This is a genomic window from Frankia sp. R43, assembly GCF_001306465.1.
GTDB classification, from domain to species: domain Bacteria; phylum Actinomycetota; class Actinomycetes; order Frankiales; family Frankiaceae; genus Parafrankia; species Parafrankia irregularis.
Window position 1 is genome coordinate 1,252,392 of record NZ_LFCW01000002.1, and the last position, 57,671, is coordinate 1,310,062.

Annotated in this window: 38 protein-coding genes and 1 pseudogene (2 of these 39 cut by a window edge); 23 read left to right on the forward strand and 16 right to left on the reverse strand. The window is 72.2% G+C overall.

What is annotated here, in order from left to right:
- Together ACG83_RS13085 and ACG83_RS13090 are read right to left on the reverse strand one after the other, a co-directional pair.
- A protein-coding gene (locus tag ACG83_RS13085; RefSeq protein WP_076834352.1) for an amidohydrolase family protein crosses the window boundary here: on the reverse strand, positions 1 to 1,151 show its 5' portion. The gene continues 55 nt to the left of window position 1, outside the view; only the first 1,151 of its 1,206 coding nucleotides appear in the window; the start codon lies at positions 1,149 to 1,151; its stop codon lies off the left edge, out of view.
- Positions 1,152 to 1,540: 389 nt separating this feature from the next.
- On the reverse strand, positions 1,541 to 2,524 hold the full coding sequence (locus ACG83_RS13090) for a helix-turn-helix domain-containing protein (RefSeq protein WP_054566615.1): 984 nt from the start codon (positions 2,522 to 2,524) through the stop codon (positions 1,541 to 1,543).
- Positions 2,525 to 2,762: 238 nt separating this feature from the next.
- Between ACG83_RS13090 and ACG83_RS13095 the strand changes: the two genes are divergently transcribed.
- The 7 genes from ACG83_RS13095 (at position 2,763) to ACG83_RS13125 (ending at position 10,291) form a co-directional block, all read left to right on the forward strand.
- A complete protein-coding gene (locus ACG83_RS13095) occupies positions 2,763 to 3,704 on the forward strand; it encodes an alpha/beta hydrolase (protein WP_054566371.1) in 942 nt (313 codons plus the stop codon).
- Between the two features lie 426 nt (positions 3,705 to 4,130).
- A complete protein-coding gene (locus tag ACG83_RS13100; RefSeq protein ID WP_054566372.1) occupies positions 4,131 to 5,474 on the forward strand; it encodes an ABC transporter substrate-binding protein in 1,344 nt (447 codons plus the stop codon).
- A 938-nt stretch (positions 5,475 to 6,412) separates the two neighbouring features.
- The gene (locus ACG83_RS13105) at positions 6,413 to 6,919 is read left to right on the forward strand and encodes a cupin domain-containing protein (protein ID WP_054566373.1); all 507 of its coding nucleotides are present in this window, start codon (positions 6,413 to 6,415) and stop codon (positions 6,917 to 6,919) included.
- Positions 6,920 to 7,357: 438 nt separating this feature from the next.
- Positions 7,358 to 8,335: an LLM class flavin-dependent oxidoreductase gene (locus ACG83_RS13110; protein WP_054566374.1), complete on the forward strand. Its 978-nt coding sequence runs from the start codon at positions 7,358 to 7,360 to the stop codon at positions 8,333 to 8,335.
- Between the two features lie 56 nt (positions 8,336 to 8,391).
- The gene (locus ACG83_RS13115) at positions 8,392 to 9,423 is read left to right on the forward strand and encodes a dihydrodipicolinate reductase (protein ID WP_063793080.1); all 1,032 of its coding nucleotides are present in this window, start codon (positions 8,392 to 8,394) and stop codon (positions 9,421 to 9,423) included.
- Positions 9,424 to 9,508: 85 nt separating this feature from the next.
- Positions 9,509 to 9,985 (forward strand): nuclear transport factor 2 family protein, encoded by a 477-nt coding sequence (locus ACG83_RS13120; RefSeq protein WP_054566375.1) that lies wholly within the window; start codon positions 9,509 to 9,511, stop codon positions 9,983 to 9,985.
- Between the two features lie 93 nt (positions 9,986 to 10,078).
- Positions 10,079 to 10,291: a hypothetical protein gene (locus tag ACG83_RS13125; protein ID WP_054566376.1), complete on the forward strand. Its 213-nt coding sequence runs from the start codon at positions 10,079 to 10,081 to the stop codon at positions 10,289 to 10,291.
- Here the strand turns inward: ACG83_RS13125 and ACG83_RS13130 are convergent.
- Genes ACG83_RS13130 through ACG83_RS13150 form a run of 5 tightly spaced genes read right to left on the reverse strand, consistent with a single transcriptional unit; the run spans position 10,288 to position 14,845 of the window.
- On the reverse strand, positions 10,288 to 11,049 hold the full coding sequence (locus ACG83_RS13130) for a hypothetical protein (protein ID WP_054566377.1): 762 nt from the start codon (positions 11,047 to 11,049) through the stop codon (positions 10,288 to 10,290). The genes ACG83_RS13125 and ACG83_RS13130 overlap by 4 nt on opposite strands.
- On the reverse strand, positions 11,046 to 12,260 hold the full coding sequence (locus ACG83_RS13135) for a cytochrome P450 (protein ID WP_054566378.1): 1,215 nt from the start codon (positions 12,258 to 12,260) through the stop codon (positions 11,046 to 11,048). The genes ACG83_RS13130 and ACG83_RS13135 overlap by 4 nt, the downstream gene beginning before the upstream one ends.
- 1 nt (position 12,261) lies before the next feature.
- Entirely contained in the window at positions 12,262 to 13,662 is a 1,401-nt protein-coding gene (locus tag ACG83_RS13140) for a hypothetical protein (RefSeq protein WP_054566379.1), read from the reverse strand.
- Positions 13,659 to 14,201 (reverse strand): hypothetical protein, encoded by a 543-nt coding sequence (locus ACG83_RS13145; protein WP_054566380.1) that lies wholly within the window; start codon positions 14,199 to 14,201, stop codon positions 13,659 to 13,661. Before ACG83_RS13145 ends, ACG83_RS13140 begins: the two co-directional genes overlap by 4 nt.
- The gene (locus ACG83_RS13150) at positions 14,198 to 14,845 is read right to left on the reverse strand and encodes a hypothetical protein (protein WP_054566381.1); all 648 of its coding nucleotides are present in this window, start codon (positions 14,843 to 14,845) and stop codon (positions 14,198 to 14,200) included. The genes ACG83_RS13145 and ACG83_RS13150 overlap by 4 nt, the downstream gene beginning before the upstream one ends.
- Positions 14,846 to 15,005: 160 nt before the next feature.
- On the opposite strand from ACG83_RS13150, the gene ACG83_RS13155 reads away from it, so the two are divergent.
- Entirely contained in the window at positions 15,006 to 15,206 is a 201-nt protein-coding gene (locus ACG83_RS13155) for a hypothetical protein (protein ID WP_054566382.1), read from the forward strand.
- The gene (locus tag ACG83_RS13160; RefSeq protein WP_054566383.1) at positions 15,203 to 15,460 is read left to right on the forward strand and encodes a hypothetical protein; all 258 of its coding nucleotides are present in this window, start codon (positions 15,203 to 15,205) and stop codon (positions 15,458 to 15,460) included. Before ACG83_RS13155 ends, ACG83_RS13160 begins: the two co-directional genes overlap by 4 nt.
- Before the next feature lie 188 nt (positions 15,461 to 15,648).
- Here ACG83_RS13160 and ACG83_RS13165 read toward each other — a convergent pair whose 3' ends face one another.
- Both ACG83_RS13165 and ACG83_RS13170 read right to left on the reverse strand, forming a co-directional pair.
- On the reverse strand, positions 15,649 to 16,362 hold the full coding sequence (locus ACG83_RS13165; protein ID WP_235497858.1) for a response regulator transcription factor: 714 nt from the start codon (positions 16,360 to 16,362) through the stop codon (positions 15,649 to 15,651).
- A complete protein-coding gene (locus ACG83_RS13170; protein ID WP_054566384.1) occupies positions 16,359 to 17,828 on the reverse strand; it encodes a sensor histidine kinase in 1,470 nt (489 codons plus the stop codon). Before ACG83_RS13170 ends, ACG83_RS13165 begins: the two co-directional genes overlap by 4 nt.
- Positions 17,829 to 18,192: 364 nt before the next feature.
- Here ACG83_RS13170 and ACG83_RS13175 point away from each other — a divergent pair, with 364 nt between their 5' ends.
- The gene (locus tag ACG83_RS13175) at positions 18,193 to 19,161 is read left to right on the forward strand and encodes an ATP-binding cassette domain-containing protein (RefSeq protein WP_054566385.1); all 969 of its coding nucleotides are present in this window, start codon (positions 18,193 to 18,195) and stop codon (positions 19,159 to 19,161) included.
- On the forward strand, positions 19,158 to 19,943 hold the full coding sequence (locus ACG83_RS13180; protein WP_054566386.1) for an ABC transporter permease subunit: 786 nt from the start codon (positions 19,158 to 19,160) through the stop codon (positions 19,941 to 19,943). Before ACG83_RS13175 ends, ACG83_RS13180 begins: the two co-directional genes overlap by 4 nt.
- Before the next feature lie 190 nt (positions 19,944 to 20,133).
- Here ACG83_RS13180 and ACG83_RS13185 read toward each other — a convergent pair whose 3' ends face one another.
- The 3 genes from ACG83_RS13185 to ACG83_RS13195 form a co-directional block, all read right to left on the reverse strand.
- Complete coding sequence (locus tag ACG83_RS13185; protein WP_200931311.1) at positions 20,134 to 21,138, reverse strand: cyclopropane-fatty-acyl-phospholipid synthase family protein; 1,005 nt, start codon at positions 21,136 to 21,138, stop codon at positions 20,134 to 20,136.
- A gap of 120 nt (positions 21,139 to 21,258) precedes the next feature.
- Positions 21,259 to 21,786 (reverse strand): ester cyclase, encoded by a 528-nt coding sequence (locus ACG83_RS13190; RefSeq protein WP_054566387.1) that lies wholly within the window; start codon positions 21,784 to 21,786, stop codon positions 21,259 to 21,261.
- A 113-nt stretch (positions 21,787 to 21,899) separates the two neighbouring features.
- Entirely contained in the window at positions 21,900 to 22,361 is a 462-nt protein-coding gene (locus ACG83_RS13195; protein WP_054566388.1) for a hypothetical protein, read from the reverse strand.
- Positions 22,362 to 22,758: 397 nt separating this feature from the next.
- Between ACG83_RS13195 and ACG83_RS13200 the strand changes: the two genes are divergently transcribed.
- On the forward strand, positions 22,759 to 23,574 hold the full coding sequence (locus ACG83_RS13200; RefSeq protein WP_054566389.1) for a helix-turn-helix transcriptional regulator: 816 nt from the start codon (positions 22,759 to 22,761) through the stop codon (positions 23,572 to 23,574).
- A gap of 34 nt (positions 23,575 to 23,608) precedes the next feature.
- Here ACG83_RS13200 and ACG83_RS13205 read toward each other — a convergent pair whose 3' ends face one another.
- Positions 23,609 to 25,954: a serine/threonine-protein kinase gene (locus ACG83_RS13205; RefSeq protein ID WP_054566390.1), complete on the reverse strand. Its 2,346-nt coding sequence runs from the start codon at positions 25,952 to 25,954 to the stop codon at positions 23,609 to 23,611.
- A gap of 677 nt (positions 25,955 to 26,631) precedes the next feature.
- On the opposite strand from ACG83_RS13205, the gene ACG83_RS13210 reads away from it, so the two are divergent.
- Complete coding sequence (locus ACG83_RS13210) at positions 26,632 to 30,459, forward strand: TIR domain-containing protein (RefSeq protein ID WP_083473186.1); 3,828 nt, start codon at positions 26,632 to 26,634, stop codon at positions 30,457 to 30,459.
- Positions 30,460 to 30,551: 92 nt separating this feature from the next.
- On the opposite strand, the gene ACG83_RS13215 is transcribed toward ACG83_RS13210, so the two are convergent.
- Both ACG83_RS13215 and ACG83_RS13220 read right to left on the reverse strand, forming a co-directional pair.
- On the reverse strand, positions 30,552 to 32,150 hold the full coding sequence (locus ACG83_RS13215) for a sensor histidine kinase (RefSeq protein WP_054566391.1): 1,599 nt from the start codon (positions 32,148 to 32,150) through the stop codon (positions 30,552 to 30,554).
- Positions 32,151 to 32,158: 8 nt separating this feature from the next.
- Entirely contained in the window at positions 32,159 to 32,764 is a 606-nt protein-coding gene (locus tag ACG83_RS13220) for a response regulator transcription factor (protein WP_161934750.1), read from the reverse strand.
- Between the two features lie 140 nt (positions 32,765 to 32,904).
- Between ACG83_RS13220 and ACG83_RS13225 the strand changes: the two genes are divergently transcribed.
- The 8 genes from ACG83_RS13225 to ACG83_RS13260 all read left to right on the forward strand — a co-directional run bounded on the left by ACG83_RS13225 (position 32,905) and on the right by ACG83_RS13260 (position 45,802).
- Entirely contained in the window at positions 32,905 to 33,936 is a 1,032-nt protein-coding gene (locus tag ACG83_RS13225) for an iron ABC transporter substrate-binding protein (protein WP_054566393.1), read from the forward strand.
- The gene (locus tag ACG83_RS13230) at positions 33,933 to 35,504 is read left to right on the forward strand and encodes an iron ABC transporter permease (protein ID WP_083473187.1); all 1,572 of its coding nucleotides are present in this window, start codon (positions 33,933 to 33,935) and stop codon (positions 35,502 to 35,504) included. Before ACG83_RS13225 ends, ACG83_RS13230 begins: the two co-directional genes overlap by 4 nt.
- Before the next feature lie 143 nt (positions 35,505 to 35,647).
- On the forward strand, positions 35,648 to 36,706 hold the full coding sequence (locus ACG83_RS13235) for an ABC transporter ATP-binding protein (RefSeq protein WP_054566394.1): 1,059 nt from the start codon (positions 35,648 to 35,650) through the stop codon (positions 36,704 to 36,706).
- A complete protein-coding gene (locus tag ACG83_RS13240) occupies positions 36,703 to 39,612 on the forward strand; it encodes an AMP-binding protein (RefSeq protein ID WP_235497859.1) in 2,910 nt (969 codons plus the stop codon). The genes ACG83_RS13235 and ACG83_RS13240 overlap by 4 nt, the downstream gene beginning before the upstream one ends.
- A gap of 57 nt (positions 39,613 to 39,669) precedes the next feature.
- On the forward strand, positions 39,670 to 42,333 hold the full coding sequence (gene fxsT, locus ACG83_RS13245) for an FxSxx-COOH system tetratricopeptide repeat protein (RefSeq protein WP_054566395.1): 2,664 nt from the start codon (positions 39,670 to 39,672) through the stop codon (positions 42,331 to 42,333).
- 265 nt (positions 42,334 to 42,598) lie between these two features.
- On the forward strand, positions 42,599 to 43,762 hold the full coding sequence (locus ACG83_RS13250; RefSeq protein ID WP_054566396.1) for an FAD-binding oxidoreductase: 1,164 nt from the start codon (positions 42,599 to 42,601) through the stop codon (positions 43,760 to 43,762).
- A 99-nt stretch (positions 43,763 to 43,861) separates the two neighbouring features.
- A complete protein-coding gene (locus ACG83_RS13255; RefSeq protein ID WP_054566397.1) occupies positions 43,862 to 44,872 on the forward strand; it encodes a LacI family DNA-binding transcriptional regulator in 1,011 nt (336 codons plus the stop codon).
- Between the two features lie 108 nt (positions 44,873 to 44,980).
- Positions 44,981 to 45,802, forward strand: coding sequence for an SDR family NAD(P)-dependent oxidoreductase (locus ACG83_RS13260; RefSeq protein ID WP_054566398.1), 822 nt, complete (start codon positions 44,981 to 44,983; stop codon positions 45,800 to 45,802).
- 24 nt (positions 45,803 to 45,826) lie between these two features.
- Here ACG83_RS13260 and ACG83_RS13265 read toward each other — a convergent pair whose 3' ends face one another.
- Positions 45,827 to 46,594 carry an alpha/beta fold hydrolase gene (locus ACG83_RS13265; RefSeq protein WP_054566399.1) on the reverse strand — a complete coding sequence of 256 codons (768 nt, stop codon included), beginning with the start codon at positions 46,592 to 46,594 and terminating at the stop codon, positions 45,827 to 45,829.
- Positions 46,595 to 47,123: 529 nt separating this feature from the next.
- Between ACG83_RS13265 and ACG83_RS13270 the strand changes: the two genes are divergently transcribed.
- Positions 47,124 to 56,462 (forward strand): type I polyketide synthase, encoded by a 9,339-nt coding sequence (locus ACG83_RS13270; RefSeq protein WP_083473189.1) that lies wholly within the window; start codon positions 47,124 to 47,126, stop codon positions 56,460 to 56,462.
- Between the two features lie 13 nt (positions 56,463 to 56,475).
- Positions 56,476 to 57,671 (forward strand): annotated as a pseudogene (locus tag ACG83_RS47920) (SDR family oxidoreductase); it runs 6,001 nt beyond the window's last position.

Sequence of the window (57,671 nt, forward strand, 5' to 3'; positions counted from 1 at the left end):
GCGGCTGCCGAGGTCAGCAGCTCGGCGTCGAAACGGTAGAAGTCGATCGCGTTGAGGCCGAGGATGCGCCGCGCCTCCGCCGGCGGCACTCCGGCGACGGCGGCTGCGATGGAACCTCGGCTGTCGGGCCAGGTGCCCTCGGTGTGTGGGTAGTCGCTGCCCCACATCATGCGTTCGACGCCGGCCTCGTGCCGGCGGCCGGCATCAGCGGCCCGCATGAAGCTCACTCCGAACCAGATGTTCTCCCGCAGGAACTCGCTCGGCGCCTGCCCCAGGCCTTCGATGAACTTCGGACCCACCAGCTCGCGCATGGCGTCGCCGGTGTCGTACTCCACCTTGCCGGCGAGGACGGAGTGCAGGCCGTCGTGCGTCAGTGCGTCGTTGAGTACGCCGTCGAAGCTCTGCTCGGTGACCACGTAGCGCAGAGTCGGATGCCGCTCGAAAAGGCCGGACCAGATCAGCAGCCACAGGTTGCGGTGCGAGTAGAAGGTGAACTCCTGGAGGTACACGAGCCGGGCCATGCCCGGCTTGCCGCCGTAGTCCGGCGACCCGCTGCCGCCGTGGTGGTTGATCGGGATGTCGAGGTCGGCGCACGCCGCCCAGATCGGTTCGTAGCTCTCGTCCCAGATCGGCGGGATCGGCGCGCCCGGCGGGATCGGCGGCAGCAGGATGCCTCCGGTCAGCCCGTTGTCGCGGGCCCAGGTGAGCTCTCTGACCGCCTCGTCCGGCTCGTTGAACAGCACCTGCGCGATCCCGGCCCGCCGGCCGGGCACTTCGCGGCAGAAGTCGGCGAGCCAGCGGTTGTGTGCTTTCAACCCGGCCCAGCGGCGCGGGTAGTCAGCCGCAGTCGGGGGACCGGCGACGAGCGCGGTCTGCGGGCAGAACGGCGGATTCGTGTTCGGGAAGATCACCTCGGCGACGATGCCGTCCTCGTCGAGGTGACCCAGGCGTTTCGTGCTGTTCCAGTTGCGGTCCGCACGCACCTCGTCGAGATCGCTCCAGGGATTCACAAAATCGCGCGACCAGCTGTCGAAATCGTCGTGCCATGTCCGCGGAAGATAGTCGCGATAGCCGAGTAAAGGCGCACCGGCGTGGCAGTCTGCCGACACTATGACCACCGGCTCTTCGGCCGTCGCGGATTCGGCCTCCATGTACCCTCCAGAGCAATAATGGCTGCTGCCGACCAGGGCACTGTAACACCTGTAACATTGGGCGTAAAGTCGAAAGGTCGGTCGTAGCCGGATCGACGCAGTGGGCGCCGGTCGAGGCGTGGGAGCGGCAGCGGAAGATCACGGGGTGCGTCAGGTTGGCGAACGGCCTGGAGGACGCCGTTGCCTTCGCGGAAGCGCCGGCTGCTCTGGCGCGGTAAGCAGGCGGCCCGGGGCCCGGGACGCCGCCCGTCGAGGCGCCGACAGACTGGCGGAGGTTGGCCGTGAGTCCGACGTCGACCTCTACTGCGGCCGGTCGACGACCCGCGAGGTGACCCGCGCGGAACGTAATCTTGAGATGGCCGTCCGGATGGAATGGCCACCCCGCCTCATCAGGCCGTCGCTGAGCGCAGGATCCGCCGTGACGCGAGGGCGAGCTGCAGCCTTAACCGGCCCGCCGGTTCCTTCAGCGGCCATCCAAGGACAACCTCGGCGTGCGCGAGCCGGCCCTGAAGCGTGGAGTGGTGCACGTTCAGCGTTCTCGCCGCGTCACGAAGGCTGCCAGTACTCGCGACCGCGTCGAGCGTGGCGAGCATCCAGGGAGCTGTCGCCGCGGTCCGGTGGAGCGCCTGGATGTCAGGCACCGCCCGCGGGCACGAGTCGACCGCCGGGATCAGAAGAGCGAGGACGCCGAGCTCATCGGCGTGCACGACCCGAGGGCCCGGGTCGGCCTCGGTGCCGTCAGCGGTGAGCCGCAGTGCCAGTCGGGCCGCGTCCCACGAGGCCGGAAGGTCGGCGGGCTCGACCGCCGGGCCGATCCCGGCGCGCTGCTTCTGGATCCGCCTGGCGTCATGGGCCAGCACGAGCGCGGTTCCGTCCTCCAACGCGATGGCCCGGACGCGTGCGGGCAGCCGCAGCCGACGTACCGCCGCGAGCCGGTCGCTCTTGGAGACCCGGGCATCGAGGACCAGTTCGAGCGAGGCGGACTCGTCGAGGTGAGCCTGGCCGGCGGTCCTCTCCAAGGCCGCCCGGACCGCGGCCGCCGCACGTTCGAGCACGACGGCCTGGAGGGTTGGAACCGGCCGGCGCGCTTCCAACCACAGCGCCGCGCCGACCGCGTTGACCGCGGCCGTAGGCCAGGTCGGATCAGGGGCGGATGACGGCGACTGCGGGGTGCCGTCGGGCAGCACGCGCACGGCGTGCCGCCCGATCGGGTCAGCCAGCCGCACCGGGCAGGCGGCAAGCTCCGCGGCACTTGCCACGATCGCCGGCAGATTGGCCCGGCTCGCCACCAGCAGATCGAAATGGGCGATCACACGAATCGCGACGGCCGCCTCCTCGTCCAGGTCCGCCAGCCGCACCGCGAGCTCCCTCATCGGCTCATAATCGCCCCCTGCCGCGCACGCCGGCCAGTGGCCGTAGATCTCGGACGTGCGACCTGCCGCGGGACTCACGCACCTGGCCGAGCCGGTGACGGTGATCCACACGCCATTCGGCGGGCCGCGCCCGTCGGTTGGCGGCTATCGGCGGCCCCGGCGAGCGGCCAGAATCGCGGGGACTCGTCATGCCGAGGCACTCCGCCACCTCGGCTGCCTGAGGAAGAGACGGAGCAGCATGAGCGACCAGACCGGCGTGCACGTTCCGACGAGTGTCAGTGAGGTCGCACGCCAGTTCCTGGCAGCTCCCGCGCCTGACCGGGCCACCTATCCGGCTCTGGCCGACGCCCCGGCGTGGTCGCGACTCATCGACATCGCCGATTCAGCCCTCCGGGAGCGATTTTCCGGCTTCGATTTCCCGGTGGACGTGCAGGACACGAAGATCGGGGGGGTGCGCACCTTTGTCCTGAATTTGCAAGGTATGTCAACCGAGGAGACTCCGATCTACCTCGACGTCCACGGAGGGGCACTGATCACGGGCGGTGGAGAGGTGTGCCGTCTGATCAGTTCGGCCACCGCGATGATCAACGGAATGATCACGTGGGGTGTGGACTACCGGATGCCGCCGTCCCATCCCTATCCGGCCGCGCTCGATGACTGTGTCGCCGTCTACCGGGCACTTCTTGAGAAACGCGAACCTTCGGACATCTTCGTCGGCGGAGGCTCCGCGGGTGGGAACCTCGCGGCGGCACTGCTCGTGCGGGCGAAGGAGGAAGGTCTGCCGATGCCCGCCGCTCTGGTGCTGCTCAGCCCCGAGGCCGATCTCACCGAGTCAGGCGACACCTTCTTCACCAACAGGCTGTTCGACAACGTCCTCGGAAGCCTCCACGACGTGAACCTGCTCTACGCCGACGGCCATGACCTGTCCGATCCGCACCTGTCCCCGCTGTTCGCCGACCTCGTCGGATTCCCGCCGACCTTCCTGCAGTCCGGCACCCGGGATCTGTTCCTGTCCAACACGGTCCGCATGCATCGCCGACTACGGTCCGCCGGCGTCGAGGCGGAACTACACGTCTTCGAGGCGATGCCCCATGGCGGATTCGGCGGCACCAGCCCGGAGGATCTCGAGATGTACGCCGAGATGCGTAGGTTTCTCGACCGCCACCGCCGGATGGGCTGACACCGGTCCGGCTCACCAGAATCCGGTCGACAGGGCCCCGTAGACTGTGTGACCCCGGTTCCGCGTCCGTCGCGGCGGTTGCGGAGCCGGTCGATTTCTGGCGGAGTTTCACCGCCTCGATCGGCCCTCGCAAATAGGACATGACCATGCGGTGCCTTCCCGGCACCCGTGTCGTCACATGCGACGCGCCCCCGCCGACGTCGGTGATCTCGGCCATTGTGGTCACCTCGTCGGTCGGCCATGAATAATATTGCTCGTTTTATATGCAGGGGTGTGCGTTGTTGATGCAGGCCCGTAGGAGAGGCCGCAACCCGCGGCGGCGAGAATCTCCACGACGTTCACCCGGCGGATCCCTTTCCAGTTATTCGCCTTCTGGTAGGTCGGATCCGTCTGCCCTCGCGATCTTTCAGAGAAGGAGCACTCGCAATGCGACATTATGGTCGGGTCGCCCTGGTCTTATCCGTGGCCTGCGCCGTCGGCGTCGCCGGCTGCTCGGCCGGCTCGAAGGGGAGTAGTGCCGGGACGGTCACCGTGAACCCGGCGCTCAGCAAGCTCGGCCCGGACCACGGGTGGAGCCAGACGAACGTCACCGTTGGTGCGAACAGCCTGGCGTGCAGCGCGCCAGCGTCGAACCCGAACCGTGGTGTCACCGCGACCTCGGTCAGGATCGGGTTGCTCGCGACGGCGACCAGCCCGGGAGGCGTCGCCTTCGGCGACTTCCCCACCGGTGCGAAGGTCCGCATCGACGCGGCGAACACCGCGGGCGGTGTCAACGGCCGGACGATCGACCTGCTCGGTACCCGCGATGACACAGGCGACGCCGGCCGGAACGGCGGCCAGGCCGAGGCCCTCGTCGAGAAGGACCAGCCCTTCGCCGCATTCGTCCAGACAATCGACGCCAACTACATCGACGCGTTCTGCTCTGCGGAGATGCCGTTCTTCGGCTGGGGCGGCAACTCGGGGTTCTGCGGCAACGCCATCGGCTTCGGGATCACCGGATGCGCGACCCCGAAGACCGGCGACCCACGCGCCTACGACACGGGCGGCGCGCTGACCATGGCCAACGCGCTGCCCGCGGGCACCGCCAGGACGGCGGCGCTGATCGGTCTCGACAACGACTCGGCCCGACAGGGCATCATCACCGTCGGCCAGGGCATGCAGGCGGGCGGCTTCAAGATCGTCTACGAGGAGTCGCCCATCCCGATCTCCGGGCTGAAGGACGCCACCTCGATCGTCAACGACATCATGCGGGCCGACTCGGGCAAGCCCCCGGCCGTCGTCTTCTTCGTCGCCCAGTTCGGTGACGCGGTGAAGCTCTCCGGTTCTCTGAAAGCAGCCGGCTACAAGGGCATGATCGTCTCACCGCTCTACGACCCCCGGGTCTCGACCGTGCCCGAACTCGAAGGCACATATGCCCTGCTGGGGTGGCAGGGCGGCTTCGCCACCGACGTTCCGGCCGTCGCGCAGATGGTCGCGGACTTCAGGAAGTACTCTCCCGGCACCGCCCTGAGCCTCACGGCGACAGCCGGCTACTGGGCTGCGGACATGCTGGTCAAGGCCCTCCAGAAGACCGGCGAGAACCTCACTGTCGACAGCTTCCTGAAGACCCTCAACACCAACTACACCAACTACGTCCCTGGCACGGTCCCGGAGACCCGCTGGCCCCTCAACCACGTCGCACCCTCGCCCTGCGGGACACTGGCACATCTCACCAATGGAACCTGGAGCGCGCCCGGACTGCAGTGCGGCGCCATCGCCAAGGCATCCTGACCGGGGGTCCGGCCTCAGAGCGTCGTCCTGCCCGTGGCGATCGTGTCGGTGAGCAGGCGGCCTGTATTCGGTCTCCCAGTGTGAGCAGCTCGGCTCCGGTACGGGCCGGCACTCCGCTGTGGCCGGGTGTCGGGAGTAGGCAGAGCACGAGAACAACCTTGCCCTCGGCGTCGAACACCGGGGCGTTGACCGCGCAGGCACGGTAACGGGCGGCCGGGGCGGCAGCCGCGGACGCAGCTGCCGAGGGAGCCGGTCAAGGCCGGGTCAAAGCGGCATGACTGACCGCCGGAACATGTCGGCGTGAGGGAGTAGCCAGGCCTGTCGCGTCCGGCCGTGCGCGATCATGGCCGTGGCGGCTTGCACGCAAGGATCATTGAGTGCATAATGTATCCATTATCTGATCACGGTGGCGAGGTGGCCAGCGCTGGGGCTGCCGCCTCCCGCCAGACAACCCGTCGGTCTCGACACCCTGACCCGAACCGGACGTGCGCGAGCGGCGGAGGACCTTCGACCTTGTCAGGCTCCTGGTCGCCCGCCCGGGAGCCTGGCTGCGCCGAGCGCCCCTGGCGGCGGGTGGGCGCACGATGTCCCGGACTTCAGCCGACCCAGTCCCCATCGTCTGCATAATGCGACCGTTGATTTGGCGATTGCATCCCTGTAAGACTAGGCGTGCCAGCTTCGGCCCATGACCGCAGGAAGCTTGCTGAGCTGCCGGTGCCGCCCGAGGAGAAGCCTGTGTCGACCGCAAAGCCGATCTCGCGCACATTTGCCGGCGCCGATGTGCCTACCAGCCCCAGAGTCCCGCGGCCTACGAATTCCGCGCGCTGGCGCCGCTGATTCACCGAGCGACGCTTACGCTTGCCGGCGGTGCAAGGACCCCTTCACGATATCTGGCCGGCATGCGTGGGATTTGCGCCCCGACACAAAGGAGACATCCGATGACTCAGGACGCCAGGTCCGCCAAGATGGTGTTCTTTCGATCCGAGGACGCCACGCCGATCGACGACGACGGCATTATGTCGCCTCCCACGATCGACGAGGCCGTGTATGAGCAGCTCGATCTCACCCCCATCGTGCACGGCCAGCGCGTCAGGGTTCTCTTCAAGGGAGAGGGGCCAGATGGCTTCAGTCTCGTCTACTCGTGGTTCGGTGCCGGCTTCCGGCTACCCCGGCACAGCCACTCCGCGGACTGCCTCTACTACGTCCTCTCCGGCGAGATCCTGATGGGCAGCAGGGTGCTGAAGGCCGGAGACGGGTTCTTCATCAAGGCTGACGCCCCGTACGCGTACACCGCAGGTCACGAGGGTGTTGAGGTACTGGAATTCCGTACGTCAACGAGCTTCGACAACAGAATCCTTGACCAGACCGCTGAACGCTGGAAGCCTATCATCGCGGCCGCGGTCGCCAATCAGGACCGTTGGCTCGCTGCCACCGCCGGCGCCTGAGCGTCGAGCCGCGTCGAGTCGACACGGCAAACTCCTTTCCGCAGGCTCGGCAGCGGACAGCTTGAGATCGTGGTCCCCAAGTACCTGAACGGATTTCTGAGGCAGTCTGCATCGCCCATGGCCTGCTTCTGAAGGCCGTAGTGGCGCGGTCCCGGTTAACCGTTGGAAGGTACGCCACCGGCTTACTCCGCGCCATGCGGCGGCGAAACCCGACGCGCTGGGGGAGAAGCCATGGATGGCGGCGTTCGTGGCCAGCGCAGTGTTCGTCCGCCGCCTCACCGGGGCCGTCTGGCACATTCCGGCGCGGACGGCTCGGCCCCCCTGGCGACCTGCATGCCCTGGAACTCGTGCGCCGGGGTCAGGCGCCCTCCGGATCGCTGTGCATCCCAGTGCCTGAGTTCGACACCTCGGTATCAACTGCTTCTGGAGGTTTCTGGCGTGTTCACCCTGCGCTTCGACATGCGGGCCCCGGAGACCGGCGCCCCTGCCACCGAGTTATACGCCGCTGCCCTGGAGATGGCTTCCTGGGCGGAGTCCCGTGGCTGCCTGTCAGCGCTCCTCTGTGAGCACCACATGGCCAGTGACGGCTATCTGCCCGCTCCCCTGACACTGGCCAGCGCGATGGCCGCCCGCACCAGCACACTGACGATCATGATCGCGATCGTCATCCTCCCGTTGCACGACCCGGTTCAGCTCGCCGAGGAGCTGGCGGTCCTCGACATCATCAGCAAGGGCCGTGTCATGCACGTCATGGCCATCGGGTACCGCCCTGCCGAATACGAGATGTACGGCGTCGACTACCACCGCCGCGGCAAGATCGCCGATGAGAAGATCGAAGTGCTTCTGCGGGCCAAGACCGGCGAGGCCTTCGAATACCAGGGCCGCCGGATCCAGGTCACTCCCGCGCCGGTGACGCCAGGCGGGCCGATGGTTTCCTGGGGCGGCGGCAGCATCGCCGCGGCCCGGCGGGCCGGCCGCAACGGCATCGGGTTCTTCGCGCAGAAGGGCGACCCCGAGCTTCGGGTCGCCTACGAGGAGGCCGCCCGCGCCGCCGGTCACGAGCCCGGCATGTGCGTGCTGACGCCGGACGACGCCACGACGACGATGTTCGTCGCCGAGGACGTCGACGCCGCCTGGGAGGAGCTCGGCCCATACCTCATGCACGACGTGCGCAGCTACGCCGCGTGGAACGAGGGCAACACCGACACCGCCAGCCTGTCGTTCGTCGAAACGGCCGAGGAGCTCCGTAGGGAGAACCGCAGCCACCGGATCCTGTCGGTGCCCGAGGCCATCGAGCATGTCCGGACCGGCGCGCCGCTCGGGCTGCACCCGCTCATCGGCGGACTTCCGCCGGAGATCGCGTGGCGGTACCTGAAGGTCGTCGACGAGCAGGTCATGCCCGCTCTCGCCCGGTGAGGCGGCTCAACCAGCAGGGCAGAACCTCTGAGAACAACCCTCCGATGAAAGGTGCGATGTTGCCGATACGAGTCGTTCAGTGGACCACGGGCATCGTCGGTCGCAGCGCGGTGCGCACGGTCCTGGCCCACCCGGACCTCGATCTCGTCGGGTGCTTCTCCTGGAGCGCCGACAAGGCAGGAACGGACATCGGTGAGCTCTGCGGTATCGACCCCGTCGGGGCGGTGGCCACCGACAGCGTCGAGGAGATCCTCGGCCTGCGGCCGGACGTCGTCCTCTACATGCCGCTGCACTGGCAGGTGGACGAGATGGTCCGGCTGCTGGAGGCCGGTATCAACGTCGTCTCGACCGCGAACTTCATCACCGGCCGTTCCTACGGCGACGAGGCCATGCGCCGCCTCGACGACGCCGCGAAACGCGGCGGGGTGTCGCTGTACGGCACCGGCATCAACCCCGGCTACGCCAACGCCCTCGGCCTGATGGCCACCGCGGTGTGCCGCCGGGTGGACCGGGTGTCCGTCCTGGAGTCCGTCGACTGCACTGCTTATGCCTCGCCGCAGACCTGGCTGGAGACCGGCTTCGCCGTCCCGCCCGACACGCCCGGCCTCGCCGAGCTCGCGAAGAACCGGCAGCTTGTCTTCGTCGACGCCGTCGAGATGATGGCCGAAGCGCTGCGCGTCGAGCTGGACGAGATCGTCTACACACCCGAGTTCGGTGTCGCCACCGAGGACCTCGACCTCGGCTATATGAAGATTGCCAAGGGCCACGTCTGCGGGCTGAAGGGCCTGTGGTCCGGGCGGGCCGGCGGACGGTCGGTCATCGAGCTCGGCCTCGTCTGGCGGCTCGGCCATGCCATGAAGCCGGACTGGCCCACCGAGGAGGGCTACGTGATCGAGGTCGACGGCGAGCCGTCGGTCCGCTCCAGGTTCACGGTCCGCTACGACACCCTCGGCGTCGACTTCGGCATGCCCACCGCCAACCCCGCCGTCAATGCCATCCCCCACGTCGTCGCCGCGGCACCTGGCCTGGTGACCGTCGACGAACTATCGATGATCACCGCCGCCGGCCTCGTAGCGACGGGGACCTGAGCCGCATCGCGTCGCGTCGCGTGCCCGAGCCACCGTCTGGCCCGATCACAACGCGTTCGTTCACACAAGGAGAGGTGGAGGTCCCGTGAGCTCGACACAGGAAGACCACACGCTGATGAGTCTGGCGGAACTGCAGGCCCGAGAGGGCATCAGAAGGCTCGTTTCACTCTATGGCCAACTGTTAGACGATCTTCGTCTCGAGGAGTGGGGGCAGCTCTTCGCCGAGGATGCGATCTGGCGGATTCCGTCGGTCACCTTCGAGGGCAGGGCGGCCATTGTCCAGGGCGTCGGGGCGATGGAGCCGGCCGAGCCCGGGCGGGCCAAGCACCTCACTCTCGATCCCGTGATCGATTTCGAGTCGGCGACGCGGGCGCGAGTGTGGACCGACCAGATCGCACTGCAATGTCCGGAGGAGAGCTGGGCCGTCGTGGCCGCCGGGCGTTACTACGACGTCGTCGAGTTCGACGGGACCGCCTGGCGGTTCGTCAGCCGGGAGGCCGACGTGCGATGGCCACCAGGAAGTGCGGGACTGACCGGCCTCGTTCCGGTTCCCGCTCGCTGAGTCCCCTCTGCGGGTGCGGTGTGCACGCCGTCAGACCCGCGCAGGCCGTCAGACCCCCGCGGTGCGCGGGTCTGACGGTCAGTACGGCTTCGGGTGCCAACCTTGCCGGCGCTACGGCACTGGCATCGACGTGTCAGGAGCACTGGATCCCGCGACACCCGCGCCGTCTGCCGGCGCCGGACGGACCTGAACGAGCGGGAGGTCGTCGTCGCGGCGTCCAGGGGCATCGCCCGGGTGGGCGTCGCGGGGCTCACGATGCGGGCCGTGGCCGCCGAGCTGGGGCTTTCGTCGATGGCCAGCTACTAGCCCGGTCGGGGGTCGCGGTGCGTGTGGAAGACGCGCAGCGCATGCGCGCCGGCGGGGGTCCGCCGTGACTCGTCGATCATCGCGCGCAGTGGCGGCGGGGTGTCCCGCAGCGGCGGTATCGCGCCGCCGAACTCGTCCGGCCAGACCACTGGCGCGGCTGCCACCGCGAAGGCCAGGTCCGACAGCGTGAAGCGGTCGCCGGACAGGTACGGCCGGCCGTCGGCGAGCCGCTCGCCGACCGCCCCGAGCACCGTCCCGATGGTCGCGGCGGCCGCCCGCTCCCTCGTCGCCGTCAGCCGGAGCAGCCCGCGCAGCAGGCCGGCGAAGAACGGGTAGCCCACCCGGACGGCGGTGCGTTCGACCGCCGACGTGCCGTCGCCGAGGGCGTGCACCATCACCGGCCGCAGGGGCAGCAGGTGGTAGTAGGCGAAGACCGTGGTCGCGCTGGCGAGGGTGCGGTGGAAGAGCCTCCAGTCGGCCGCCAGGTCGGCCGGGTCGGCGTCGTCCGGCCGCAGCCGCCGTTCCGGCGCGGTTCGCGCCTCCAGGTGGTCGACCATCTCGGCGACCGTGGCGAGCTCGGCGCCGCCGTCCGACAGCAGCGGGAAACGCACCGTATGGCCGCGCCGCATTGTGACGAGCGAGGAGAAGACGAGCGTGTGCCGCTCTTCCCGGTGTGGGAGGCCGTAGTAGGCGAGCAGGAACCGGCTGAACTCGCTGTCCAGGCTTGGCGGGAACGTGACCAGCGTCGCCTCGGTCACGACCGGCCCGCCCGCCGGATCCGCAGGCCGGCCGGGTACGGTCCATCCCAGCGCAGGTCGCCGGCGCGGACGAGGTCGCCGCCCTCCAGCAGCGCCATGGCGAGCGCCGGTAGCTGCACCCGGTTGATCTGCAGGCCGAAGCAGGTGTGCAGCCCGTGCCCGAAGTGCAGGTAGTCGCCCCACGCCCGGCCCGGTCGGAAGCGCCCGGCGTCCGGCACCACCGAGCCGTCGAACATCGCCGATCGGGTGGCGACGAGCACCCGGGTGCCCGCCCGGACAACCGTCTCCCGGCCGGTCCCGGCCGCGAGCACCCGGTCGGCCGCGCAGACCCGCAGCAGCGCCCACGTCTGCGGGCGGAAGCGCAGCGCCTCGAAGACGTACGAGGCGACCAGCTGCTGGTCGCCCGTGCGGGCCGCCCGCTGTGCGGCGGCGAGTTCTTCGGGCCGCCGCAGCAGCTCCTCCACCACCATCGCGAACGCCTTCGACACCGTCGGGATCCAGCCGGTGATGAGGCCGATGAGGTTGTGCCGGATGGCGAGGTCGTGCAGGCCGCCGTCCTGCTCCTTCGCCTGCAGCAGCCGGGTGAGCACGTCGTCCGGTACCGGGGCGTCGGTCGCGAGCCGCGCCTTCCTCGCCGCGATCAGCCCGTCGATGTGCGGCCGCATCTCGGCGGCGTCGGCCAGCGCCCGCGCGCGGATGGCGGCGTCGTTCGACGCATTCTGGAAGATGTGCTCGAAGAGGTCGCGAGCCCACCGCAGCTGGGTGGCGGTGTCCGGGCCGGGCGCGCCCAGGTAGCTCGCGACGATCCCGTCGAGCACCGGGTCGGCGAGGTCGCGGACGACGTCGAGCTCACCGGCGCCGGCGGCGGCGACCCGGGTGCGGGCGGCCGCGAGCACCTCGTGGCCGATGGCGGGCACGTCGTCCCGGCGCATCACGGCCCGCAGTGCCGCGTGGTCGTACCGGTAGAGCGCGGTGTCGTCCAGCCCGAGGATGAACGGGCCGGTGATCTCGGCCATCTTCGGCGTGTAGTGCGCGACCGTGAAGTGCTCGTGGTCGCCGAGTACCTCACGCACGTCGTCGGACCTGGTGACGACCGTGAACGGTCCGGCGGACAGGATCGGGCGGAACCGCCGCAGCAGGGCGAACACCCAGCCGGAACGGTCCCCGAGCAGGTCGCCGAGCCCGCGGCGGCGAGGGGAGACGGTGCCCATGTCAGCCCGCCGTCCCGGCCGCCACGGCGCCGAGCCCCGTGATGCCGGGCACGAAGAGGTACTGGCCGCCGCGGGTCGTCACGAACGTCGGCTGCGGGCCGAGGAAGAACGGCGGCTGGCCCGGCACGGTCATCTTCCCGCTGCCGTCCGCCGGCCCGCGGATCAGGAAGTCCTTGTCATGGCCGAGTCCGAAGACGTTCCCGTCCTCCAGCCACTGCACCTGCACACTCTCGAACTGCCGGGAGATGCTCGCGACGTAGCAGACGAAGATCAGGCCGCGTTCCTGGCCGTCCGGCCCGGTCGCCTCCGGGGGGAGGGGCGGCCCGTACGGCACCCCGCGCCGCAGCATCCGGTGCCGGAAGGTCAGCAGCTCACCGAACCCGATCGAGTCCCGCGGGTTGCAGCGGCGGATGTGGGCGCCGAGCGGGCAAAGTCGGCCGTCCGCGTCCACGTCGTGGTAGAGGAAGTCGTTGGCACCCGGATCGTTCCCGCGGAAGTCGGCCGCCGGGCCGTCGGGGGAGAGCACGATCGGCGTGCCGTTGCGCCAACGCCCGACGATCTTGGCGGCGAGCTTCTCCTCGTCGCCGCCGGGAAAGGCCGCCGCGGACGTGCGCAGCGTCTCCCGGAAGAGCGCGACGTCCTGCTCCAGCTTGCGCCACACGCCGTAGGTGCTGTTGCGCCCGAGCGGGCCGGCGGGGGCGCTCGGGAGATCCTGACCGTCGCCGTCCCGGCCGGACTCGTCCGGATATCCGAGAACGAACTCGCCGAGGGCGAGGCCGCGCCAGCCGTCCTTGTCCAGCACGCCGCCGCCGGGTGCCTTCTCGTCGGTGACGCCCTCCACCGCGGGCTGGGCGAAGCCGTCCGCGAAACCGAAGTGCTCGCGCACTCCGGGCAGCAGGCTCGCGTGTTCCTCGTGCACCAGGGAAAGGCCCTCGTACCGGCTGAGATCGGCCCGCAGGTCGGCGAGCCGGCCGGTCAGGTCGTCCTCGCTCAGCGCGTTGACGATGAGAATCACATGCGCCCTGTCGTGGGTGTCCCAGTGTTCGGGCGCGGACGTGCCGACGTCGCCGAGCTGGGCCGCGCGCGCCGCCATCCCGGCGCGGAACTCGTCCGAGAACGTCGCGAGCAGCTCGGCGGAAAGGCCGAGGGCGCGCAGCCCGGCATAGGTGAGGGCGACATTCAGTGTGGTCGCGGGCTTGCCCGCGGTCCACGGCCGGGCGCTGGTGACGTCGTCCACGAGACGGCCGAGCCACCGCTGCCCGGCCCGCGTCTCATCCACGTTCACGAAGAGGTAGGTCGTGCGCGAGTAGTCGTTCCCGTAGGCACGCAGGATCCCGCCCTGGATGTCGGCGAGATCGGGCACCGGCGGCGTCCGCCGGATCCGGGGGGTGGCGATCGTCATGGCCGGAACTCCTTCAGGAAGGCCGCGCGGATCGCTGCCGGGCCGGCGAGCTGGGTGTCGACGAGCAGGCGGACGAGGCGGTCGTGCACGTCCAGCGCCGCCGTCACCGCCTGCACCGTCGCGCGCGGGTAGGCGGCGAAGAACAGACCGGTGCCGATGGCGTTGTGCCGCAGGTAGCGCGCGAGCCCCGCGCCGGCGGCCGGCCGCGGGCAGCCGACACACCGGCCCCAGATCTCGGGCGCCTCGGCGGTCAGCGTGTCCGCGACGGCGGCGAGGTAGTCGTCCGCGGACCCGTCGACGTTGCTGGTGAACAGCAGGTGAGGAGAGCCGAGCGGGTCGGGAGCGGGCTGCTTCGGGTCCGTCACGAAGTCGGGGACGATCACCCAGCGGGCGAAGTGTGTGCCCGGTACCCGCGCCAGCGGGCTCCCGCCGGGCGCGGAACTCAGCCCCGTCAGGTAGCTCTCCAGCGCGTCCCGCTCGCCCGGCACGATCGGTGTGAGGACGGTGACCGGGCTCGCCTGCGCCGGCCGCGCCCTCACAGCAGGTCCTGGGCGTCGGTGAGGAACGCCGACCAGGCGCCCTCGAACTCCGCCGGCGACAGCCGCCCGGCCCGCTCGGCGAAGTCGGCGACCGCGGGCGCCAACGCCAGGGCTTTCTGCACCATTGTCGCCGTCGCCTCCGGATAGGCCGAGTAGTAGTGGGCGGCTTCGAGCTCGTTGCGGTGGATGTAGTCCTTGAACGGACCGGTCGGGAGCGCACCGGGGAAGCCGTACGAACTGGCCCAGAAGAGGCTCATGCCGCGCGTCAGCACGTAGGAGAAGGCGTCGATGTACTCCTCCCACCCGTCATTGAAGTTGCTCTCGAAGAACAGATGCGGGTAGCGGAGCCGGGTCCGCGGCGCGGTGTCGCCGTTCGCGGGCAGCTCGCGGATCAGCGTCCACCTGGCAAAGTGGATGAACGACAGCTTCCGCAGATCTCGGGTCAGCGGCGGGATCAGCCGCAAGGTGGTGAAAAGAATAGGAAGCCAAAGCTTTCCCCACCATTTCACCGTGCTGAAGACGGTGATGGCGATGGCCTGCCCGTCGATGTTGCCGGCGCCGGTGCCGGTGGCGGTCCCGACGGCCTGCCCGTCGATGTTGCCGGCGCCGGTCCCGACGGCTGTTCCAGGCTCGGAGACGGTCACCTCGGGTACCCTTTTCTGTCGGCGGAATCGCAAGACGAGAAGGTACGCGGTACGGTCCTTGAATGCCACTCGGATGTCGGGTGCTGGACAGTTCGACGGGCTGGATGCCGGATTTCGCCAGACCTTTCGAAGAAAACGATTCCGAGTTGGTTGGGAACGAATGAACCGTATACGGGTCGAACGGCTAGCACTCGGCGGATCGGCATTTTTCGCCGTCGCGTCGAGCGTCATCGGATTCCGCTGGGTGGCGTCGCCGTACTTCCGCGGCTACGCCTCCGCCGCCGCGGTCTGCTATCTGCTGAGCCGGCTCGCCGCCGCGTCGGGGGAGCGGCAGGGGGAGCCGTCGGGGAAGCGGCGGTGAGCGCGGCCGCTGGCGTCTGGGCGCACGCGCAGCTCCGCCTCGTCCAGCCCGGCTGGCCGGGCGGGAAGGGGGCGCGCTGGGTGGCCACGACCGCGGCTGGCGAGCAGTTCCGCTGCGTGGACCTCATCCACGGCCTGGACCGGCTCGGCGCGGACGGCTGGGAGCTGGTCGCATTCGCGCCGGAGCAGGGCGACCGGGCCACCAGCTTCTTCTTCAGGAGGCGTTGCGACGCCGCGACCGCACGCCCGACCTGACCGGCCGACGCACGACCCACGGGGAGCTCCAGGGTTCGGTCACCGGTGTTGAGCTGGTCCTCTTCGAGATCCATACTGTGCGGGTCCCGCTCGGGTCAGCTCAGCCGCCCGGTCGCGCGCAGCGTCTGCACGGTTCTCAGGGGCACCAGGCCGCGCCGGGCCCGGACTCCCGACCGGGCAGCGAACCTTCAGATCGCGCCGGCGTTGTGCACCAGAATCGCGATCTGGACTCGGTTCGCCGCGCCGAGCCTGGTCAGCAGCCGCGACACGTGCGCCTTCACGGTCGCTTCGCTCATGTACAGCTTGGCGGCGATCTCCGCGTTCGACAGCCCGTGGCCGACCTCGGTGGCCACCTCGCGCTCCCGCTCGCTCAGGCCGTCGAGCCGGCGCATCGCATCGGTTCGGCGGGTGTCGACCGGGTTGTCCGCGAACCGCTCGATCAACGTGCGGGTCACGGCTGGCGACAGCATCGCCGCGCCATCCGCGACGGTGCGCACCGCCTGCAGGATCTCGGTCGGCGGGCTGTCCTTGAGGAGAAATCCGCTGGCACCGGCACGCAGCGCTGCGAACACGTAGTCGTCGAGGTGGAAGGTGGTGAGGACGATGACCTGCGGCGGCCGGGGCAGAGCGCGCACCCGCTCGGTCGCGGCGATACCGTCCACGCCCGGCATCCGCACGTCCATCAGGACGACGTCCGGACGGTGGGCGTTCGCGGCCGCGACGACGTCGCCACCGTCCGCGGCCTCGCCCACCACGACAACGTCGGCGGCGGTGGCGAGGATCATTCGCAGCGCGGCGCGAACCAGCGGGTCATCATCCACCAGCAGGACCCGGACGGGCCCGCGAGCTTCGGGAGGCGCCGAGCCGGCGACGAGGTCGGGCTCGGGCGGCGCGCCGTTCACCGAGGCCACCGCAGCCTCGCGTCGACGACGAAGGTTCCCTCGGCGGTGGGGCCGCAGGTAAGTGTCCCGCCGGACAGCGACACGCGTTCCGCCAGACCGGTCAAGCCCGCTCCGGCGCCGGGCAGAGCTGGGGCGGCCGTGGGGCCGACGGCCTTCGTTGCCGACACCGACGGCGCCAGACTCGCACCCGGCCCGGGGGACGGGCCGCACGGGGACGGGCCGGACGCGGACGGGCCGGACGCGGACAGCGCCGAGGGTGTCAGCGCAGCGGGTGACAGTGCCGAGGGTGACAGTGCCGCGAAAGCCGGCGGAGTCCGGAGTGCCGGCGCGGGCAGCTCGTTGCTGACCAGCACCCGTAGGCCCTCGCCCGGCCGCCCGACGAGGCTGACGGTCGCCACCGCGCGGGGAGCGTGCTTGCCGATGTTGGTCAGCGCCTCCTGCACGATGCGGTAGGCGTCTCGTCCGAGCGAACCAGGCGCCTTGCCGGGCGACCCCACGTCGATCGACGTCTCGACTCGCAGACCGGCGTGTCGCGCCTCGGCGACCAGGTGCGACACGTCCGCGAGGGTCGGCTGCGGAACACGCGGCGCGGTCTCCGGCCCGCCGCGGCTGTCGGACCGCAGCACCCCGATGACCTCTCTGAGCTCCTCCAGTGCCTGACGGGCGGCGCCGCGAATCACCCCGGCCGTCGCCCCGACCTGCTCGGACGGCAGGTCGCTGCTGATCTCGAGGGCACCGGCATGCAGCGCGACCATGGTTATCCGGTGGGCGAGGACGTCGTGCATCTCCCGGGCGATACGAGCGCGCTCGGCGCTTCGGGCCTGCTCGGCGCGCAGGCGCTGGGCGGCCTCGGCGCGTTGGGCGCGTTCGCGCAGCGACAGCACGAGCTGCCGGCGGGCGCGGACCAGCATCCCCCAGGCCGCGACCGCCGAAATGATCAGGGCGGTGAAGAAGAGGTCGACCCACAGGGAGGAATCGGCGGACGGCCGGTAGAGGCCATAGCCGACACCGGCCAACAGGTGCAGCGCGATGACGCCCGCCAGCACATTGGCCCGGCGGTGGACCGCGACGGTGAACACCGCGACCACCGACGCCACGGCGGCGGCCGCGGAAAGCGTGACGACCAACCCGATGGCGACGGCGATCCGCACCGGCCAGCGTCGGCGCAGCCAGAGCGCGCAGCAGGACAGGCCGCCCAAGGCCACGTCGACGACCAGCTGAGGCGCTGTCACCGGCTCGGCTTCGGACTGCAGCGCCGAGTACAGGAAAAGCCCGCCGAGGCCGGCGGAGAGCACGAACACCGCGACGTCGACCAGCCAGTCGCGACCCGAACGGTGCACCGTCCGCCAGCGCGACCAGTGGCCGGACCGCACGGCGCCCCGGTCGGGCAGCAGCGACGCGGGAACCAGCGCCGGAAAGTCGACATCGTCGACATCGTCGACATCGTCGACCGAGCCCGCGACCACGCCTTCCGATTCTTCCGTGCCTGCTGCTGACCGCTCCGCCATCGGCCAAGCGTAGGAGGTTCCGACACCACGCCGACAGCCAACCAAGGGCGAAGGGTGGCTACGACTATCGTCGGTGGCACCGTGCCGATCGTCTATTCGACGGTCCCAACCCTCGTTCTGGCAGGTCACGGCGCCATTCCCGGCGCGCCGGGCCTGGGCTGGCAGGCGGTTCCACCTCGGCCCGCGGGCTTTCGGTGACCTCGTTCCGGTCAGACTGACCGTAAGAACCAGCGAAAACGCTGCCGCGGGATGTCCTTTCGTCGCCGAACCGTAGCGGTTCGGCCGATGTGGCGAGCGCCGCCTCACCACCAACATCCGGGTCATGATTTCAGTCCAGTCACTGTCCAAGCGTTACGGCAGCCAGACCGCCGTCGCGGACGTGTCATTCAGCTGCGAGCCGGGCACCATCACCGGCTTCCTCGGCCCGAACGGTGCGGGGAAGTCGACGACAGTACGCATGATCACGGGCCTGACGCGCCCCGACTCCGGTTACGCCACTGTCGCCGGCTTTCCGTTCACCCAGCTGCGGAACCCGGCCCGCAAGGTCGGCACGCTGCTCGACGCGGCAGCCGTCCACCCCGGCCGCACCGGGCGCGCCACGCTGCGCCTGACCGCCGACCTCATCGGCATGCCTCCCTCCCGCGCCGACGACCTGCTCGAGGAAGTCGGCCTGCCGCGCGGCGCCGCCGACCGCCGGGTCGGGACCTACTCACTCGGCATGCGCCAGCGCCTCGGGATCGCCCAGGCCATGATCGGCGAACCCGAGGTGCTGATCCTGGACGAGCCGGCGAACGGGCTCGACCCGGAGGGCATCGCCTGGATGCGGACCCTGCTGCGGTCGTTCGCGGCCGACGGCGGAACGGTGCTGCTCTCCAGCCATCTGCTCGGCGAGGTCCAGGCGACGGTCGACCGCCTGGTCGTCGTCGGGGGCGGGCGGGTCGTGGCCGCCGGCTCGCTCGACGAGCTGCTCTCCTCGGCCGGGCTCGTGCTGCGAGCCACCGACCCGCGGGCGCTCGCGCGGGTCCTGTTCGAAGCCGGCCTGCCGCACGTCGTCCACGAGGACGGCAGCACCGTCGTCGACACGAGTGCCCCGGCGGCGAGCGGCGTTGATGCCGAGTCGATCGCCCGGCTCGCCGCGTCCCACGGGCTCGTCCTGCTTGAGCTGCGCCAGGCTGACCGGACCGGCATCGAGGACCTGTTCTTCTCCCTGACCCGTGCCGGCGGCGCGCCCGGCGGCACGGGCCGCCCGGCCGGCGACATGCCGGCGTCGCCGGCGGAGGTGACCCGATGACCAGCGCGACTGTCAGCGGCGGCCGGTCGAGGCACGCCACGCCGGCCAGCCCGGTGGACGGCATTGCGTTCGCTCGCCTGCTGCGCGTCGAGTGGGCCAAGACCGTCAACACCCGCTCCGCGCGCTGGCTGATCGCCGCCTCCGCGCTGCTCGCGGTCGCGGCGACGGCCATTCCGCTCGGCTTCCCCGACGACATCGACCAGACCCAGGCGAGCTACCTGTCCTTCCCGGCGCTCGCGTCGGCCCTGCTGCTGCCGGTGACGTCCGTTCTCGCGCTGACCACCGAGTGGACGCAGCGGACGGTGCTGGTCACCTACACCCTCGAACCGAGGCGCGGCCGAGTGCTGCGGGCGAAGATCGCTGCGGGGCTCCTGCTCGGCCTGCTCGCCGGGCTGTTCGCGCTGCTGGTCGGCTTCGCGTCGATCGCACTGGCCGAGGGCATCGGCCGCGACGTCGCGAACCCGGACGGGACCGGGCCGCTGCTCGGCCTCATTCCGTTCGTGCTGCTGAACATGCTTTCGGGGATGGCCTTCGGCGCGGTGCTGCACAACACGGCGGCGGCGGTCGTCCTGCTCTACGTTCTGCCGACGGTCTGGAACATCATCGCGGTGGGTGCGCTGGCCGAGATCGGCGAGTGGCTCGACCCGACGCAGAGCATGGCCTGGCTGCTCGACGGAACGCTCGGCGACAACGCGGCCAGGTTCGTGACGTCGATGCTGATCTGGATCGCGCTGCCGCTCGGTCTCGGCCTGCTGCGCACCGCCCGGCGCGAGGTGTCCTGAACCAGGCCGTTGAACGTCCCCCGCAGATCTCCAGCGCGTGTCCACCGCCACGCCTGTCTGGCTCTCCGGACGGGCGTGGCGGGCCTGGCGGGCGTACTGGCGGGTCTCGGCGAAAGCGGATCTCGGTGAAAGCAGGTACTGGACGCGGTCCGCGCCCAGGTACCTGGGATCCACGGTGGCGCGGGCTGGCCTACCGCCTGCTGACGGCGTCGGCGGGCGGCGGGTCGTCGCGGAGGAGAGGGTGGGCGGTGTAGGCCAGCGGGATGTCGGCGATCGGCTCGTCGGGGGTCGCGTCGGGGCGGCGGTGCGCGACGGCGCGGACGTAGCCGAGGTGGCGGCCCTGATCGGCGGTGAGTGCGTCGATCTCCACGGTGTTGTCGGGGTTGATGGTGTGGTGCCAGTCGAGCCAGCGCAGCCAGCCGTCCGGCATGGTGTCGGCGACGGTGACGTGTGCGACGCCGCTGCGTTCCCAGTGGCGTCGCCACCAGGCCGCGGAGTGCAGGCAGGCCATGCTCGGCTCCCACCAGGCGCGCAGATGGTCCGGTACCGGACCATCGAACTCGTCGACGAGCCCGGCACCGGCGATACCGATCACGCCGCCCGTCCGGACGAACCGGGAAAGGTAGTTCAGGTACAGGTCGTCCGTGCCGTAGTAGACGAACGAGTCGATGCTGACCACGGCGTCGAAGAAGCCGGTGGCGAACGGCAGTGAACGGGCGTCGGCGCGCAGTGGGAACACGGCGTCCTCGACACCGGCGTCACGGATGCGGGCCAGGCGTTCGTCCGGGCCGAACCACAGGTCGGTGGCCCAGACCTGCACCCCGAATTCCCGGGCCAGGAAGACGGACGACGCCCCACGGCCGCAGCCGAGGTCGAGAACCCGCAGAGCGGGCCGCAGGTCGAGGGCCTCGGTGAGCCATTCGGTCAGCCACAGCGAGTTCGCGCCGCCGCTGACCGCGCCGGCAATCCAGTCCGGGTGATAGCGGGAGCTGCGGGGAAACCGCGCCGAGCGCAGCCGTTCGCCGGCTGTTCCCTCACTCCGGTTTCCTGTTCCACCGGGGTTGCCTGCCCCACCGGGGTCGCCTGTCCCACCGGCGTTTCCTGCCTCGTCCTCGTCGGCCATCTCGGCTGTGTTCGTCCTTTCCTGGCTGGGGGTTGCCTGGGGGATTCTGCCTGCGCGGTTCTGGTCTGTCATCCTCGTTTTCCGGCGGCTGGATCGGTCGTGCCGACGGCCCGCGGCGGTCGCGGCGGGCGGCCGTGGCGGGCCGTCGCGGCGCCCGGTGGCCTGCTGGTGCCCACCGGTGGGCCGTGCGGGTCAGGCGCCGGACGTCGACCTGCGGGCCCGGTGGGTGGCCAGGGCACACCGGAGCAGGTAGAGCGGCGTCGGCGGGATCCAGCCCAGCTGGGCGGCGGTGCCCAGGTCGTCGCGGTTCGCCCAGTGCTCGATGACCTTGCCGTCGCGCAGGCGCAGCCAGTGGGTCTGGGTGGTGGCGAAGGTCCGTCCGGTCGGCGGGAAGACCCGCTCGATCCGCGCGTTGGCGTCGTAGGCGACGAACGGTCCGGCGTGGCGGCCGCTCATGGTGCAGTGCACCACGACGAGGTCGCCCCGCTCCACCGTGTCGTGGATCTGCCAGTGCAGGTCGGCGTAGGCCGCACGCAGCCACAGGGCGGTCGCGTGGAAGGCCCGCGGGCCCTGGCCGCGGGCGTCCGGCGGCTCGTCCACACCCTCCCGGTTGGTGGCGAGGGGGTGCACGACCTCGGTGAAGTCGTCGAAGTCGCCGCCAGCCATGATCTCGATCGAGCGGAGCGCGAGTGCCGTCCCGGAGGAGACTGCGGTGTCCATGGGTCACCTCGTATCTGAGTACCTGAGAAGGAACGCGGTGGCTGGGGTGGTGCTGCGACCGGGGCGGGGGCGTCCCGTCGGGTCGGTCCGAGGGGACGCCCCGCTGGCGGTTGTCAGCAGGTGACGGTGAGGTGGAACGGCAGGACGGCCTTGGACTGGTCGGGGTTGCGCATCGCCACGAACACGCCGTTGGCCTTCCCGGCCCGCTGCGACACGGTGATGAACCCGGGTGGGGGCACGTCGTTCGCCCGTCCGCCGATGGACGCCGTGTAGGCGCAGCTGCGGATGTCGCGGTCGAAGAGCACCTCGACGTTCTGCGCGGCGGTGAGCCCGGAGGTGACACCGGCGCTGCTCCGGACAACAGCGCCGCCCGAGTCGATCACCGCGAAGCGGTGCGCATCGATCGGCAGCGCGTCCGCGGTCGGCGCGCTCACGGCGGCCCGCGACGGGTCCGCGACGTTGTCCGGCGCGCCGTCGGCGGCGGCGGCGAGCGCGGTTCCGCCGAGCGCGCCGGTGACGGCCAGGGCGGACGCGGCGATGACGAGACGGGAACGGGTAACCAGGGAACGAGACATCTTGGTCGACCTCTTTCTCAAAAGCGCCACACCGTGTACTACCGGAATCTTCTGGAGGTTCCGGATGTGGCGGCTGATTGCGTCGACGTCAGATAACCAGTTCGGCAGGCGGCTCGAAAATACGCACTTGTGCGTAGCGGGAGGCCGGAGGACGGCCGGGCGGAAGTAAGCAGGAAAATCTCTCTGGCGCTGTCGGCGGCACGACTGATCCTTTTCCGTCGTCGGTCCTGACCTGCGGCGATCGCGTTCGACGGCCGTGAGATGGAAAAGGATCATCGGAAAGCATTATGTCGGCTGCCGGACAATCATGGCACACGAAAAAGGAGCGCGCGCGATGCTGGCCGCGGGGAACCCGCCTCGGCCTTCGGTTCGGGGCCGGCCGAGGCGAGGAGCGGGCATGCCGGCGGAAGCCACCAGGAAAGACCTGTTGGAGTTGCTCGACATGGTTCGTCTGCTGCACGGAAGCGAGGCCGGAGCGGAGTTGCCGAGCCCGGTGCTGTCCCGGATGGCCGACATGATCGGCTGCGACTCGGCGTCCTACTGTCGGGTCGATCACCGCACCCGGCAGCTGGTGGCGACGGTCGTCGAGCCGGCGAACTCCGACCTCAGCGAGTCACCCGACTTCGCCGCGGTGCTCGGGCAGCATCCGGCGTTCGTCGCCCACCGGCAGCGGCGGCTGCGAACGGCCAGCTCGGTGGCCCTCACCGACCTCGCCGACCTGCGGTCCCTGCGCAACCTGCCGATCTACACCGATTTCTACCGCCCTCGCGAGACCCACGACCAGCTGCTGAACATCGTCGCGGTCGGACGTCACCAGGGCACCCTGCTGGTGTTCAACCGGTCCCGGCGGGGCTTCTCCGGGCGGGCCCGGGAGCTGCTCGACCTGGCCTCGCCGCTGGTCTGCCAGGCCGTCGCGCAACGCGAGCGGCTCTCCCGGCTGACCGTCGCACTGCGCGACGCCCGGCGCCACGCGGCGGTGGCCGACCGGGCCGCCGGCCGACTCGCGGCGCTGACGCCCCGGGAGCGCGAGGTGGTGGACCAGCTCGCCGAGGGGATCGGTGACCGCGAGATCGCCCGTGTGCTGGGCATCAGTCCGCGCACCGTCCACAAGCACCTGGAGCAGATCTACCGCAAGCTCGGCCTGCAGAGCCGGGCCGCCGTTGTCGCGGTGGTGCGTGGGACGGTCGAGCCGGTGCCCGCCAGACCCGCGTGATTCAAGCTGGTGCCCGCCTGACCCGCGGGAAGGGCTACGGCGCGGTCGCCCAGCGCACGGGGCCGCTGGCGAGCCTGCCGTCGAGCTGGCGGTCGCCGGTCCCGTCCGGGTTCATCATCCGCATGGTGCCGTTCGCGCCGAAGAACCTGGCGGCACCGCCGTCCTGGACGTAGACGAGGGCGCCCTGCGGTGACCAGCTCGGATGCCAGGAGCCGGGCCCGGCCGCCTGCCGCAGCCCGGAACCATCCGCGTTCACCAGGTAGATGCCGCCGCCGGTGGACACTCCGAACGCGACCGTGCCGCCGTCCGGCGACCACGCCGGCTCCACGGCACCTGCGCCCGGCACCGGTGAGCCGGCCAGCTTCCGCAGGTCGCCGTCGCCCACCGACAGGACGTAGATCGACTGGTCGTCGCCGCGGCGCAGCACGATCTGGTTCGACGTCGACCAGGCCAGCTCGTAGGCGTCGGACACGGTGGCCAGCCGGCGGCGGTCGCCACTGCCGTCCGCGTTCACCGCGTACACGCCGCCGATGTTGCGTGCGTAGGCGATGGTGCCGCCGTCCGGGGAGAAGGCCGGGCTGTCGGACGAACCATCCGGCTCGTCGCTGACCTGCCGGGAGTCGGTGCCGTCGGTACGTACGCTGGTGATCTCGCCGTCGGCGTTGGTGTAGGCGACCCGGCTCGCGTCCGGCGACAGGACGGGGTTGTCCCCGAGACCCAGCAGCCGCTCGTTGCCGGTCGGGTCCACGACGACGATCGGACTGACGTTGGTGGAGCTGTCGGCCGCGTACCGCTTGAACACCCGCCAGCCCGCCGCCTCGGGCAGCGACCCGTCGCCCACCGCCAGCGTGACGGTGCCGCCGGGTGACACCTTCTGGCCGGCGGCGGGCTCGGTGCCCAGCACCAGTCCCCGCCCGGTCGTACCGCTCACCTGCGTCGTCGTCCGCACCTCCAGCCCGCGGCGGCGCAGCTCGTCGGTGATCTCGACGGCGACCCGGCCCCGGTAGTCGGCGAGCGTGACCGGACCACCGGCCGGCGTGGCGGTGGACGCCCCCGCCGGGGTGGCGGTCAGCGTGCCGCCATCCCCGCCGCCGGCGCCGGGATCGTCCTCGCCGCTGCCCGGACGAAGCGGGCCGAGCAGCAGCGACGTCGTCACGACGGCGGCGAGCAGCACCAGCGAGCCGAGCGCGGTCAGCAGCACCGCCACCGGCCGGTGCGTCCCCCGCGCCGGCCCTGCGGTCGGTGCGGTCGGTGCGGGCGACGGCCCCGACGGATTCCAGGTTCCGGGCGGAGGACCGGGCGCCCCCGCGGGGCCGGACCAGGCCCCGGGCGGGAGATCGGACGTCCTCGCGGGGTCCCGGTCCTCGGGTGGGGGACTGGACGTCCCCGCCGGCTCCGATGGTCCGGCGGGAGTCTGCGGGGTGCGGCCGGGCGGGGGCTGGGACAGCGGGGGGACGCTCGGCGGAGCCGGTGTTCTCGGGGCGGGTGCGGCCGGGACCAGGGTCGCCGCACCCAGCGGCGGCATCCCCCGACCGGACCCCGGATCGGACGGGGAAACCCCCTCGGCGAGACGCAGCAGCAGCGCCCCGGCGGTGGGCCGGGCAGCGGGATCCTTGCTCATCGCCTGCCGGACCAGCGCCAGCATCGCGGAGTCCATCCCGCTGAAGTCGGGCTCGTCGTGCACCACCCGGTACAGGACCACCGGGGTGGCGGCCTCGCCGTACGGCATTCGGCCTGTCGCCGCGTAGAGGATCACGCCACCCCAGGCGTAGATGTCGGCGGCGGGGGTCAGCGGATGCCCCAGGGCCTGTTCGGGGGACATGAACGCCGGGGTACCCACGATGCCGCCCTCGCGGGTGTGCATCGTGGTGTTCTCCAACGCCCGGGCGATCCCGAAGTCGATGACCCGGGCGCCGGAGGGGGACAGCAGGATGTTGCCGGGCTTGAGGTCCCGGTGGATCAGGTTCGCGCTGTGGATCGCGGTCAGCGCGCTCGCGACCGCGACCGCGAGCCGTTCCAGCTCCGGCGGCGGCAACGGTCCGTGCTCACGCACGTGCGCTGACAGGCTCGGGCCGTCGATGAACTCGGTGACCAGGTACGGCTCGGAGCCCTCGGTGTTGACGTCGAGCACCTCGGCGGTGCAGAACCGTGCCACCCGCCGCGCCGCCTGCGCCTCGCGCAGGAACCGGGCTCGGAACGCCGGCTCCTGGGCGAACTCGCGCCGGATCGCCTTCACCGCCACCGGCCGACCGTCCTCGGTGTGGCCCAGATAGACGGTGCCCATTCCACCGGTGCCCAGCCGCCCGGCGAGCGGGTAACGGCCGATCCGCTCCGGGTCGGTGGCTTCCAGCGGCGTCACGTGGGACGGGACGTCCGCCATCAGCGCTTCGCACCTCCATCAGCCGCTGCTCCGCCACCCGGCTCTGACTCGAATGTGACGGTCGGGACGCTGTTCCCAGTATGCCTCCCGGCCTTTCCCTGCCCGGCGAGAAACACTGGGCCGGTCGACAGGCCCAGTCCGCCGTGCTGGTACCGCCGGGCTGGCTCGGCGGACTGGTCCGTGCTGGTCCGCCGGGCGTGTCCTGATCCGACAGTCGGCTAGACGCGGCGCGCCCGGGCGGTCGCGCGCCAGTTCGCAGGCAGGGGCGGCGCGCCGACGCTGACACCGGCCCTCCGGCGGCTGTGGGGCCGGCGGAAGCGTCCCGCAGCCGCCGAAATCTCCGGTCGTCGTCTCGCTGAGGTATGGCGACGCGGGCGAACTGGTGCGTACATCGGAGGCCTTCCGCGCACGAAAATGTACGTCCGCGGATGTTGAAATGCCGATGGATTCGGCCTGGGAAACGGAAGGTCGGTGGTTCTGCCTCGCCCCTGCCTGCCAACGCTGACCTGTGGTTTCATCACACAGATCCATGGCCCGGCGCGGCGCCATAACCGGGCGGCTCGGCTGCCTTCTACCGCCACGCCTCACCAGAGACCACACTCCGTCACCACCGAAAGTGAGTCAGAGTTGATCTAGAAGCAGTTCCTCTGTGCACCGTAATGTGGCAGTCTGTGCGAATGGCGGTCCCGGAGGGAGAGTCGTCGGCCGTCATGCGGGCCGATGATGCTGTCGATTTCTTCGTGTCGTATGCGGCGTCGGACCAGGCATGGGCGGAATGGGTCGGCTGGCAGCTGGAAGCTGCCGGTTACCGCGTGATACTACGGGCCTGGGACTTCGGCGCCGGGTCGAATCTCGTGCAGGAGACCCAGCGGGCGATCTCGATATCCGCGCGGACGTTGGCGCTGCTTTCGTTGGCGTATCTGATGTCAGCGGCGGATACCGCGACGCTGCAGGCAGTGTGGGCGGCCGATCCAACCGGCGCGGAGCGGCGGCTGGTGGTGGTGCGGCTGGAGGACTGCCCGCGGCCCGAGCTGCTGCGCCCGCTGATCGGATTGGACCTGTTCGGCCTGGATGACGAGACGGCCCGCAAGCGTCTGCTAGGCGCGGCGGCTGCCGGACGGCGGAAGCCGGGCACCGCGCCGGCCTTCCCGGCCAGCGCCGCTCCCCGCTTCCCCGGCCCACATGGCACATTCGGTGGGGAGCCGCGGCTGTCACCATTTCCGGGCCTGGCAGCGTTTGGGGCTAGCCGGGCAGGAGTTTTCCGGGGCAGGGAGGCGGAGAGCCGCCGTTTGGCGGACCGGCTGGTCGCGCAGGCCGAGTCGGGCGGGCTGATGGTGGTGGTAGGGCCGTCAGGATGCGGGAAGTCGTCGCTGGTTGCCGCCGGGCTGGTCCCGAGGCTCGCCGAGGAGGCGGACTGGCTGGTGACACTGCCAATGGCGCCCGGCGACCGGCCGGTCACAGCACTGGCGGTGGTACTGGCTGAAGCCGGTCGGCGGCACGGCCTGGAATGGGACGCCAGGACACTCGCCCGTAGGTTGGAGGACCGCGGCGAGATCAGCCAGCTCGCCTCCGAGCTGCTCGCCGCGACGGGCCGGGCGAGGTGGCTGCTGCTGGTCGTCGACCAGGCCGAGGAGTTGCTCGTGCGGGCCAGCCCCGGCGAACGGGACCGGTTCCTGGCCCTACTGGCGGCCGCGGACCTGGGCCGGGTGCGGGTGGTGGCGACGCTGCGCTCGGAGTACCTCGACTCTCTTCTCGAGGCCACCGCGTCCACGGGACTGCTGGTGCCGGCCGAGACGGTCATGCCGCTGTCGAGGGACCTGCTTCCGCTGGTGATCGCCGAGCCGGCGCGAATGTCCGGGTTGTACATCGACGATGAGCTGGTGGCACGGATGGTCGCCGACACCGGCGACGGCCACGCCCTGCCGTTGCTCGCTTATACCCTCCAGCGTCTTCATCTCGCCGCGCAGGCCGCGGGTACGCATGTGCTCTCGGGAGGTCTGTACGAGCAGATCGGCGGGGTCCAGGGAGCGCTCGTCGAGCACGCCGATGCCGCTCTCGCCGCTGCGGCGCAGGCCACCCACCGCACCCGGCAGGAGATCCTGGCCGGGCTCCTGCGACTGGTCACCGTCGACTCTGATGGGCGACCCGTCCGCCGGCGCATCCGGTTGGACCAGCTTCCCGACATCACTCGCGCCTCGCTGGTTCCTTTCGTCACGCGCCGGCTTCTCGTCCTCGACACCACCCCTGGCGGGCCGGTAACCATGGAGATCGCCCACGAGCGGCTGTTAACCGCCTGGCCACCGCTGGCCCAGACGATCGCCGACGACACGAACCGGCTACGCCAGCGCGCTCAGGCCGAGACCGCAGCGGCTGATTGGCAGCAGGCCGGCCGCCCGGCGGGCCAGTTGTGGGGCTACAGCCGAGCTGACTCCGCCCTCGGCCTTCTTGCCCGTGACGACCTCACACCCATGGCCCGGTTGTTCCTGATCAGCAGCCGCCGCCATGCCCGCCGCCGCCTCACCGCCGCCTTCGCCACCCTGGCCATCCTGCTCGTGGTCGCCACGGGTCTCGGAATCACCAGCTACCTGCAAAGCCAGACCGCTGACGACCGTCGGCGCACCGCGGTCGCCGACCGCCTGCTCACCCTCGCCGACAATGCCCGCGATACTGACCCGACCGCCGCGATGCGCCTCGCCGTCGCGGCCCACGACATCGCGCCCGAGGGCCAGCGGGCTCGTATCCGCGGCAACCTCCTGCAGACCCTCGCCGCCACCCCGTACCTTCGTACAACAGTCGCCGTGAACGTCGGCCCGGTCTACGGGGTGGCGTCCGGTCCGGGCAGCCTGCTGGCCACCGGTGGGTACGGCGGCACGGTGCGGCTCTGGGACACTCGTGACCCCACCAAACCCCGCCCGCTCGGCGACCTCCTCACCGGCCACACCTTCCTGTCCGCGACCACGTTCGGTCCAGACGGGCTGCTGGCCACCGGCGGCGCGGAGGGTACGGTGCGGCTGTGGGACACCAGCGATCCCGCCAAACCCCGCCAGCTCGGCGCCCCACTCGCCCACACCAGGCCGGTCTCGACTGTGGCGTTCGGTCCGGATGGGCAGCTGGCCGCCGGCGGCGGCGACGACGGCATGGTGCAGGTGTGGGACATCCGCGACCCGACCGAACCCCGCCCGCTCGGTGACCCCCTCACCGACCACGAAGGCCATTTGAACGCGGTGGCGTTCGGTCCGGACGGGCTGCTCGCCACCGCCTCCGGGGGCGGTGTCGAGGGCCTGTTACAGCTGTGGGACACCCGCGGCCCGGCCGCGCCTCGCCTCCTCTGCGACCTTCGCCATGCCGGCACGGTAACCGCTGTGGCGTTCGGTCCGGACGGGCTGCTCGCCGCGGGCGGCGACGACGGCACGGTGCGGCTCTGGGACACCGCCGACCCCACCGAACCCCACCCGCACGACTACCTTCTCACCGGCCACACCGGCCCTGTCAGAACGATGACGTTCGGTCCGGACGGGCTGCTGGCCACCGGCGGCGACGACGGCACGGTGCGGCTCTGGGACACCGCCGACCCCACCGAACCCCACCCGCTCGGTGACCTGGGCGGCGAAACCCACGAGGTCAGGACGGTGGCGTTCGGCTCGGACGGGCTGCTCGCCGCGGGCGGCGACGACGGCACGGTGCGACTCTGGGACACCGCCGACCCCACCGAACCCCACCCGCTCGGTGACCTGGGCGGCGGAACCTACAAGGTCAGAACGGTGGCGTTCGGCTCGGACGGGCTGCTCGCCACCGGTAGCGATGGCCCGGCGCGGCTGTGGGACATCCGCGACCCCACCAAACCCCACCCGCTCGGCGGCCCCCTTGAACACACCGGTCCGTACTCCAGGGTGGCGTTCGGCCCGGATGGACTGCTCGCTACCGATCACTCCGACAGCATCATGCGGCTGTGGGACACCAGCGACCCGGCCAGTCCCCGCCCCCTCAGCGATCTCCCCGGCCACACCGGCCTGGCCGCGGTGGCGTTCGGTCCGGACGGGCTGCTCGCCACCGGCAGTTCCGAAGGCCAGCTACAGCTGTGGGACATCCATGACCCGGCCGGTCCCCGCCCCCTCGGCGACCCCCTTGGCGCGGGCATTGTCCACACGGTGGCATTCGGCCCGGACGGGCTGCTGGCGGCCGGTGACGAAGGCCCGATACGGTTGTGGGATACGAGCGACCCGGCCAATCCTCGCCGGCTCGGCAGCCCCCTTCACCCCATCGACTCGATCCTTACGGGGAAGTACCCGGACTACGCGGTGGAATTCGGCCCGGACGGGCTGCTCGCCATCGGTGGCTACGGGAATGCGTCGCGGCTGTGGGACGTAGGCGTGCTTCAAGACCTGCGAAGCGACGCGATCAAGATAGCCTGCCAACGTGCCGGTCGCGGCCTGGACGAACAGGAGTGGCTCCGCTACCTGCCTGGCGAACCGTTTCGGAACACCTGCCCGACCAGCGCTCTATAGCCATGGACAGCCGGGACCGGAATCCGCCGACCAGATCGGCGATGCGGGTTGCCCCTTGTGCGGCTGGTGCGGACCGCGCCTGCCTGCCCGACCTACCTCGGGCGGCCGCGGCGCGGCCAGGATGCTCGCGGGCGGCGGTCCCCGCCGGACCGCGGTGGCCCGGCGGACATCGTGACGATCGCCGTCGTCCCGGCTCCCGGCGCGCTTGTCACTGTCAGCCGCCCGTCGTGGTCGGTGAGGAGGCGATGGACGAGACGCAGGCCGATGTGGCCGGGCGGGGCGGCGACGGCGGGATCGAAACCGGCGCCGTCGTCGGTGACGAGGAGCTCGACCGTCCTGGCCTGGCCGCCGGGTGGCGTGCTGACGCGGACCTGGACCGTGCGCGCCGACGCGTGCCGCGCGATGTTGCGCAGCAGCTCGGTGGCCACCTGGCAGAGGATCGAAGCGGTCTGGCTGTCGACCTCGCAGGGGTCCTCAACGATGACCGTCGCGACGGGTTCCGGCTCCAGCCCGATGGTGAGGATCTCGGCGGCGAGCAGGTCGAGGGCGGCCCGGATGTCCGTGTCGGGCGGAGCGGACGTCAGCAGCTCGGTGAGCATCGCGCGCAGCTCCTGCGCTTCCTGGGCGAGCAGGCCCTGGACATGTGCGAGAACCAGATCGTTCCCGGCCCCGCCAGCCCCGGCTGTTCCGCCGGCCCCGGTGGCGCTGGCGGCGGGCGGGGCGGGGCCCGCGGCGGAGGGAGGGAGCGAAGGCGCGATCCGGGCGCGGTCGATCCGGGCGCGGTCGAGAAGGAGGCCGGCCGCTGCCAGGCTGGGAATGACATGGTCGTGCAGACGTCGCGCCAGCCGTTCCCGGGTGAGCTGGGCGGCGGCGAGCCCGTAGCGTCGCGCGGCGCGGGTCTCCGCCCGGTCGCGCTCGACCCGCCGGGCCATGGCGATCGACAGCGGCATCATCGCCGCGGTGAGGAGGACGGCGCCCGCCAGGAGGACCGGTAGCAGCACCCCGGTGGCCTGCCGGGCGATCCAGGCCGGCCGGACCGGTATGTAGAGCTCCAGGTGGGTCGGGCTGCCCGCGGCGTCGAGGAAGCCGAAGAAGACCTCCAGCCGGCTACCCGGCAGTGACGTCTCGTACTGGTGAGCGGCGTCCTGCGGCACCTGTTTGACCACGACACCGCCGGCCTGGAGCTGGTCGGTCATGCTCGGCGCGCGATACCCGGTCCGGCCCTCCAGCTGGGGGTCGTCGGAGAACACGATGGTGGCGCGGTCGCCCCGGACGGTGAACAGTTTGACGCGGTCGACCATGCCGGCCGACAGGAACGGGGTCATCCGGTCGCGCAGGTCGGCCCGGTCGAAGCTGTCGGGCCGGGAGTAGTCGTGCCGGGCCATGGGGCCGAGCACCGTCGCGGCCACCTGTGCGGCCACCTGCTCGGCGTTCTCCCGGGACTGGTCCTGCGCGAACCGCCAGAGCCCGGCGACGACCAGCGCCGACAGGAACACGGACATCACGGCCGCGACGACGACGTGCCGCAGGACTACGCGGCGGACAACCGGACGCTCGCGCGGTCGGCCCCGGGAGGGCGGCGGTGTCATCGACGCGGCCGCGTCGGCACCGGCCGCGTCGATGACACCGCCTGTGTCGGCCGTGTCGTCGCCGGCGGTCAGCGGTGTCGACGGGTGCTCGGTAGCGGTCAACGGATGGCTCAGTACCGTGAACCGACGGTGACGAGGCCGAGACTGGTCGCGGACACCACCGCCTCCAGCTGGCTGCGCGCCCCGAGCTTCGCCATGAGCGCCTTGATGTGGTCGCGCGCGGTGTACAGCGAGATGCCCAGGGTCGCCGCGGTCTGCTGGGCGTCCCGTCCCTGCGCGAGTTGGCGCAGCACATCCAGCTCGCGGGGGGTCAGCCCGACGCGGCCGACCGACGCGGGCCGAGCGGCTCCGAGGTCGACGACCGGATCGTCGCCGGCCTGGCCGCGCAGCGCCGCGGTGATGCGCGCCAGCGGGGCCTCCTTGGGCAGGAACGCGGCGGCGCCGGCGGCCACCGCGCGCTGGGCGAGGTCGGGCCGGGCATGGGCGGTGAGGACGACGATCCGCGCCGCGGGCCGCAGCACGCCCAGCCCGGTGACGACCTCGATGCCGTCGAGGTCGGGCAGGTCGAGGTCGACGACGGCGGCGGTGATGTCGAGGGCCGCGGCCATCGCGAGACCGTCCCGGCCGGTGTGCGCCGTTGCCACGCCGCGCACATCGGGTTCGAGGCCAAGGGCCAGGCAGAGTGCCTCGGCGAATATCCGATGATCGTCAATCACCAGGAGTGACAACGATGATGCCATCGGTTCACGGCCCTCCGGGTGTGCACCTTCGACCCCCGAATTTTAGGGGGATTCGGTCGATATTAACTGAGCCTAACCTCCTTTCGTCAGGTGTCATCTGTCAAAGGAGTCCCCCCGTGCCGACCGCCCGACGTCTGCTTCTTACGGCCGTGGCTGCCTGGACCGGCCTGGCCCTCGCTGCCTGCGGGTCCGGCAGCTCGCCCGCGTCCTCGGACCCGGACGGCGCCCTGGTGCTCTACAACGCGCAGCACGACGAGGTCGGCAAGGCGTGGGCGGACGGATTCACCGCGAAGACCGGCATCAAAGTGGATATCCGCAACGGCAGCGATTTCGAACTGGCGAACCAGATCGTCGCCGAGGGTGAATCCTCGCCCGCGGATGTCTTCATCACCGAGAACTCGCCGGCGATGTCCCTCGTCTCGGCCAAGGGCCTGTTCGCCCCGGTCGACGCCGCCACCAGGGCCCAGGTGCCGGCACGGTACTCGTCGGGCAAGGGTGACTGGGTCGGTGTCGCCGCGAGGTCGACGGTGTTCATCTACAACCCCGGTGAGATCCCGGCCGCCGACCTGCCTGAGTCGATCATTGATCTGGCGAGGCCGGAGTGGAAAGGCCGGTTCGCCGTGTCCCCGAGCGGCGCCGATTTCCAGGCGGTCGTCAGCGCCGTCTACGCGCTGCGTGGCCAGGACGAGGGCCGGGCCTGGCTGCAGGGCATCAAGGACAACGCCAGGATCCTGCGCGGCAACAACACCATCCTGCGCGCCGTCAACGCCGGCGAGATCTCCGGCGGCGTGAGCTACCACTACTACTGGTACCGCGACCAGGCCGACGGCGGCGCGAACAGCAGCAAGGTCAAGCTGGAGTTCTTCGGTGAGCAGGACCCGGGCGCGTTCGTCAGCGTCTCCGGCGGCGGGGTGCTCCGGTCGAGCAGCCACCCGACCGAGGCCCAGCGGTTCCTCGCCTACATGACCGGCCCTGAGGGCCAGCAGCTGCTCGCCGACGGCGACGCACTGGAGTACACCGTCGGCTCCGGCATCCCGGCGAACGCCGTGCTCACCCCGTTGGACCAGCTCGACGCGCCGACCGTCGACCCCAACACCCTCAACGGCCCGACGATCGTCACGGAGATGCAGGAGGTGGGGCTCCTGTGACCGCGAGCCTCGCGGCGGGTCCGCGGGGCTGGCTGCGCTACCCGCCACTTCGCCGCTACCCGCCACTTCGCCTCGCCTGCGCGCTCGCCGTCGCCGCGCTGACCCTCGTCCCGCTCGGCTATGTGGCGGTGGAGATCGCCGCCACCGGCGGCGATCTCGGCGACCTGCTGTGGCGGCCACGGGTCGGCGAGCTGCTGCGGCACACCGTCCTGCTCGTCGCGCTCGGGACGACGGCGTGCATGGTGCTGGGGACGGCGGCGGCGCTGCTCGTCGAACGCACCGACCTGCCTGGACGTCCGCTGTGGACGGGGCTGATGGCGGCGCCGCTCGCCGTCCCGGCCTATGTGAACAGCTTCGGCTGGTATTCGCTGTCCCCGTCGTTCGGCGGCCTCGGCCCGGCGGTGCTCGTCACGACACTCTCCTACTACCCGCTGGTGTACCTGCCGGTCGCCGCGGCGCTGCGCGGCGCCGACCCCAGCCTCGCGGAGGTGTCCCGGTCGCTCGGCCGGGGCCGGTGGGTGACGTTCGCCCGGGTCGAGCTGCCGCTGCTGCGGCCGGCCGTCCTGGGTGGCGGGCTGCTCGTCGGCCTGCACCTGCTGGCCGAGTTCGGCGCGTTGCAGAACCTGCGGTACGACACGTTCACCACCGCCATCTACGACCAGTACCAGTCCACCTTCGACGGGTCGGGCGCCACGGCGCTCGCCGGCGTCCTCGTCCTGCTCTGCCTCGTCCTGCTCGGCGGCGATCTGTGGCTGACAGGCCGCACCCGGTACGCGCGGACGGGCGCCGGTGCCTCCCGCCGGGCGCCGCGCCACCGCCTCGGGCGCGCCGCCCCGCTCGCGGCCGTCGCGCTGGCAGCCCTGGCCGGCGCGGCCGTCGGCCTGCCGCTGGGGTGCATCTCCTACTGGCTGGCGACCAGCCGCTCGACCGCGTTCCCCGCCGGTGACCTGCTGGATTCGGCGACCGGCACCGCCACCCTCGCTCTGCTCGGTGCCGCGGTCACCACGGTGCTCGCGCTGCCGGTCGCCTGGCTCGCCGAGCGCCGGCGCGGCGCGCTCACCCGGCTGGTCGAGCGCAGCACCTACATCGGCAACTCGCTGCCCGGCATCGTCGTCGCGCTTGCGCTGGTCACCGTCGCGATCAGGTACACGCCCGGGCTCTACCAGACCACGGTGATGCTTCTCGCCGCATACGCGGTGCTGTTCATGCCGCGGGCGACGGTCAGCCTGCGCTCGGCGTTGAGCCAGACACCACCGGCACTCGACGACGTCGCGCGATCCCTGGGCGTCGGGCCCGCCGGCGTGCTCGCCCGGGTCACCGTGCCGCTGATGGCGCGCGGGATCGGCGCGGGCGCGGCGCTGGTCTTCCTCGCGGTGACCACCGAGCTCACGGCGACCCTGCTGCTGGCGCCGATCGGCACCCGCACGCTGGCCACCGAGTTCTGGAGCGAGTCGACGGCGGTCCAGTACGGCGCCGCGGCGCCCTACGCCCTACTGATGATCGCGATCTCCGCGCCGGCCGCTTTCCTGCTGACCCGCCGCAGCCGACACTCCGAGGGGGGCCAGTGACACCGGGGCCAGTGACGCCACCGCTTCAGACGCCACCGCTTCAGACGCCAGGGCTTGAGACGCCAGGGCTTGAAACGCCGGGCCTGGAGACTGCCGGCCCGGAAACGGGGCCGGCCGTACCCGGCACGGCACCGGCCGGCCACGTGCTGCGCGCCGCCGCCATACGCAAGGCGTACGGTGCCCAGACGGTGCTCGACGGCGTCGATCTGACCGTCCCCGCCGGCTGCCTCACCGCCCTGGTCGGGCGCTCGGGTTCGGGCAAGACCACGCTGCTGCGGCTGCTCGCCGGCTTCGACCGCCCCGACGCCGGCACGATCACGATCGGCGACCGTCTCGTCGCCGGCCCCGGCCGCCAGGTCCCACCGGAACGGCGTCGCATCGGCTACGTCACCCAGGAAGGGAGCCTCTTCCCGCATCTCACCGTGGCCGGCAACATAGCCTTCGGCTGGCCCTGGCGGGCGCGCCGGTCGCGCCGGAACCGTCGCGATGTCGGCGAGCTCCTGGACCTCGTCGGCCTCCCCGAGCGTTACCTCCGGCGGTTCCCGCACGAGCTTTCCGGCGGCGAGCAGCAGCGGGTGGCGCTCGCCCGCGCCCTCGCCCCCCGGCCGGACGTCATCCTGCTCGACGAGCCGTTCTCCGCGCTGGACCCGGAGCTGCGCGCCACCACCCGGCAGGCCGTGACCGCCGCGCTCGCCGCGACCGGCACCACCACGGTCCTCGTCACGCACGACCGCGTCGAGGCGCTGTCCATCGCCTCCCGGGTCGCCCTGCTCCGCGACGGCGCGATCCTGCAGGAGGACACCCCGACCGGCCTCTACCACCGGCCCGTGGACCACCAGGTCGCGGCCTTCGTCGGCGACCTGACGGTGGTTCCCGCGGCGCTGCGCGGCACCGTCGCCGACACCCCGCTGGGTGCCGTCCCACTGTGGCACGACCAGCACGGGACCGGCCGGGTCTTCCTCCGCCCCGAGCAGGTCGAGATCACCGAGCCTGGCGCGGGGCACACCGACGCGACGGTCCTGACCGCCGACTTCCGCGGCGCCGACGGTCTGCTCGCCCTGCGGGTCGGTACCCCGTCCGGCGACGTCGACGTCACCGCCCGCTGCGCCGCGCACCACCTCCCGGCCGCAGGCCAGCGGGTCGGGGTGCGTGTCAGCGGCCCGGCGACGGCGACCGCTCCCGCGGATGCGGACGCGACTTGACGGGCGTCAGCGTTGCTGCCGGGGCCGGCGTCGGGATCGGCCGCGGCGCCGGCGTCGGCGTCGCGGCTGGCGTTGACGCTGACGCCGGTGCCCTGTGCGGGGTGCCGTTCGCCCGTGACCTGCGCCGCCACGGCTCCGCGCTCGCCGTGGTCGGCGCCGACGGGCAGGCGCTCACCTATGACGAGCTGGCGGACCGCGTCGACGAGGTCGGCGCGCGGCTGGGGCCGGGACGCCGACTCGTCATGATCGCTGCCTCGGATGGGCTGGAGCCGCTGGTCACCTACCTGGCGGCGCTGGCCGGCGGGCACCCCGTGCTGTTCAGCGGCCCCGACAGCCGGTCCGTCGAGCCGCTGGTGTCGGTCTACGACCCGGACGTCCTGCTGCGCCAGGGCCCTCCCGGGTGGCGGCTGGCGCACCGGCGGCCGGGCTCGGCCCATGATCCGCACCCGGCGCTCGCGCTGCTGCTGTCCACCTCCGGGTCGACCGGGTCGCCGAAGCTGGTGCGGCTGTCGGCGACGGGTGTGCAGGCCAACGCCGAGTCGATCGCCACGGTTCTCGACATCCGGGCGTCGGACCGGGCACCCGTCAGTCTGCCGTTCCACTACTGCTACGGCCTGTCCGTCATCAACAGCAACCTGCTGCGCGGCGCCGCCCTGCTGCTGCCCGGGACGTCGGTCGTCGACGAGGCGTTCTGGGCGACGTTCCGGGATCACGGCGCGACGAGCCTGCACGGCGTGCCGTACACCTTTGACCTGCTCGCACGAGCCGGCTTCGCGGCGATGGACCTGCCCAGCCTGCGCTACGTCACGCAGGCCGGCGGCGCGTTGCCGCCGCGCCGAGTGCGGGAGCTGGCCGAGCTCGGGCAGCGCCGCGGCTGGCGGTTCTTCGTCATGTACGGCCAGACCGAAGCGACGGCCCGGATGGCATACCTGCCGCCGGAGCTGGCCGCCAGCAACCCGGGTGCGATCGGCCGGCCCATCCCCGGTGGCTCGTTCGAGATCGTGCGTCCCCGCCCGAGTGCTCCAGGCACCACCGTCCCGGACGGCGATGACCCCGCGGATGGGCCGGGCGAGCTGGTGTACCGCGGGCCGAACGTGATGATGGGCTACGCCGAACACGCCCGTGACCTCGCGGCGGGCCAGGTCGTCGACGCCCTCGCGACCGGCGACCTGGCCCGGCGAGGCCCGGGAGGGCTCTACGAGCTGGTCGGTCGCGGCTCACGCTTCGTGAAACCGTTCGGCCTGCGGATCGACCTCGACCGCGTGGAACGGCTCCTCTCCGAGCTGGGATACCCCGCGGCCTGCGTCGGCGTGGACGAGGTCCTCGTCGCCGTCGTCGACCCCACCGAACCCACCGCCCCCACCGAACCCGCCGGGCCGGCGGCCACCGCGACCCACGCCGAGCCGGTCGGCACCGAGCCGGTCGGCACCGAGCCGGTCGGCACCGAGCCGGTCGGCACCGAGCCGGTCGGCACCGGGCAGGCCCGCACGGAGAAGATCCGGGTCGAGGTGGCTGCGGCGATCCAGGCCCAGACCGGGCTCCCGGCCGGCCAGGCCCGGGTGGTGGTCGTCCCAGGGCTGCCCAGGCGTCCGAACGGGAAGGTCGACTATCCCGCGGTCGCCGCGGTCGCGGCGGTCACCGCGCCGGGGGACCCGGTGACCACGGACATGCCCCCGACGCGACTGCGCCTCCGGTTCGGCGAGGTCCTGAACCGGCCGGAGGTTCCCGACACGGCGACGTTCGTCGACCTCGGCGGCGACTCACTCACCTATGTCCAGCTGTCGCTGGAGATCGAGCGCGCCCTCGGCTGGCTCCCGTCGGGCTGGCCGACCATTCCCGTCGGCGAGCTGGAACGGATGGCGGTCGAGCCCGCCACCGACGTCGGCCCGGCCGGGGCTCGCGCGCCGCGCGGCCTGCGCGCCGTCGAGGTGGACGTCGTGCTGCGCGCGGCGGCGATCGTCCTCGTCGTCTCGAACCACATCGGGCTGTTCAGCCTGCTCGGTGGCGCGCACCTGCTGCTTGTCGCCGCCGGGTGGAACCTCGCCCGGTTCGGTCTCGTCCCCGGGCGACGCGGCGTCAGCCGGCGGCTCCTGCGCAGCGCGGCGCGGATAGCCGTCCCGTCCATGCTCTGGCTCGCCGGGCGAATCGCCACCAGCGGCGAGGGCTCGGTGACCAACGTGCTGCTCGTCGACAACTACGTGCGCGACGGGGTGCCCGGTTACTGGTTCGTCGAGGTCCTTGTCCAGACGTTGCTGGTACTCGCCGCGCTCTTCGCGATCCCGGCCGTGCGCCGCCTGGAACAGCGGCACGACTTCGCCATGGCCATGGCCGTGCTCGGTGCGGCGCTGGTCGCAAGCCTGGCCGCGGACCCGGATGTGAGCGGCGCGTTTCCGACCCGGCTCTACGTCACCCATGGGGCGCTCTGGTTCTTCGTGCTCGGATGGGCCGCGCAGCGGGCGACGACCGCGCGGCGCAAAGTGATCGTCATCGCGGTGGCGGCGGGGATGCTGCCGGGCTACTTCGACGACGCGATCCGCGAGACGATCGTCGGCGCCGGTCTGCTGGCGATGATGTTCCTGCCACGTCTGCTGCTGCCGAGGGCGGCCGTCGCCGTCGCCGCGGCGGTGTCGAACGCGTCGCTGTACATCTACCTGACGCATTTCGCTGTGTATGAACGGGCGCTGCCCCATGCGGCTCCGCTCGTGGTCCTGTTCGGTTGCCTCGGGGCCGGTATCGGAACCTGGATGATCACAGTACGGCTGTGCCGCATGGGCTGGCCGCCGCGTGCACTGTCCGCGGCAAGGCCCAGCACGTCGGACGTGACAGTCGGAGGAGCGCAGGAGGGTAGGGGCGGCCGGCGGAGCTCTCGGCAGGCCGCGCCGGTCAACCTCCACGTGGGATGCTGATCGCCGTCGGTGATGGCTGCGCCGTGGTGCGTACGTGTCGGCTTCGTGGGGTGGTGAGTGGCGGACGACTTGTCGCCTGAGCAGATCCGGGCACTCGGTGAGGCGTTCGCCGATCCGGTGTCTGCTGGCCAGTTGCTGGAATGGGCGGGTCTGGGGCGGGGGCGTCATCCGGCCTGGCCGGTCCAGGGCGCTGAGCAGTTCTGGGGGGAGGTCTCCAGGCTGCTGCGCGCGGGTGCGCTTGTCGGTGGCAGGGCGAGTCTGCTTGCGCTCGCCGGGGCGCTCTATCCGGCGAACAGGGTGTTCGGAACGGAAACCTTGGACGCGTCCGGTCAGGTGGAGTCGCTGTTCGAGGTGCCGTGGCCGCCGAATCCGAACTTCGTCGGGCGGGAACAGGAGCTGGCTGGCCTGCGGACGCGGCTTGCTGGGACGCGTTCGGGGGCCGCCTGTGCGCAGGTGCTGTACGGGCTTGGCGGGGTCGGCAAGACGCAGCTCGCGGTCGAGTACGCCTACCGTTTCCGGGGCGAGTACGACCTGGTGTGGTGGGTGGCAGCGGAGCGGCCCGCGGAACTGGTCGGCGGCCTGGCGGCGCTCGCGGTCAGGCTGGGAGTCGCCGTCGAAGGCAGGGCGGCGGAGTCGGCGAGCCGGGCGGTCGATCTGCTCGGCGCACGAGGGGCCGGACGGTGGCTTGTCGTGGTCGACAACGCGGGTGCGCCGCCCGAAGGCACGAAACACGACGGCGGTGAGGCGCTGCTCCTCGCGGTGTTGCGGGCGGCTGGGCGCGGCGGGCATGTGCTTGTCACGTCCCGGGATCCGACCTGGCTGGGGGTGGCGGACGCGGCCCTGGTGGACGTGCTGCCGCGGACCGACGCGGTGAGACTGCTGCGCCGGCGGCTGCCCGGGTTGCCGGAGGAACCGGCCGGTCGGGTGGCGGAGCTTCTGGGTGATCTGCCGCTGGCGGTGGAGCAGGCGGCTGCGTGGCTCAGCCGGTCCGGTATGGCCGTCGACACGTACTGCGGGCTCGTCGGGCAGCGCACGCGAGAGGTCCTCAGCGAGGGAAAGCCGGTCAGCTACCCGGTGCCCGTCGCGGCGACCTGGACGCTGGCCGTCGAGCGACTCGACAATCCCGCCGCGGTGTGGCTCCTGCGGCTGTGGGCACTGTGCGGGCCGGAGCCGATTCCCGCGTCCCTCATCGGTCCGGGCGCGGTCGGGCTGCTGCCGCCCCCGCTGGCTCCCGCGGCGACGGACCCGCTTCTGCTGGGCCGGCTGATCCAGATCCTGACCGCGGTGGGTCTCGTCCGCGTGAGCCCGGAGGGTGTGGTGCTGCACCGGCTGGTCCAGGCCGTGCTGCGGGAGCACACGCCACCCGACCTGCGTGACACGGCCCGACGCACGCTGCATCGGCTGCTTGTCGTGGCCGCCTCTGGGGACCCCGGTTCGCCCGACAGCTGGCCCACCTACGCTCAGCTGCTGCCGCACGCGCTCGCGGCGGACCTGGCTGACAGCGACGAGGAGGGTGGCCGTCGTCTGATCCTGCGACTGGGGCGATATCTGCGCGTGTCCGGCGACTACCACGCCAGCCTGGCGTTGGGCCGTGACACCTACCGGCGCTGGAGGGCCAGCCTCGGGGAGGGCCACGAGGACACCCTGCAGGCCGCCAGCGATGTCGCCGGGACGCTGCGGGACCTGGGCGACTGGGCAGCGGCCCGCACGCTGGAGGAGAAGGTGCTCGCCCTCCGGCAGGAGATCTTCGGCGACGAGCACCCGGACACACTGACCGCCGCTGGCAGTCTCGCCAACACGCTGGGTATGCAGGGCGACTATCCGGCAGCCCGAGCGCTGGAGGAGCGGGTGCTGGCAGGCCGTCGGGCGGTCCTTGGCGACGACCATGTTCGGACCCTGACCGCCGCGGCACACCTCGCGAAGAGGCTGCGGATCATGGGTGAGTACGCGGAGTCTCGTGCGTTGGGGGAAATGGTGGTGGCCCGCCGCCGGGAGGTACTCGGTGAGAACCATCCGGACACCCTGGCCGCCATGGCGGACCTCGCGAACACACTCGACGCGAACGGCGATCACGACGGGGGGCGCGTGCTGGGTGAAACGGTACTGGCCCGCCGTCGGACGGTTCTCGGTGAGGACCATCCGCATACGTTGAGGTCGGCGTGGGATCTCGCCGAGACGCTGCGGTCCGCTGGCGACCACGGTAGCGCGCGCACCCTTCTGGAAGAGACGATCACCCGAAGTGAGCGCATTCTTGGTGCTGATCATCCCGACACGTTGAGTATGGCTGTCACCCTTGCCGGCGTGATGCGGGCGGTGGGCGCCCACCAGGAAGCCCGGGTTCTGCTCGAAGACGTGCTCGCCCGCGGCCGGGATGTCGTCGGCGACGATCACCCGCGTATGACCATCGCGTCCGCCGAGCTAGCTGACGTTCTTTTTGATCTCGGCGACTATCCCGCGGCCCGAGTGCTGACCGAGTCGGTACTGGCGCGAGAGCAGAGAATGCGCGGAGAGAATCACCCGGCCACGCTCCTGTCCGCGGCGGATCTGGCACGTGTGCTGCACGCACTGGGTGAAAGTCCGGCGGCCCAGGCACTCGAGGAGAGGGTGCTCTCCGGCCTCCGGCAGGTGCTTGGCGACGATCATTCATACACCCAGAAGGCCGCAGCCTCGCTGGCGGCGACGCGACGACAGGCAGCCGACCAGGCCCTGCCCCCTTCGTAGGCGGGGCCGAGCGACACCGGCCGCGCTGGCATCGGGATCAGAACGTCCGCCACTGATCGTGGCGAGCTTTGTGATCAGTCCTGTCTCGTTCGTACCTGCCGAGCCGTGATGCTCGGCCGCCGGGGGGAGGCGCTCGCTGGGTGGGACATCCGCCCGAGAAGACCGCTTGACTCCGTGAAACTAGTTTCTGAAACTAGTTACATCCGATGCGCTTCGCCTGTGCGGGACCACGCGTCGGCATGACGTCGAGGAAGGACGGACGGGTATGGCAGCGAACGTGATCGTGATCGGTGCTGGTGTGTACGGGGCTGCGGTGGCCGCCTCGCTGGCACGGCGGGGGGCACGCGTGGTCGTGGTGGAGGCGGGTCTGCCCGCGCACGGCACCTCGGGGGCGACGTTCTCGTGGACGAACGCCTCGGCCAAGCCTGCCGGGCCCTACCGGGACCTCAACGTCGCCGGCCTGGCGGCACACCGGCGCCTGGCGGCCGAGGCGACCGGTGCGACCAGGGCCGACTGGTACCACGAGAGCGGCAACCTGCAGTGGGCCGCGGCCGGTGACGACGAGGCGCGCCAGAAGCTGCGGGCGAAGGTGACCGGGCTCCTCGACGACGGCTACCAGGCCCGATGGCTGAGCAGGTCCGAGGCGGCGGACATCGAACCGGGGATCGACTCCGCCGGGCTGCCGGCGGACGAGATCGCCTTCTTTCCCCACGAGGGGTGGGTCGCGCCGGAAAGGTTGATCAGTTACCTGCTTTCCGTGGCCGCCGCCCATGGCGCCGAACTGCTGACCGGCGACGGCGTGGTCGCCCTGGAGACATCCGCCGGCCAGGTGAGCGCCGTCCGGATGGCATCGGGCCGAACCCTGGCAGTCGCGGCGGTGGTGAACTGCGCCGGGCCCCGTGCCGGCGTGATCGCCGAACTCGTCGGCCTCGACCTGCCGATGCGCAACACCTGCGGCCTGCTCGTCCGCGTGTCAGCCGCGGCGCTGCCGGTGTCCCGGGTCGTACACGCCCCGCGCGTCCACCTGCGGCCGGACGGCGCCGCGGGGCTGCTGATGCACTCACCCGCGCTGGACGAGGCAGTGCGAACCTCCGACACCGGGCCGGTCGTCGCCGACGACACAGCCGTCCGGCGTCTGCTCGAGGCCGGGCGGGCACTGTGCCCGGCGGCTCATGACGCTGCCGTGGACGGCGTCCGCATCGGCGAGCGGCCCATTCCCGGAGACGGCCTGCCGGTGTTGGGACGAGCGGCGGACCTGCCGAACTTCCACTTCGCCGTCTCGCACAGCGGGGTGACGCTGTGCCTGCAGGCGGGTGGTCTGGTGGCGGACGAGGTGCTCGGCCTCGACCGGGACGAGGCCCTGGCACCCTTCCGGTTCGAGCGGTTCCGGGCGGCGCCTGGCCCCGCGGCCGGCGCGATACCGTCGTAGCGGCGTCGGGACCGTCGCCGAGCGGCGTGCGGTCGCGGCGCGCGCTGCTATCCGTGGGAGGCGCTCCGCCGCCCGTGGGAGGGAGGACGCGCGGCGACCATGGCGAAGCGAGTGACCATCGGCGAGGTGGCCGCCGATGCCGGGGTCTCGGCGGCCACCGTCTCCCGGGTCCTCAACGGCGGTGCGGTCACCGAGGAGACGGCCAGCAGGGTCTGGGCGGCGGTGAGCCGGCTCGACTACACCCCCAACGCGCTCACCAGGAGCGTGTTCGCCGGCCGGTCCAGCACGATCGGCGTGGTCATGCGGGACCTGAGCAGCCCCTTCTTCCTCGATCTGATCCGCGGGATCGACGACGTCGCGGCCGCCAACGGGAGCCTCGTCATGTTCGCCAACACGTTCCGCCAGCGCGACCACGAGACCGCTCTGATCCAGATGATGGACGAGCACCGGGTGCGCGGCCTGATCGTCACGACCGGGGACCAGACAGACACCCGCATCCGCCGGATGGCCGAGGGCGGCACGCCCTGTGTGGTCGTCGCACGCAGGTTCGTGGATCCACCGGCCGGCCTGCACACGATCCGGCTGGATGACGCGGCCGCCGGAGCCCTGATGGCCGGGCATCTCGCCGGGCGCGGGCGGACATCCATCGGCGTGGTCACTTCCGGGGACCGCCCGGCGCAGCGGGAACGGGTGGCGGGCCTGCGCCGGTGCCTCGCCGAGCACGGCCTGGCGCTGCCCGGGGAGGCGGTGGCCTCCGCCGAGACCGAGCGGGAGGCCGAACGGTCAGTGGCTGCTCTGCTTGACGGAGCCCGGGGCCGGGGCACGCCACTGGACGCGATCGTCTGCACCACCGGCCGCCTGACCGTCGCCGTGCACACGGCGCTGACCGGCCGCGGCCTCACCATCCCCGACGACATCGCCTTCCTGACGACGGACGACTTCCCCTGGGCCACCGCGCTCGGGCTATCGGTGATCACGCAGCCTTCGTACGAGATGGGCCGCCGCGCCGCCGAGCTCGTCGTCGACAACCCCGGCGGGTCGGCCGATGTGGTCTTCGAACCAGATCTGGTGCCGCGCGGCTCCACCGACCTGGGGCGGGCGTCCCGGTAGCAGGTGAGCAGCCCGGCCTCCCGATCGGCGGTGACGGAGGCAGCTCCCGCGTCCGTGAATCGCCGTTCAATAATAGATATTATATCCAGATTCGAGGAGACTGGATATATGACCGACACGACCGATCTTCTCACCGGCGCCCCGCTGCGTCCGCCGCTGCCCTTCGACGTGACCGGAAAGGTGGCGCTCGTGACGGGCGGCGCCCGCGGGATCGGCTACGCCACCGCCCGCCGGTTCCTGGAGGCCGGCGCGGCGGTGGCCGTGAACGACATCGACGAGGCCGCGCTGGCGGCGGCCGTCGCCGAGCTGCGGACAGTCGGCCCGCCGGTGCTCGCGCTTCCCGCGGACGTCGGCGACGTCGAGCAGCATCGCCCGATGATCGAGCGGACCATCGCGGAGCTCGGCCGGCTCGACGTTCTCGTGAACAACGCCGGAACCTTCCAGCCGACGCCGCTGGACGCGCTCGACCCCGCGCTGGTCGATCAGTTGTTCGCGGTCAACGTCAAGGGACTGCTGTTCCTCTCCGCCGCGGCGGCCGAGGTGATGAGGCCCGGCGGCTCGATCGTCAACGTCTCGTCGCTCGGCGGGGTCCGGCCGCCCTTCGGTGGGCTCGCGGCCTACCACGCGACGAAGGGCGCGGTCGACAGCCTGACCCGCGACATGGCGATCACCTGGGGTCCCAAGGGGATCCGGGTCAACGGCGCGGGTCCCGGGGGCATCCTCACCGAGGGCCGGGACCAGGTCAGCGCGCATCCGTTGTTCCCACCCGAGATGATGGCCGAGATCATGGGACGGGCAACCGGCCGGCCGCTGGGCCGGATGGGCTACGCCGACGACCTGGCCATGGTGATCCTCTTCCTGGCCACCCCGGCCGCCGGCTTCATCACCGGCCAACAGATCCTCGTCGACGGCGGTTACTACTACGCCTGACGGCTCGGAACTCCCGGGCGGGCCTTACGCCTGGCGGGAGACCCACTGGGTGATCGCGGCCGCGCCGGCCGACGGGTCCTCGACCATCCAGAAGTGGTTGAGGCCTTCCAGGCGCAGGGTGTCCGCGCCGAGCGCCTGCGCCACCTGGGCGGAGAGGTCGGCGTCGTCGGTGGGATCCGCGGTCGGCTGCAGGATCAGCCCGGGCCGGGCTGACCGGCCGGCCGACGCCGCCTCCCAGCCGGTGTGCACATTCGGCATCGCGGAGCGATAAAGGTCGAGAATGGCCGTGGCCATCGTGGCGTCGAAACGGGTGGCCATCCGGCGGCACTCCGCGGGCGGTACGCCGACATACGCGAGCAGGGCGAAAAAGTTGGCCGGGTCGTCGATGGGGACCGCGAGCAACCTCTCCATCCACTCCTCACCGTCGCCCGGGGTCTGCCACACCTGCGCATAGTCCTGCCACACGTAGTCACGGTGGGAGACGGCGGCGACGTCGATGGCCCAGCTGCGCACCCGCTCCGGGTACGCCGTGGCGATCCGCAGCGTCAGCAGTGATCCCCAGTCGTGCCCGATGATGTCGATCGGACCTGGGACCGCGTCGAGCTGCTGAAGGATCCAGGCCACCTGCGCGTCTCTGCCGCCGGCGAAACCCGGCGGCGTCGCCGTCCCGAAGCCGGCCAGCTCCACGGCCACCGACGGGAGGTCGAGGCACTCCCGGACGCCGTCCCAGATCTCCGCTGTCTCCGGAACGCCATGAACGAGAACAATGGTCACGTCGTCATATTCCGGCATAACGTCCCCTGGCGCCCGGATCCCACCACGCCCAAGCCAGAGCCGCCAAGCAGAGCCGCCAGGCCGAGGCTGCCGTGCCCGTGGCATCGCACAGCCGCGGTGGTGCTGGCCCGACGGCCTGGATCGCGCTGCGGCCGCTGCCAGCGGCGGCTGAAGGAGCGGGCACCGGTGGGGCGGCCCGCGACGGACGGTCGCGGTGTGACGTCCGAGCGGCGGGCACGGTGCGGAGGGTCGATCCACCGGCCGGCGGGGAGATCGGATTAGTGCCGCCGATCGTGCGATCGAGATACCGGTTCCAGGTGCCGGGAACAGGTGTTTCGGGAAGCGCTGGCGACCGGTGATTTGTAGGGTGATTCTCGTCCGGCACGCCCTGGATTCGGCCGCGATCCACCCGGCTGTTTCCGCGATCCATCCCGCGGTGTTCAGGAAATCGAGTGTCAGATGGATCGTGGGGAAATCATCGTGCGCGCCTCCGCCTTTGCCTGCCCGGGCCAGGCGGCGCCCGCCCCGGGATGGAGAGGCTGACACGATGACGGTCCGCGGGGAGACGGCGCGGTCGGAGGTGACCGGGGCAGACCCTGGGCCGGCTGTGTCCGCGATCGCGGTGGTCGGCCTCTCCTGCCGACTGCCCGGCGCCGCCGATCCGGATGCGTACTGGCAGTTGCTGATCAATGGCGTCGACGCGGTCGCGGAGCCCGGTCCGGCCCGTGGCACCGCGGCCGGCCAGGCCGACCGCGGAGAACGGCCCGGACCCGCCGGCCAGATCGGTCCACTCGGGCGCTCCGGAGACGCGGTAGACGCCGGAGATGCCGGGGTCGCCGGAGCTGCCGGAGCTGCCGGAGCTGCCGGAGATGACTGGCCCAACCTGGTCGGCGTCGGCGGGTTCCTGGAGCACGTCGATCACTTCGACGCGGACTTCTTCGGTGTCTCGCCGAGAGAGGCCGACGCCATGGACCCGCGGCAGCGGCTCGTCCTGGAACTGGCGTGGGAGGCGCTGGAGGAGTCGCGCCGGGCGCCGGACGGGCTGCGCGGCTCCCGGACGGGTGTCTTCGTCGGGGCGACCGGGGAGGACTATGCGCTGCTCGCCGCGCGACAGGCCCCGGGGCCGTCCGACAGGTACCTCGCGACCGGACTGTCGGCGGCGCTCATCTCGAACCGGGTGTGCCATGCGCTGGGCCTGAGCGGGCCGAGCATGACCGTCGACACCGCGCAGTCCTCGTCGCTGGTGGCCGTGCACCTGGCCTGTGAGAGCCTGCGGCGCGGCGAGTCGGACCTCGCGCTCGCCGGTGGGGTCCAGCTCAACCTCGCCCCCGAGAGCACGCTGCGGATGCGCGGCCTCGGCGCGCTCTCCCCCGACGGTCGGTGCTTCGCCTTCGACGAGCGGGCGAACGGCTTCGTGCGCGGCGAGGGCGGCGGGATGGTCGTCCTGCGCCGGCTCGACGACGCCGTGGCCGCCGGCGACCGGATCCACTGTGTGATCCTCGGCGGCGCGGTCGGCAACGACGGCGGTGACGGTCCGCTGGCGGTGCCGAGCGTGCGGGCGCAGCGGGACGTCCTGCGGCGGGCCTGTGCGGTCGCGGGCGTGCCGCCGGCCGAGGTGCAGTATGTCGAGCTGCACGGAACCGGGACGGCGGTCGGGGATCCGGTCGAGGCCGAGGCGTTGGGAGCGGTGCTCGGCGCCGGCGCCCGGCGCGCGCCTGGCGCGCGGCTCCCGGTGGGCTCGGTGAAGACCAACATCGGGCATCTGGAGGCCGCGGCCGGCATCGCCGGGCTGATCAAGACGGCGCTCTCGATCGGCAACCGCGCGCTGCCCGCGAGCCTGCACTTCACCCGGCCGGGGGCTCGGCTCCCGCTGGACCTGCTCGGCCTGCGGGTGAACGTGTCGTCCGCGCCCTGGCCGGCCCCGGAGCGGCCGCTCGTCGCGGGGGTCAGCTCCTTCGGCGTCGGCGGCACCAACTGCCACCTGGTCGTCGCCGAGCCGCCCACGCCTGCGCCGCCCGTACCCGCGCCTGCGCCGCCCGTACCCGCGACTGCGGTGCGGCGCTCGCCGGTGGTGTCCTCGCCGCCCGCGCCTGCGCCGCATTCGGCGGTACGCGCCGGCCGCTCGGCGGCACGCGCCGACGATCGGCCGGATCGGCGAGAGACCGGGCACGAGGATGTCGAGCCGGGAGCCGTGCTGCCATGGGTCGTGTCCGCGCGGTCCGCGGACGCGCTGCGGGCCCAGGCCGCCCGCCTGCTCGACCTGCTCGACCGCCGGCCCGACCACGACGCGGTCACGGTGGGACGGTCGCTGCTCACGACCCGCTCCGCGTTCCGTACCCGGGCGGTCGTGCTCGGCGCGGCCCGCGACGACCTGTGTGCCGGCCTCGCAGCCCTGGCCGCCGGGCGGCCGGACGATGACGTCCTGGTGGGGGCCGCCCACCGGGCGGGGCGGCAGCCGGTCCTGGTCTTTCCCGGTCAGGGCTCGCAGTGGGGCGGCATGGCCGCCGAACTGCTGGCGACGTCCCGGGTGTTCGGGGAACGGCTGGCCGAGTGCGACCAGGCGCTCGAGCCCTTCACCGACTTCTCGATCATTGACCTCCTGCGTGCCGGCGACCAGCGGGGGCCCGGGGGGGGCGGGGGAGAGCCGCGGGCTGACGTCGCCCGGGTGGCGCTGTGGGCGGTGACGGTCTCGCTGGCCGCGGTGTGGCGGTCGGTGGGGGTGCGGCCCGCGGCAGTGCTCGGGCAAGCCGACGGGGAGATCGCGGCGGCGACCGTCGCCGGCGGCCTGTCGCTCTCGGACGCGGCTCGGGTGGTGGCGCGGGGCGGCCGTGCGGCCGTCCCCATCCGTCCGGGCGGGTGCGCTGTTCCGTTCGTGTCGTCCGGCACGGGCGGTCCGCTCGGCCCGGCCGAGCTGGACGCGGACTACTGGGAGACCGGTCCGCGCGGCGCCGCCCGCTTCGACGAGGCGGCCCGACATCTGGTGGACGCGGGGCATCGGCTGTTCCTGGAGGTGAGCCCGCACCCGGTGCTGACCGGGAAGGTTCGCGACGCGCTGTCCGCCGTGGCGGTCGACGGGGCCGCGCTCGGGACGCTCCGGCGTGGCGAGGGCGGGCCGCACCGGGTGCTGCGCGCGGCCGCCGCGGCCTACGCCCACGGCGCGCCCGTCGACTGGTCCCCGTGGTACCCGCCGGGTTCCGTCGTCGATCTGCCCACCTACGCGTTCACGCGGTCACGGCATTGGCTCGGCACACCGCGACCGGACCCGGCGCCGACGGCAGCCCACCAGCCGCCCGCGCCCGCACCGATACCCGTCTCCACACCCACGCCCACGCCCACACCCGCGGTCGCGGTCGCGCCCGAGGTCGGGCCGGCATCCGCATCCGCGATCACAACCGAACCCGTGCCGGTGTCCGGGCCTGCGGTTCCGGGGGTGGCCGAGCCCACCGTGGAGCCGGGACGACCGGCACCGGCCGGGCCGCCGGGACACGGCGAGCGGCGGGCCGCCGACGCGCAGCGCGTCCGGGAGATCGTGCGCCGGGCTGTCGCCGGGGTTCTCGGCCACGACAGCCCGGACGCGGTCGCGCCGGCCCGCACCTTCGTCGAGCTCGGCATCGACTCGCTCGGGGCGGTCGAGCTGCGGGAACGGCTCGGCCTCGCGACCGGGCTGCGGCTGGCCGCCGCGCTCGTCTTCGAGTTCCCGACCCCGGAGCTGCTCGCCGCCCACCTGTGCACGGCCCTGGATGACGCCGCGCCAGGCACCCGGGCGCGGGAGGGCACACGGGCCGCGGCGCCCGACGCCGTTCACACCCTCCCTGGCAGCAACGGCCGCTCCGAGGCCAGGGCCGGGGTGGGCGCGGCTGAGAAGGCCGTCGCTTTGGGCGGCCTGGGCACCGGCACCGGTGTTGACGACGATGATCCGATCGCGATCGTCGGGATGAGCTGCCGTTTCCCGGGCGGCATCGACAGCCCGGACGCGCTGTGGGCAGCGGTCGTCGACGGCGTCGACACGGTGTCCGGCTTTCCGGTCGGGCGGGGCTGGGATCTGGACGGGCTCTACGACCCGGACTCCACCCGACCGGGCACGAGCTACACCCGGAACGGCCACTTCCTGCACGACGCGGACCTGTTCGACGCCGCCTTCTTCCGCATCGCCCCGCGCGAGGCCGCGGCGATGGATCCGCAGCAGCGGCTGCTGCTCGAACTGAGCTGGGAGGCGCTGGAACGGGCCCGCGTCGACCCCGCGTCGCTGCGCGGCCGGCAGGTCGGCGTCTACGTGGGAGTCATGACCCAGGAGTACGGCCCTCGGCTCTACGCCCCGGCGGAGCGGGCCGGCGGCGATCTGCTGACCGGCGTGCTGGCCAGCGTCGCGTCCGGGCGGATCTCCTACTCCCTCGGGCTCGAGGGCCCGTCACTCACCGTCGACACCGCGTGTTCGTCCTCGCTGGTCGCGCTGCATCTCGCCGCCGAGGCGCTGCGGGCGGGCCAGTGCGAGCTCGCGCTGGCCGGCGGCGCGACGGTGATGGCGAACCCGGGCCTGTTCGTCCAGTTCTCCCGCCAGCGGGGCCTGGCGCCGGACGGGCGGTGCAAGTCCTTCGCCGCGGCGGCGGACGGCACCGCCTGGGGCGAGGGCGCCGGTGTGCTGGTGCTGGAACGGCGGTCGGACGCGATCCGGCGCGGCCATCGCGTCCTCGGGCTGGTGCGCGGCTCGGCGGTGAACCATGACGGCGCGTCCAACGGACTCACGGCGCCCAGCCCGGGCGCGCAGCGGCGGCTGATCCGCGACGCGCTCGCGAACGCGGGCCTCACCCCGCCGGACGTGGACGCCGTCGAGGCACACGGGACCGGCACCGCGCTCGGGGACCCGATCGAGGCGGCGGCCCTTCTCGCCACATACGGACAGGACCGCCCGGCCGACCGGCCGCTGTGGCTGGGGTCGCTGAAGTCCAACATCGGCCACACCCAGGCCGCCGCGGGTGTCGCGGGTGTGATCAAGATGATCAGGGCGATGGAGCAGGGGCGGCTCCCGGCCACCCGGCACCTCGACGCGCCCTCCCCGCGGGTCGACTGGTCCGCCGGCGCGGTGTCGCTCCTGACGTCGGCGGTCGACTGGCCGTCGACGGACCGCCCGCGCCGCGCGGGCGTCTCGGCCTTCGGGATCAGCGGCACGAACGCCCACGTGATCATCGAGCAGGGCGCACCACCGGCTCTGGACCTGGCCGAGACGCCCGGACATCCGAGCTCGTCCCGCTCGCCCAGCCTCTCGGGCTCGTCTGGTCCGGCGGGTGAGCCCGGCCCGTCAGGTAAGCCTGGTTCATCGGGTCTGCCTGATCCGACCGGCCCGCGTCCCACGCCCTGGGTGCTCGCCGCCGCCAGCCCGACCGCGCTGCGGGCACGGGCGCGCCAGCTGATCACCGTGCTGGAGGACGGCGACCGGGGCCTGGCCCTGCCGGACATCGGCCTCTCCCTGGCCCGCACCCGGTCGGCCTTCGACCATCGGGCGGTGGTGCTCGGGCGCGACCGGGTCGACGTCCTGCACGGCCTGCGGACCCTGGCGGACGGTGAGCCGCCGCAGGCCACCGGGTCGGCGCCTGGCCGGGCCGGTACCGCAGGCCCGGCGGCGTCGGTCGTGCGGGGTACGGCGTCGGCCGGCGCGGCGGCCCCGGTGTTCGTGTTCCCCGGCCAGGGATCGCAGTGGCACGGCATGGCGGCCGATCTGTTCGCGTCCTCGGGCGTGTTCCGCGACCAGATGACGGAATGTCACGAGGCGCTGGCCCCGCACTGCGACTTCTCGCTCGTCGACGTCATCCGCGGCGAGGGCGACCCGCGGGCCCTCGACCGGGTGTCGGTCGTCCAGCCGGCGCTGTGGGCGGTGATGGTTTCGCTCGCGCGGCTGTGGGCCGGCTACGGGGTGCTGCCCGGCGCCGTGGTCGGCCACTCCCAGGGAGAGATCGCCGCGGCCACCGTCGGCGGCGCGCTCACGCTGGAGGAGGGCGCTCGGGTGGTCGCCGTCCGCGGCCGGCTGCTCGAGTCGCTCGCCGGCAGCGGCGCGATGGCCTTCGTCCCGCTACCGGTCGCCGAGGTCCGTCGCCGCATCGGGGAGCTCGGGGTGGACGACCTCAGGCTGGACGTCGCGGTGGTCAACGGGCCGCGGTCGACCGTGGTCGCCGGTGCGCCCGGGCCGGTGGACGCCCTGGTGCGCGCGCTGCAGGACGAGGGGATCCAGGCCAGGCGGATCCCGGTCGACTACGCGTCGCACTCACCGTCGGTGGATCCGCTGCGGGAGCCCCTGCCACGCCGCCTCGGTGCGGTCGACGCCCGGGCCTGCCCGGTCCCGTTCGTCTCGGCGGTGACCGGGGACGTCCTGGACACGACCCTGCTGGACGCGGACTACTGGTTCCGCAACCTGCGTGAGCCGGTGCGCTTCGACGCCGCCGTGCGCACCCTGATCCGCGCGGGCTACCGCCACTTCGTCGAGATGAGCCCGCATCCGGCGTTGGTGCTGTCGGTCGAGGAGCTGTTGGACGAAGCCGACGCCGAGGGCTCCGCGTCCGGCTCGCTGCACCGTGACGACGGCGGGCTGGACCGTTTCCTCACCTCGGTGGCCCGGTTCCACGTCACGGGCGGAGAGGTGGACTGGTCGGCGGCGTTCGGCGGCACCGCCCGCGTCGTCGATCTGCCGACCTATCCCTTCGACCGCCAGCGCTACTGGCTGGCGGCGCCGGACGGCACGGCCGCGGCCAGCGTCGCGTCCAGCAACGGCAGCGGTGACGGCAACGGTGGTGTGGGTGGTTCCGGGGCGGGTGACGCCAGCGGGCTGGTCGGGGCTCCCACGGGGCACCCGCTGCTCGGCGCGGCGATGGACGTCGCCGGGCGGGACGAGTCCGTGCTCGCCGGCCGGGTGTCGCGGAACACCCATCCCTGGCTCGCCGACCATGCCGTCAGCGGCGTTCCCCTGCTCCCGGGAAGTGCCTTCGTCGAGGCCGCCCTCGCCGTCGGAACCGGCGCCGACTCCGATCCCGGCCACCTGGGTCCCGGCCACCTGGACGAACTGACGCTGCACGCGCCGTGCCTGCTTCCTGAGCACGGCGCCCTCGATCTCCAGGCGGTTCTCGGGCCGGCCGCGGCCGCGGACGGTTCGCGCCCCGTCGACGTCTACTCACGGCCGGCGGACAGCATTCCCGGCGAGCCGTGGACCCGCCACGCCGCCGGCCGGGTCCGGCCCGGCGGTACCAGGCCGGCCACCACTGACTGGGCGTTGAACTGGCCGCCGGACGGCGCCGACGCCGTCGATCTGCGGGACGCCTACGACCGGCTGGCGGCGTCCGGCTACGAATACGGGCCGGCCTTCCGCGGCCTGCGGGAGCTGTGGCGGGCCGGGGACGTTCTGTTCGCCCAGGTGGAGCTGCCGCCGGAACGCAGCGCCGAGGCGCCGCGCTTCCTGCTGCACCCGGCCCTGCTCGATGCCGCCCTGCACCCGGTCGTGCTCAGCGGGCCCGCCCTGACCAGGCCTTCGTCGGACGGTTCGGCGTCGGATAGCTCTGCGCCGGATGGGTCCGCGGCAGGAGAGATCGCTCTGGAGGGGCCGGCGATCCGGCTGCCGTTCCTCTGGGCGGGGGTCCGCGTCCACACCGCCGGGGTGACCGCCGTTCGGGTGCGGCTGTCACCTCGCGAGGACGGCGTCACCCTGGCGATCGCGTCCACGGCGGGGCGGCCGGTAGCGGACGCGGAGGCGCTCGTGCTGCGATCGACCTCCACCGCTCGGCTGCGGGAGCTCGCCGCACAGGACCGTGACCCGCTGCTCGGTCTGCGCTGGACCGCACCGCCCACTGCCGCACCGCCCACTGCCGCACCGCCCACTTCCGCGCTGCCCGGCTCCGGCTCCGCGGCCTCCGGTGCCTTGGCCGCCTCCGGCTCGGCCGCCGCCGACGACCCGGAGTGGACGGTGGTGGGAACCGGCCCCGTCGCCGCGGGGCTGCGCCGCCATCAGGCACTGTCCCGGCCGGCACCGGCTGATCTGATCGCCCTCGTCGAGGGGCCCGAGACGGCGCCGGTCGTGATCCTGGACGCGACGGACCAGACGGACCAGACGGAACGCGCGGGGCCGGCCGCCGCGGCGCGGGACGCGGTCCAGCGCATGCTGGGTCAGCTGCGCGGCTGGTTCGCCGACGAGCGATCCGAGACCAGCCGCCTCGTCGTCCTCACCCGCGGCGCGCTGTCGGCCGATCCGGCCGGGCCGGCAGGATCGGCCGCCGGACCGGCGGGGCCGGGCGGCGCACGGGTGGAGCCGGCCGCCGCGGCACTCTGGGGCCTGCTGCGGAGCGCGCGGACAGAGCATCCAGGAGGACTGGTCCTCCTGGACCTGGACCCGGACGAGGCGACCGCACCCACACCGGCCCTGGTCGCCGCCGCGCTCGCGACCGGGGAACCCGAGCTGGCGGTGCGGGCCGGGGCACTGCGGGTGCCACGTCTCACCCGCCTGCGCCACCCCGCCGACGCGGGCTCGTCCCGGCCGGTGGGCTCGTCCGGGCGTCCTGGCCGGATCGACCCGGACGGAACGGTGCTGATCATCGGCGGGACCGGGACGCTCGGCCGGCTGCTGGCCTGTCATCTCGTCGACCGGTACGGGGTGCGGAACCTGCTGCTCACCAGTCGCCGGGGGCCGCGGGCGCCCGGCGCGGGCGACCTCGTCGCGGACCTCGCCGAGCGCGGCGCCACCGTGGAGATCGCCGCCTGCGACGCGGCGGACCGGCCCGCGCTCGCCGGTGTCCTCGCCCGGATCCCGGCGGACCGCCCGCTCACCGTCGCCGTGCACGCCGCCGGCGTGCTCGACGACGGGGCCGTCACCTCGGTGACGCCGGACCAGGTCGAGCGCGTGCTGGCCCCGAAGGCCGCGGCGGCCTGGAACCTGCACGAGCTGACGGGCCGCGACGACCCGCCGCTGCTGGTTCTCTTCTCCTCCGCCGCGGCCACTCTCGGCACCGCGGGCCAGGCCAACTACGCGGCCGCGAACGCCTTCCTGGACGCGCTGGCGCTGCGCCGGAGGGCGGATGGCCTGCCGGCGATCTCGATCGCCTGGGGCCTGTGGGAGCCCGACAGCGCGATGACGGCGCACCTCGGCGCCGCCGACCTGGCCCGCCTGGAGCGTCTCGGCGTCGCGCCGATGCCGGCGGAGACAGGCCTGGCGCTCTTCGACGCGGCACTGCGTCTGGACGCGCCGCACGTGGTTGCGGCGCGCCTCGACCTGGCGGGCCTCGCCGCCACCCACCCGGTCCCACCGCTGCTGCGGGGTCTCGTCCGCGCGCCGGGCGAGGGGCCCGGACTCGGTACCCGCCTCAGCGCCGGTCGGGCCGGCCACGGCCACGGCTACGGGGCCGGCGGCGACGCGGGTCGGACGTCGCCGGAGGCCGACGAGGCCACCTTCCTCCTGGAGCTCGCGGCGGCGCCCGCGGCACGGCGGGGCGGACTCATCCTCGACCTGGTGCGCGACAGCGTCGCCGCGGTGCTCGCGCATTCCGGCCCGGAGGCCGTCGATCCCGCGCGCCCGCTCGCGGCCCTCGGCCTGAACTCGCTCGGCTCGGTGGAGCTGCGTGACCGGCTGCGGTCCGCCACCGGGCTGCGGCTGGCCCCGACGATGGTCTTCGACTTCCCGACCGCCGCCAGGATCGCCGCGCATCTCGCGGACCGGCTGGCCGACGTCGTTCCCGCCACCGAGGGTCCACAGGCCGCCGCGGAGCCCGAGCCTCCGGTGCCCTCCGCGTACCCCATGTCCCCGGTGCCCTGGGCGCCGTCGGCGCGCACCGGCGGCGAGGATGTCCCCGCGGTGCCCGCATCGCTGGAGAACGCCTCGGACGACGAGTTGTTCGCGCTCATCGACAACGAGCCATGAGCCGGCGCCCGCCCTGCCCGCCGCACCCGGCCCCCGCGGCCGGTACCGCGCTCCGACCACAGCCGAAACGGGAGACCGCGTGACCGACGAGGAGAAGCTGCGGGGCTATCTCAGGCGCGCGACCGCGGAGCTGGTCGAGGCACGGCGCCAGCTCGCGCGGGCGACGGCCGCGGCGACCGAGCCGATCGCCATCGTGGGGATGGCCTGCCGCTTCCCCGGCGGGGTGGAGTCACCGGAGGACCTCTGGGAGCTGGTCGTCACCGGCGGGGACGCGATCACCGAGTTTCCCACCGACCGGGGCTGGGACCTGGCCGGCCTCTACGATCCGGATCCCGACGCGGTCGGGAAGTGCTACGTCCGCCACGGCGGGTTCCTGCGGGGGGCGGCGGATTTCGACGCGGCGTTCTTCGGGATCTCGCCGCGGGAGGCGTTGGCGATGGATCCGCAGCAGCGGTTGCTGCTGGAGGTGGGGTGGGAGGCGTTCGAGCGGGCCGGCATCGACCCGACCTCGCTGGATGGTGAGCGGGTCGGAGTCTTCACCGGAATCATGTACGGCGACTACGCCCTGGCGTCCGCGGCGGTGCCGCGGACCGCGGCCGCGCTGGAAGGGCATCTCGCGCTCGGCAGTGCCGGCAGCGTGGCCTCCGGCCGAATCTCGTACCAGCTGGGCCTGCAGGGGCCGGCGGTGACGGTGGACACGGCGTGCTCGTCGTCGCTGGTGGCCGTTCATCTGGCGTGCCAGTCGTTGCGCTCGGGGGAGAGCACCCTCGCCCTCGCCGGTGGCGCGACCGTCATGTCGACGCCCACGAACTTCATCGAGTTCAGCCGGCAACGCGGTTTCTCCCGCGACGGCCGATGCCGCTCCTTCTCGGATTCGGCTGATGGGACGGGGTGGGGTGAGGGGGTGGGGCTGTTGGTGTTGGAGCGGTTGTCGGATGCGGTGGCGGCGGGTCGGTCGGTGTTGGGTGTGGTGCGGGGTTCGGCGGTGAATCAGGATGGTGCGTCGAATGGTCTGACGGCGCCGTCGGGGGTGGCGCAGGAGCGGGTGCTGCGGGCGGCACTCGGGGCCGCCGGTGTGGGCGCGGACGGGCTCGACGTGGTGGAGGGCCACGGCACGGGGACCCGGCTGGGTGACCCGATCGAGGTGGGTGCCCTGGTGTCGGTGTTCGGTGGCGCGCGGGCCGGGGGTTCGCCGCTGTTGCTGGGTTC

Excerpts from the sequence above, each read along its gene's own strand:
- ACG83_RS13090 (WP_054566615.1), bottom strand. The coding sequence starts at position 2,524 with ATGAGGGAGCTCGCGGTGCGGCTGGCGGACCTGGACGAGGAGGCGGCC.
- ACG83_RS13095 (WP_054566371.1), top strand. The coding sequence starts at position 2,763 with ATGAGCGACCAGACCGGCGTGCACGTTCCGACGAGTGTCAGTGAGGTC.
- ACG83_RS13100 (WP_054566372.1), top strand. The coding sequence starts at position 4,131 with ATGCGACATTATGGTCGGGTCGCCCTGGTCTTATCCGTGGCCTGCGCC.
- ACG83_RS13105 (WP_054566373.1), top strand. The coding sequence starts at position 6,413 with ATGACTCAGGACGCCAGGTCCGCCAAGATGGTGTTCTTTCGATCCGAG.
- ACG83_RS13115 (WP_063793080.1), top strand. The coding sequence starts at position 8,392 with ATGTTGCCGATACGAGTCGTTCAGTGGACCACGGGCATCGTCGGTCGC.
- ACG83_RS13135 (WP_054566378.1), bottom strand. The coding sequence starts at position 12,260 with ATGGGCACCGTCTCCCCTCGCCGCCGCGGGCTCGGCGACCTGCTCGGG.
- ACG83_RS13140 (WP_054566379.1), bottom strand. The coding sequence starts at position 13,662 with ATGACGATCGCCACCCCCCGGATCCGGCGGACGCCGCCGGTGCCCGAT.
- ACG83_RS13155 (WP_054566382.1), top strand. The coding sequence starts at position 15,006 with ATGAACCGTATACGGGTCGAACGGCTAGCACTCGGCGGATCGGCATTT.
- ACG83_RS13175 (WP_054566385.1), top strand. The coding sequence starts at position 18,193 with ATGATTTCAGTCCAGTCACTGTCCAAGCGTTACGGCAGCCAGACCGCC.
- ACG83_RS13180 (WP_054566386.1), top strand. The coding sequence starts at position 19,158 with ATGACCAGCGCGACTGTCAGCGGCGGCCGGTCGAGGCACGCCACGCCG.
- ACG83_RS13185 (WP_200931311.1), bottom strand. The coding sequence starts at position 21,138 with ATGACAGACCAGAACCGCGCAGGCAGAATCCCCCAGGCAACCCCCAGC.
- ACG83_RS13190 (WP_054566387.1), bottom strand. The coding sequence starts at position 21,786 with ATGGACACCGCAGTCTCCTCCGGGACGGCACTCGCGCTCCGCTCGATC.
- ACG83_RS13195 (WP_054566388.1), bottom strand. The coding sequence starts at position 22,361 with ATGTCTCGTTCCCTGGTTACCCGTTCCCGTCTCGTCATCGCCGCGTCC.
- ACG83_RS13200 (WP_054566389.1), top strand. The coding sequence starts at position 22,759 with ATGCCGGCGGAAGCCACCAGGAAAGACCTGTTGGAGTTGCTCGACATG.
- ACG83_RS13205 (WP_054566390.1), bottom strand. The coding sequence starts at position 25,954 with ATGGCGGACGTCCCGTCCCACGTGACGCCGCTGGAAGCCACCGACCCG.
- ACG83_RS13210 (WP_083473186.1), top strand. The coding sequence starts at position 26,632 with ATGGCGGTCCCGGAGGGAGAGTCGTCGGCCGTCATGCGGGCCGATGAT.
- ACG83_RS13250 (WP_054566396.1), top strand. The coding sequence starts at position 42,599 with ATGGCAGCGAACGTGATCGTGATCGGTGCTGGTGTGTACGGGGCTGCG.
- ACG83_RS13255 (WP_054566397.1), top strand. The coding sequence starts at position 43,862 with ATGGCGAAGCGAGTGACCATCGGCGAGGTGGCCGCCGATGCCGGGGTC.
- ACG83_RS13260 (WP_054566398.1), top strand. The coding sequence starts at position 44,981 with ATGACCGACACGACCGATCTTCTCACCGGCGCCCCGCTGCGTCCGCCG.
- ACG83_RS13265 (WP_054566399.1), bottom strand. The coding sequence starts at position 46,594 with ATGCCGGAATATGACGACGTGACCATTGTTCTCGTTCATGGCGTTCCG.
- ACG83_RS13270 (WP_083473189.1), top strand. The coding sequence starts at position 47,124 with ATGACGGTCCGCGGGGAGACGGCGCGGTCGGAGGTGACCGGGGCAGAC.